This window comes from Brevundimonas sp. 01N35 (assembly GCF_056399785.1).
In genome coordinates this window covers 1-54,949 of the sequence record NZ_JBFTRZ010000015.1, presented here as the reverse complement: position 1 = coordinate 54,949, position 54,949 = coordinate 1, and the positions used below count along the sequence as shown (strand labels likewise).

General features: G+C 67.0%; 48 protein-coding genes, 2 tRNA genes and 2 pseudogenes. 24 read left to right on the top strand and 28 right to left on the bottom strand.

The features are described from left to right. Positions 1-975 (top strand): DUF6880 family protein (locus AC1DJ5_RS13875; protein ID WP_477020976.1); only part of this gene is annotated, 975 nt, incomplete at its 5' end. A gap of 10 nt (positions 976-985) precedes the next feature. On the opposite strand, the gene AC1DJ5_RS13870 is transcribed toward AC1DJ5_RS13875, so the two are convergent. From AC1DJ5_RS13870 to AC1DJ5_RS13855, 4 genes are all read right to left on the bottom strand, one after another. Next, a complete protein-coding gene (locus AC1DJ5_RS13870; protein WP_477020977.1) occupies positions 986-1,168 on the bottom strand; it encodes a hypothetical protein in 183 nt (60 codons plus the stop codon). 46 nt (positions 1,169-1,214) lie between these two features. Further along, positions 1,215-2,711: an MFS transporter gene (locus tag AC1DJ5_RS13865; protein ID WP_477020975.1), complete on the bottom strand. Its 1,497-nt coding sequence runs from the start codon at positions 2,709-2,711 to the stop codon at positions 1,215-1,217. A gap of 147 nt (positions 2,712-2,858) precedes the next feature. Beyond that, positions 2,859-3,395, bottom strand: coding sequence for an alpha/beta fold hydrolase (locus AC1DJ5_RS13860; protein ID WP_477020974.1), 537 nt, complete (start codon positions 3,393-3,395; stop codon positions 2,859-2,861). A 101-nt stretch (positions 3,396-3,496) separates the two neighbouring features. Next, a complete protein-coding gene (locus AC1DJ5_RS13855; RefSeq protein ID WP_441453691.1) occupies positions 3,497-3,745 on the bottom strand; it encodes a helix-turn-helix domain-containing protein in 249 nt (82 codons plus the stop codon). A gap of 328 nt (positions 3,746-4,073) precedes the next feature. Here AC1DJ5_RS13855 and AC1DJ5_RS13850 point away from each other — a divergent pair, with 328 nt between their 5' ends. The 3 genes from AC1DJ5_RS13850 (at position 4,074) to AC1DJ5_RS13840 (ending at position 10,509) form a co-directional block, all read left to right on the top strand. Next, the gene (locus AC1DJ5_RS13850) at positions 4,074-6,947 is read left to right on the top strand and encodes a hypothetical protein (protein ID WP_477020973.1); all 2,874 of its coding nucleotides are present in this window, start codon (positions 4,074-4,076) and stop codon (positions 6,945-6,947) included. Positions 6,948-7,178: 231 nt separating this feature from the next. Then, entirely contained in the window at positions 7,179-9,134 is a 1,956-nt protein-coding gene (locus AC1DJ5_RS13845; RefSeq protein WP_477020972.1) for a hypothetical protein, read from the top strand. A gap of 391 nt (positions 9,135-9,525) precedes the next feature. Continuing rightward, complete coding sequence (locus AC1DJ5_RS13840) at positions 9,526-10,509, top strand: alpha/beta hydrolase family protein (RefSeq protein WP_477020971.1); 984 nt, start codon at positions 9,526-9,528, stop codon at positions 10,507-10,509. A 211-nt stretch (positions 10,510-10,720) separates the two neighbouring features. Here AC1DJ5_RS13840 and AC1DJ5_RS13835 read toward each other — a convergent pair. From AC1DJ5_RS13835 to clpX, 8 genes and pseudogenes are all read right to left on the bottom strand, one after another. After that, positions 10,721-11,236: pseudogene (locus AC1DJ5_RS13835) on the bottom strand (DUF3885 domain-containing protein). 229 nt (positions 11,237-11,465) lie between these two features. After that, positions 11,466-13,061 carry a sensor histidine kinase gene (locus AC1DJ5_RS13830; protein ID WP_477020970.1) on the bottom strand — a complete coding sequence of 532 codons (1,596 nt, stop codon included), beginning with the start codon at positions 13,059-13,061 and terminating at the stop codon, positions 11,466-11,468. Beyond that, a complete protein-coding gene (locus tag AC1DJ5_RS13825; RefSeq protein WP_441453705.1) occupies positions 13,058-13,768 on the bottom strand; it encodes a response regulator in 711 nt (236 codons plus the stop codon). The genes AC1DJ5_RS13830 and AC1DJ5_RS13825 overlap by 4 nt, the downstream gene beginning before the upstream one ends. A gap of 2 nt (positions 13,769-13,770) precedes the next feature. Further along, the gene (locus tag AC1DJ5_RS13820) at positions 13,771-15,348 is read right to left on the bottom strand and encodes a DUF4153 domain-containing protein (RefSeq protein WP_477020969.1); all 1,578 of its coding nucleotides are present in this window, start codon (positions 15,346-15,348) and stop codon (positions 13,771-13,773) included. Positions 15,349-16,490: 1,142 nt separating this feature from the next. Next, positions 16,491-16,567 (bottom strand) — tRNA-Val (locus AC1DJ5_RS13815). 40 nt (positions 16,568-16,607) lie between these two features. Next, entirely contained in the window at positions 16,608-16,883 is a 276-nt protein-coding gene (locus AC1DJ5_RS13810) for an HU family DNA-binding protein (RefSeq protein ID WP_441453709.1), read from the bottom strand. Between the two features lie 118 nt (positions 16,884-17,001). Beyond that, positions 17,002-19,401 (bottom strand): endopeptidase La, encoded by a 2,400-nt coding sequence (gene lon, locus AC1DJ5_RS13805; protein WP_477020968.1) that lies wholly within the window; start codon positions 19,399-19,401, stop codon positions 17,002-17,004. A gap of 363 nt (positions 19,402-19,764) precedes the next feature. Further along, positions 19,765-21,033 (bottom strand): ATP-dependent Clp protease ATP-binding subunit ClpX, encoded by a 1,269-nt coding sequence (gene clpX, locus AC1DJ5_RS13800; RefSeq protein WP_441453712.1) that lies wholly within the window; start codon positions 21,031-21,033, stop codon positions 19,765-19,767. A 193-nt stretch (positions 21,034-21,226) separates the two neighbouring features. Here clpX and AC1DJ5_RS13795 point away from each other — a divergent pair, with 193 nt between their 5' ends. Next, the gene (locus AC1DJ5_RS13795; protein ID WP_477020967.1) at positions 21,227-21,874 is read left to right on the top strand and encodes an HAD-IB family hydrolase; all 648 of its coding nucleotides are present in this window, start codon (positions 21,227-21,229) and stop codon (positions 21,872-21,874) included. Positions 21,875-21,890: 16 nt separating this feature from the next. On the opposite strand, the gene AC1DJ5_RS13790 is transcribed toward AC1DJ5_RS13795, so the two are convergent. The 4 genes from AC1DJ5_RS13790 to tig all read right to left on the bottom strand — a co-directional run bounded on the left by AC1DJ5_RS13790 (position 21,891) and on the right by tig (position 25,540). Next, complete coding sequence (locus tag AC1DJ5_RS13790) at positions 21,891-22,211, bottom strand: hypothetical protein (RefSeq protein WP_477020966.1); 321 nt, start codon at positions 22,209-22,211, stop codon at positions 21,891-21,893. A gap of 137 nt (positions 22,212-22,348) precedes the next feature. Then, positions 22,349-22,990 carry an ATP-dependent Clp protease proteolytic subunit gene (locus AC1DJ5_RS13785; protein WP_114816234.1) on the bottom strand — a complete coding sequence of 214 codons (642 nt, stop codon included), beginning with the start codon at positions 22,988-22,990 and terminating at the stop codon, positions 22,349-22,351. Positions 22,991-23,105: 115 nt separating this feature from the next. Beyond that, complete coding sequence (locus AC1DJ5_RS13780; protein ID WP_477020965.1) at positions 23,106-24,032, bottom strand: hypothetical protein; 927 nt, start codon at positions 24,030-24,032, stop codon at positions 23,106-23,108. A 164-nt stretch (positions 24,033-24,196) separates the two neighbouring features. Further along, a complete protein-coding gene (gene tig, locus AC1DJ5_RS13775; protein WP_441453721.1) occupies positions 24,197-25,540 on the bottom strand; it encodes a trigger factor in 1,344 nt (447 codons plus the stop codon). 170 nt (positions 25,541-25,710) lie between these two features. Here tig and AC1DJ5_RS13770 point away from each other — a divergent pair, with 170 nt between their 5' ends. Further along, on the top strand, positions 25,711-26,412 hold the full coding sequence (locus AC1DJ5_RS13770) for an MBL fold metallo-hydrolase (protein ID WP_477020964.1): 702 nt from the start codon (positions 25,711-25,713) through the stop codon (positions 26,410-26,412). A gap of 1 nt (position 26,413) precedes the next feature. Here the strand turns inward: AC1DJ5_RS13770 and AC1DJ5_RS13765 are convergent, their stop codons facing one another. Further along, positions 26,414-26,692, bottom strand: a complete 279-nt coding sequence (locus tag AC1DJ5_RS13765; RefSeq protein ID WP_441453724.1) for a hypothetical protein — start codon at positions 26,690-26,692, stop codon at positions 26,414-26,416. A gap of 184 nt (positions 26,693-26,876) precedes the next feature. On the opposite strand from AC1DJ5_RS13765, the gene AC1DJ5_RS13760 reads away from it, so the two are divergent. Then, complete coding sequence (locus AC1DJ5_RS13760) at positions 26,877-27,110, top strand: con-10 family general stress protein (RefSeq protein WP_441453726.1); 234 nt, start codon at positions 26,877-26,879, stop codon at positions 27,108-27,110. A gap of 63 nt (positions 27,111-27,173) precedes the next feature. Here the strand turns inward: AC1DJ5_RS13760 and egtB are convergent, their stop codons facing one another. Continuing rightward, positions 27,174-29,330, bottom strand: a complete 2,157-nt coding sequence (egtB, locus tag AC1DJ5_RS13755) for an ergothioneine biosynthesis protein EgtB (protein WP_477020963.1) — start codon at positions 29,328-29,330, stop codon at positions 27,174-27,176. Positions 29,331-29,517: 187 nt separating this feature from the next. Here egtB and AC1DJ5_RS13750 point away from each other — a divergent pair, with 187 nt between their 5' ends. Both AC1DJ5_RS13750 and AC1DJ5_RS13745 read left to right on the top strand, forming a co-directional pair. Further along, positions 29,518-30,105, top strand: a complete 588-nt coding sequence (locus AC1DJ5_RS13750; RefSeq protein WP_477020962.1) for a sigma-70 family RNA polymerase sigma factor — start codon at positions 29,518-29,520, stop codon at positions 30,103-30,105. 112 nt (positions 30,106-30,217) lie between these two features. Continuing rightward, positions 30,218-30,400 (top strand): hypothetical protein, encoded by a 183-nt coding sequence (locus AC1DJ5_RS13745; protein WP_441453731.1) that lies wholly within the window; start codon positions 30,218-30,220, stop codon positions 30,398-30,400. Between the two features lie 68 nt (positions 30,401-30,468). On the opposite strand, the gene AC1DJ5_RS13740 is transcribed toward AC1DJ5_RS13745, so the two are convergent. Both AC1DJ5_RS13740 and AC1DJ5_RS13735 read right to left on the bottom strand, forming a co-directional pair. Then, the gene (locus AC1DJ5_RS13740; RefSeq protein ID WP_477020961.1) at positions 30,469-31,674 is read right to left on the bottom strand and encodes an acyl-CoA dehydrogenase family protein; all 1,206 of its coding nucleotides are present in this window, start codon (positions 31,672-31,674) and stop codon (positions 30,469-30,471) included. Positions 31,675-31,751: 77 nt separating this feature from the next. After that, positions 31,752-32,057 carry an SCP2 sterol-binding domain-containing protein gene (locus AC1DJ5_RS13735; RefSeq protein ID WP_441453735.1) on the bottom strand — a complete coding sequence of 102 codons (306 nt, stop codon included), beginning with the start codon at positions 32,055-32,057 and terminating at the stop codon, positions 31,752-31,754. 323 nt (positions 32,058-32,380) lie between these two features. Here AC1DJ5_RS13735 and AC1DJ5_RS13730 point away from each other — a divergent pair, with 323 nt between their 5' ends. The 3 genes from AC1DJ5_RS13730 to mgtA all read left to right on the top strand — a co-directional run bounded on the left by AC1DJ5_RS13730 (position 32,381) and on the right by mgtA (position 36,725). Continuing rightward, on the top strand, positions 32,381-33,055 hold the full coding sequence (locus AC1DJ5_RS13730; protein ID WP_441453737.1) for a 2OG-Fe(II) oxygenase family protein: 675 nt from the start codon (positions 32,381-32,383) through the stop codon (positions 33,053-33,055). A 146-nt stretch (positions 33,056-33,201) separates the two neighbouring features. Next, a complete protein-coding gene (locus AC1DJ5_RS13725; RefSeq protein WP_441453739.1) occupies positions 33,202-34,161 on the top strand; it encodes a putative bifunctional lysylphosphatidylglycerol flippase/synthetase in 960 nt (319 codons plus the stop codon). Then, positions 34,158-36,725, top strand: coding sequence for a magnesium-translocating P-type ATPase (mgtA, locus tag AC1DJ5_RS13720; RefSeq protein WP_441453741.1), 2,568 nt, complete (start codon positions 34,158-34,160; stop codon positions 36,723-36,725). The genes AC1DJ5_RS13725 and mgtA overlap by 4 nt, the downstream gene beginning before the upstream one ends. 42 nt (positions 36,726-36,767) lie before the next feature. On the opposite strand, the gene AC1DJ5_RS13715 is transcribed toward mgtA, so the two are convergent. After that, positions 36,768-36,859 (bottom strand) — tRNA-Ser (locus AC1DJ5_RS13715). Between the two features lie 137 nt (positions 36,860-36,996). Between AC1DJ5_RS13715 and AC1DJ5_RS13710 the strand changes: the two genes are divergently transcribed. From AC1DJ5_RS13710 to AC1DJ5_RS13690, 5 genes are read left to right on the top strand one after another with little or no spacing between them, the layout of a single operon-like run. Then, a complete protein-coding gene (locus tag AC1DJ5_RS13710) occupies positions 36,997-38,553 on the top strand; it encodes an exopolysaccharide biosynthesis polyprenyl glycosylphosphotransferase (RefSeq protein WP_477020960.1) in 1,557 nt (518 codons plus the stop codon). Beyond that, positions 38,553-40,004, top strand: a complete 1,452-nt coding sequence (locus AC1DJ5_RS13705; RefSeq protein ID WP_441453744.1) for a lipopolysaccharide biosynthesis protein — start codon at positions 38,553-38,555, stop codon at positions 40,002-40,004. Before AC1DJ5_RS13710 ends, AC1DJ5_RS13705 begins: the two co-directional genes overlap by 1 nt. Beyond that, positions 40,001-40,939, top strand: coding sequence for a glycosyltransferase family 2 protein (locus AC1DJ5_RS13700; protein ID WP_477020959.1), 939 nt, complete (start codon positions 40,001-40,003; stop codon positions 40,937-40,939). Before AC1DJ5_RS13705 ends, AC1DJ5_RS13700 begins: the two co-directional genes overlap by 4 nt. Beyond that, on the top strand, positions 40,936-41,679 hold the full coding sequence (locus AC1DJ5_RS13695) for a polysaccharide deacetylase family protein (protein ID WP_441453748.1): 744 nt from the start codon (positions 40,936-40,938) through the stop codon (positions 41,677-41,679). Before AC1DJ5_RS13700 ends, AC1DJ5_RS13695 begins: the two co-directional genes overlap by 4 nt. Next, a complete protein-coding gene (locus AC1DJ5_RS13690; protein ID WP_477020958.1) occupies positions 41,676-42,641 on the top strand; it encodes a glycosyltransferase family 2 protein in 966 nt (321 codons plus the stop codon). The genes AC1DJ5_RS13695 and AC1DJ5_RS13690 overlap by 4 nt, the downstream gene beginning before the upstream one ends. On the opposite strand, the gene AC1DJ5_RS13685 is transcribed toward AC1DJ5_RS13690, so the two are convergent. Further along, positions 42,638-43,339: a P-loop NTPase family protein gene (locus tag AC1DJ5_RS13685; protein ID WP_477020957.1), complete on the bottom strand. Its 702-nt coding sequence runs from the start codon at positions 43,337-43,339 to the stop codon at positions 42,638-42,640. The two genes, AC1DJ5_RS13690 and AC1DJ5_RS13685, sit on opposite strands and share 4 nt — an antisense overlap. 36 nt (positions 43,340-43,375) lie before the next feature. Beyond that, positions 43,376-44,845, bottom strand: a complete 1,470-nt coding sequence (locus AC1DJ5_RS13680; RefSeq protein ID WP_477020956.1) for a GumC family protein — start codon at positions 44,843-44,845, stop codon at positions 43,376-43,378. Positions 44,846-44,964: 119 nt separating this feature from the next. Here AC1DJ5_RS13680 and AC1DJ5_RS13675 point away from each other — a divergent pair, with 119 nt between their 5' ends. Continuing rightward, positions 44,965-45,684, top strand: a complete 720-nt coding sequence (locus AC1DJ5_RS13675) for a polysaccharide biosynthesis/export family protein (protein WP_441453755.1) — start codon at positions 44,965-44,967, stop codon at positions 45,682-45,684. Between the two features lie 135 nt (positions 45,685-45,819). After that, a complete protein-coding gene (locus AC1DJ5_RS13670; RefSeq protein WP_441453756.1) occupies positions 45,820-46,218 on the top strand; it encodes a cupin domain-containing protein in 399 nt (132 codons plus the stop codon). Positions 46,219-46,236: 18 nt separating this feature from the next. On the opposite strand, the gene AC1DJ5_RS13665 is transcribed toward AC1DJ5_RS13670, so the two are convergent. Beyond that, a complete protein-coding gene (locus tag AC1DJ5_RS13665; protein WP_477020955.1) occupies positions 46,237-47,274 on the bottom strand; it encodes a zinc-dependent alcohol dehydrogenase family protein in 1,038 nt (345 codons plus the stop codon). Positions 47,275-47,491: 217 nt separating this feature from the next. Between AC1DJ5_RS13665 and AC1DJ5_RS13660 the strand changes: the two genes are divergently transcribed. Continuing rightward, entirely contained in the window at positions 47,492-48,094 is a 603-nt protein-coding gene (locus AC1DJ5_RS13660) for a CC0125/CC1285 family lipoprotein (RefSeq protein ID WP_477020954.1), read from the top strand. Positions 48,095-48,217: 123 nt separating this feature from the next. Here AC1DJ5_RS13660 and AC1DJ5_RS13655 read toward each other — a convergent pair whose 3' ends face one another. Continuing rightward, positions 48,218-48,703 carry an Hsp20/alpha crystallin family protein gene (locus AC1DJ5_RS13655; protein WP_441453762.1) on the bottom strand — a complete coding sequence of 162 codons (486 nt, stop codon included), beginning with the start codon at positions 48,701-48,703 and terminating at the stop codon, positions 48,218-48,220. 250 nt (positions 48,704-48,953) lie between these two features. On the opposite strand from AC1DJ5_RS13655, the gene AC1DJ5_RS13650 reads away from it, so the two are divergent. Beyond that, positions 48,954-49,631: a phosphoribosyltransferase gene (locus AC1DJ5_RS13650; RefSeq protein ID WP_477020953.1), complete on the top strand. Its 678-nt coding sequence runs from the start codon at positions 48,954-48,956 to the stop codon at positions 49,629-49,631. A gap of 6 nt (positions 49,632-49,637) precedes the next feature. On the opposite strand, the gene AC1DJ5_RS13645 is transcribed toward AC1DJ5_RS13650, so the two are convergent. Further along, complete coding sequence (locus tag AC1DJ5_RS13645; protein ID WP_477020952.1) at positions 49,638-50,282, bottom strand: dienelactone hydrolase family protein; 645 nt, start codon at positions 50,280-50,282, stop codon at positions 49,638-49,640. Between the two features lie 162 nt (positions 50,283-50,444). Between AC1DJ5_RS13645 and AC1DJ5_RS13640 the strand changes: the two genes are divergently transcribed. Further along, positions 50,445-51,710, top strand: a complete 1,266-nt coding sequence (locus tag AC1DJ5_RS13640; protein WP_477020951.1) for an erythromycin esterase family protein — start codon at positions 50,445-50,447, stop codon at positions 51,708-51,710. 98 nt (positions 51,711-51,808) lie between these two features. Then, positions 51,809-52,531 (top strand): glutathione S-transferase, encoded by a 723-nt coding sequence (locus tag AC1DJ5_RS13635; protein WP_477020950.1) that lies wholly within the window; start codon positions 51,809-51,811, stop codon positions 52,529-52,531. Here the strand turns inward: AC1DJ5_RS13635 and AC1DJ5_RS13630 are convergent. After that, positions 52,528-53,238, bottom strand: a complete 711-nt coding sequence (locus AC1DJ5_RS13630; RefSeq protein ID WP_477020949.1) for a LytTR family DNA-binding domain-containing protein — start codon at positions 53,236-53,238, stop codon at positions 52,528-52,530. The genes AC1DJ5_RS13635 and AC1DJ5_RS13630 overlap by 4 nt on opposite strands. 165 nt (positions 53,239-53,403) lie before the next feature. Between AC1DJ5_RS13630 and AC1DJ5_RS13625 the strand changes: the two genes are divergently transcribed. After that, positions 53,404-54,081, top strand: a complete 678-nt coding sequence (locus tag AC1DJ5_RS13625) for a DUF2306 domain-containing protein (RefSeq protein ID WP_477020948.1) — start codon at positions 53,404-53,406, stop codon at positions 54,079-54,081. Positions 54,082-54,811: 730 nt separating this feature from the next. On the opposite strand, the pseudogene AC1DJ5_RS13620 reads toward AC1DJ5_RS13625, so the two are convergent. Beyond that, positions 54,812-54,949, bottom strand: a pseudogene (locus AC1DJ5_RS13620) (IS30 family transposase); the annotation flags it as partial.

Sequence of the window (54,949 nt, the reverse complement as noted above, 5' to 3'; positions counted from 1 at the left end):
TGGCGCAAGCGGGGCGAGTTGATCGAGGACCTCGAAGCCCACCGGAAAATGATCGTCGAGCGCCTGGCGCCGGCAGCCCCGGCCGAGGCGCTCGCCATCCTCGTCCGCTGGTTCGACCTCTATCCGGGCCTCGCCGCGCGCGTGAAGGACACCAAGGGCGAACTGGTCGTCGTCTTCGAGACGGCCGCACCCGCCCTCTTCCACCTCGCCGAAGCGGAGGACGGGACCGCCTCCGGCGAACTGGGGGACGCCCTTCGCCGTCGCCCGCTCGACTACGGCCGGTGGATCGTCGCCGCCGGCGACACGGTCGGCCCCGATCTGGCGCGACGCCTGCTCGACGGTCTCGACGCCTCGACCAGGATGACGCCGGCCGGGCGCAATCTCGTCCGCCGTCTTGCGGACCGGGCCCAGGACCTCGATCTCTGGCTGTCTCTCATCACGCCCGAACAGGCCGGGTCGCCCGACGTCGCGGCCGATATCTCGCGTCGGCTCCTCGCCGCCGGCCGTCTTGGCGAGGCGCGCGCCGCCCTCGAAGGCGCGCTGGCGCCCTCTCCCGCGAACCGGCGCTGGACTTTTGGGCGTAACCCATCAGACGGTGCCCCCAGGCTGACGCCGGCCTGGGAGGCCGCCTCCATCGACGTGCTGGACGCCGAGGGCCGCCGCCAGGAGGCCCAGGACCTGCGTTGGAACCTGTTCGAACGCGACCTGTCGGCGCAGATCCTGCGGGACTATCTCGCCCGTCTTCCCGACTTCGACGACGTCGAGGCGCTGGACCGGGCCTTCGCCTGCGCCGCCGCCCATCCCGATTTCGAGGCGGCCATGTGTCTTCTCATGGACTGGCCCGCGCACCGCGAGGCGGCGAGCCTGGTTCAGGCGCGACCGCGCGAGGCGCGCAAAGTCGGGCCTATCGCCAAGGACTGGGCGTCCCGATTGGCCCAGCGCTTTCCGGAGGCCGCTGACCTCCTGGCGGACTAGACCGCGTGCGCTACGCCAGGGTCCTGAAGGAGATCGAATACCGCAGCGCCGTCATTGGCGTGATTGAATGCTCCCAGCGGCTCCGCGCCTCGCCCGAGAGCCGGTACAGGGAACCGGGTGGGAGCGGCGACGCCAACCGGCGCCACTCCGCCCCTTCCTTCAGACGCAGGACGCAGGGCGCCAGAAGAGAGATGCCGAGGATGTCCCCGTAGACCGGCCGGTCGCGATGCCAGCCGTGACTAGCGCCGCTTTGGCCCGGTCAGGCCTCCGACAATTCCGGCCGCTACCGCGCAAGCCGCACAGGTTAACATCACGACGCGGAAGGACGCGTGGAAGGCTTCGACGGCGCCTGAATGTGACGTTCCGCCCGCCATCACCTCTCCGAGCAATACCCGGGCGTCGGGGCCGCCCACGCGATCGACGAACACCGATGAGATAAGCGCGCCCAACAAGGCGACGGCCAGCAGGCCCGCTATGCGCGCCACGGCGTTGTTCACGCCGGAGGCCACCCCGGCGTGCGCCGGCTCGACCGCGCCCATGACCGCCGCAGTGAGCGGCCCGACCGCGAGTGTCATGCCGATCGCCAGCACGGTCATTCCCGCTAGAGGTCCATCAACATAACCCGCACCTGGCCCGGGCACGGCGAGCAAGCTCAGACCGATCCCAGCGAGGGCAGGCCCGAAAGCCAGCGACAGCCGCGCCCCGAACCGGTCGGCGAGGCGTCCTGCCAGTCCCGAGAAGAGCCCCATGATCGCCGCAAACGGCAACATGGCCGCCCCCGCCATTGTGGCGCTAAAGCCTTGGACCCGGATTAGGTCGAAGGGCAGGAAGAACATCGCCCCGCCCAGCGCGAAATAGAGCAGCAGGGTTAGCAGGTTCATGCCGCTGAAGACCGGCGACCGGAACAGGGCGAGCGGCGTCATGGGATACCGTTCGCGGGCCTCGGCCAGCGGGAACGCGGCCAAGGCCCCGCCTCCGGAGACAAGTCCGATGATGATGGCTGGATCGTCCCAGCCCCGATCCGGCGCAGAGATCAGGCTCCACGTCAGGGCGGCGAGGCCGGTCATGGCCAGAAGGGCCCCGAGCCAGTCGAGCCCGCGAGCGTCGGTATCCCGACTCTCGGGTAAGGCGCGCAAGGCGACGGCCATCGTAAGGGCCGCCAGCGGAACGTTGATCCAGAAGATAAAGCGCCAGTCTGCGTGGTCTGACAGCCAGCCGCCGACAAGCGGCCCGACCATCCCGAAAAGAGCTCCAGCGCCCGCCCAGGTACCGAAAGCTTTGCCGCGTTCCTCCGGCGGGAAGGCCGAACCGATGAGGGCCAGCGCTCCAGGAGTCAGCAGCGCCGCTCCAATGCCCTGCAAGGCTCGGCCGCCGATCAGCACCTCGACGGTCGGCGCCAAACCGCAGGCCATGGAGGCGAGGGTGAAGATGCTCACACCGATCAGAAAAACCCGGCGGCGTCCAAACCGGTCGCCCGCCGCGCCGCCGATGAGCACCAGTGCGCCGAGCATCAGCAGATAAGCGTTGGAGATCCACTGGACAGCGGCCGGACCGGCTCCGAGATCGCGCTGGATGGCCGGCAGGGCCACGCCCAGCGCTGAGCCGTCGATGAAGGTCAGGCTGGAACCCAGAACCGTGGCGATCAAAACCCAACGCTTGCGTGCGGCGGTGAGAGATTGAACCGGCGCAAGGGCGCCCTGCACCTGACCGGCGTCGCAGGGACCGCGAATGGACATGACAGCGCTCCGCTAGAAGCCTGACGCTAGGCCAAGTCCCCCCACAGCATCAATGCCTCTCAAGGGGCTTCACGAAAGCGGTCGGCAACCCGACGCTTGCGATTCTCATCGCCTATGCGCTGGCTATTAAGCTCAAGGATTTGTTTCCTAGTGCCGGCTGTGCGCCAGATGTTGGCGGACGAAGGTTTGCAGGACGTCGACGAAGGCGTCCGGTCGCTCTAGGTAGATGAAGTGCCCGCCGTCAGACATGACGATCCGCCGCGCGCCGGGGATGAGTGCTTCCAGCGCGCCCGCGTGAGCATGAACATCCGGCATGTCTACCTCGCCTGTCACGATCAGGGTCGACGCAGAGATTTCCCCCAAGCGGCTCATCACCGCCGCCCCGTTCCGCATCATTCGTCCTGCGCCGAAGTTACCGGGATGGGCGCGCAAGTCGGCGACGATGAAGGCGCGGGCTTCTTCTGCAGAAGGCGTGAGAATGCACGGATCGCGAACCGCTTCTTCCAGTCGTGCCTGCGACAACAGTCCGACCAAGGCCGCCGTACGCCGCCCGAAATGATCGGTCGGTTGAAAGCCGTTCACAGCCGCCCCGACCAGGACTAGGCCGTCCACTGATGCCGGATGAGCCAGGGCGTACTCTACAGCGACTCCCCCGCCGGCCGAAGACCCGACAAGGGTCGCCATTGCCACAGGCTGCGGCGGAACTGACCAGCAGGCAGCCGGCCGCGATCGCCCAGACGGGCGCTGAAAGCAGTTTCATGAAGATCTCCAGGGTGAAGCGCCGATCAGCCGGCGCGTTTGAACTCGATCGGCGGGTGTTCGGTCGTTTCGTCGGGGAGGTATTCGAGAATGTCCCCGGGCTGGCAGTCCAGATAGATGCAGATGGCTTCGAGGGTGTCGAACTTCATGCCCTTGACCTTGCCGGACTTGAGCAGCGACAGATTGGCTTCGGTAATGCCGATGGCGCGCGCCAGAACATTGGATCGGACCTTGTGTCGGGCCATGACGACATCGAGACGGAGGATGATCGGCATCAGACGAACGCCCTTCGGTCTTCCTCGATCTCGCGACCGACCCGCATGACCTGACCGATCACGAACACAAGCAAGCCCAAGATCAAAGCTTGCGGGCATTCGGGCACCTTGCCCGCGCCGGTCTCTTCAGCCGCCTAACGACCCGATCGCGGCCTTGCCGAGGACATCGAAAAGCTTTGGCCAGGACATGGCCCAGGCCTCGGCCGACAGGGCCTCCCACATCGGGCAATCACATGGGGGTGAAGCGAGGCAGGCGGCGCCGTTACTGCGTGTGCGGCATCGAATTATGTGCCTAAGGTTGTAGTCAAACCTGACGGGAGCGCTCGCCATGGAGTCGCTGTTCAACTTCCTTCATGCCCGCCCGTTAGAAGCCAAGACCCCGGGCGAGGACGCGATCCTCGCCAAGGTGTCTGGGCCGATGGCAGGCGACATCGTCTGGGCCTGGGGCCAGAGCAACGTGCCCAAGGCGCTGCGCACGGCCGCGACGCGGGTCGTCGAGCGCCGACCGCCCGGAGGCCCCAGCTCCCGGCAGTTGGAATACTCGGCCGCCGCCGCCACCTTCGCCCAGGCGGTCCGCAAGGGGACCATCGACAGCGTCGCCGAGGCCAAGACCGCACTGGAGACCGCGTTCGGCGGGACCCTCGCTGACGTCGCCGCCGATCCGGAATTCGACGCGCTGGCGCTGCAAAGCGCGGACGAACTGGCCGGGATCAAGTACGGGGGGCGCCTCGACCTGCGTGCCCCGCGGTTGATCGAGGTGGTCCGCACCTGCGCCTACGTGGAGCGGCTATTCGCGGCGGGGGCGGAGGCCGCGCCCGAGCCAGCCGACTGGATGAGCCGGGTGGTCGTGCTGCAGACGCCGGATCGGCCGCCGCGCGAAATCGAAGCCCGTCCACCTTCTGATCGGCCGCTCGAGCGCGCCGCGGCCGAGGCGGAGCTGAAGGCGCTGCGCGACCAGCGTCGCGAGATAGATGCCGCCCTGGCCGAGCTCGTCGCCCTGCCCAGCGAACGGCTGTTCGGTCTCCCCGAACCGCAGGAGATACGCGAAGGCGATCCGCGCGAGCGGCGGGAGCGCAGCCTAGTCGAGCCCGGTCGCGTGCCCCCGGCCCTGACCCGCGCGCCGTTGGCGGCGACGGCGCTGGAGGACCTCTCCGCCGGCGCCCGCCGGGTCGTCGAGGGCCTCAGCCGACCCCGTGGCGGGCTGCTCGAGACCCTTCAGAAGGGCGAGCAGCGTTTGCGAGAGTTGGGGGTGGGCGAGATGCGGCTGGAGGAAGCGCTGGCGCCCAACATCCGGACGGTGGTGATCGGCGGCGGGGTCTACACCGCCGACTTCAAGACGCTCGCCGATACGGGCGACAACGGCGAGGGCGCGCCTGGCGTCCCGCTCACCCACGGCAAGATCGGCTCGGTGGGAATCGGCGACCTGCTGGTGGTGAGGCAGGCGCTGAAGGGCTACGAGGCCCGCGAACTTTCGCATGTCGACAACGTCCTGAAGGGGGAGCACCGCTCGCCCACCACCAAGCGCATCCGCACCACCGAGGAAACCATCGTCGACGAGCGCGAAACGACGCTCGAGGAGGAGCGCGACCAGCAGTCCACCGAACGCTTCGAGATGCAGAAGGAGGCCGCAAAGGTCCAGAAGGAGGACGCCAGCCTGAAGATCGGGACGTCGCTCTCCGGCTCCTACGGTCCGGTCGTGGAGTTCAAGGTGACGACCGACTTGGGCATGTCCTCGTCGAAGGAAGAATCGGCCAAGTCAGCCGAGAGCTACGGCAAGGAGGTCACCACCCGCGCCTCGTCCAAGGTCACCGAGCGAGTGCTGCGCCGCACCACGATGCGAACCCTCGAGTCCTTCGAGGAGGAGAACATCCACGAGTGGAACAACGTGCCCGGCGAGGGCGGCCACGTGGTAGGCCAGTACCAGTGGCTGGAGAAGCTCTACGAGGCGCAGGTCTTCAACTACGGCAGCCGGGTGCTGTTCGACTTGGTGGTGCCCGAGCCCGCGGCCTTCATCCACTACACCCTGCAGACCGTCCCGGCCCCCGGGGAGGAGATCAAAAAGCCGCCGCCCTTCACCCTCAACGCCAGCCAGATCACTGCAGGCAACTACGCCCAGCACGCGCACCGCTACGATGCCGAGGGGATCGAGGCGCCGCCAGAGCCGGTCATCACCCTCTCGAAGGTTTTCGAAGGCGTGAACGGCGACGCCGACTCTGGCGAGATCCAGAAGACCGCCGAAGTGCCGATCTCGGACGGTTACGAGGCGGTGTTCGCCAGCGCCGTAGTCGCGGCCACCTACTGGGGTGGCTGGCACCACGTGGTGGTCACGATCGGCACCGCCCACTGGGTGCACTCGGGCGCCAGCGTGGGGGCCAGCAGCACGCCGTTGAACAAGCAGCAGAAGTCGATCAGTTGCACCTTGCTGACCATCAATGTCGCCTCGGTCACCGCGGCGATCGAGATCACTTGCAACCGCACCGCCGGAGCGCTGGAGAAGTGGCGCAACAAGACCCACCAGGCGATCAAGCAGGGCTACCTGAAGCAGATGAAGGCCTATGAGGACGCCGTCGAGCGGGCCAAGGCGCAGGCCGTCGCCCAGACCCGCGGCCGCAGCCCGCTGGCGTACAGCCTGCTGCAGCGTGAGGAGTTGAAGAAGGCGGTGATCTCGGTGTTCACCGCCCAGCACTTCGACGCCTTCGGGGCGATCCAAACGGGTGGTCTTGGTCTGCCGCAGGTCGATCTGGCCGAAGCCGAGCTGGAGGGCCCGTACATCCGCTTCTTCGAACAGGCCTTCGAGTGGGAACAGATGATGTTCCTCTACTATCCCTACTACTGGGGCCGGAAGAGCCGCTGGGTCGAGGCCTCGTTCATCGAAGACGCCGACTTCGAGTTCGCTGCCTTCATGAAGGCCGGCGCGGCGCGGGTGGTGGTCTCCGTGCGGCCGGGCTTCGAACTGGCCGTGGCCCACTTCCTGGAGACGGGCCAGATCTGGGAAGGGGGCGATCCGCCGCTTGTCACCAGCCCGGCCTACCTCAACATCGTCGACGAGATCAAAGACCGGCAGCAAGCCGGCGACGACGAGCTCCCGGTCGGCGATCCATGGGAAGTGCGGCTGCCGACCACGCTGATCCTGCTGCGCAAGAAGGACTCCCTCCCGCGGTGGGAGAAGAACGCCTCTGGCGCCTGGGTCGACGCGACCTGATCGGCCCGCCCGGTGCCCCCCCGCCGACCGCGACGGCCGCGTCCGCCGCCCCAACCCGCGCAACCGGCTCAACCTGCGGCTGCTCGGCAGCCCGCCCAACCCGCGCAAACTGGACCCGCGCCGGCGCTGCCCGCGGCGCCCGCCGGCCGACCCGCCCCGCGTCTGCCCGCCTGGGTGGGCCTGGACAAGAGCGAGCTGCCGCGCACCCCGGCTGGAGACGATCCGGGCTGGATGGGCACGCTCATCGCCAACTCCAATCTGCGCTTCACCGGCGCCTACGTGACCGGGCCGCCGCTCGCCGGGGAACCGGCCGGCAACTTCACACCGACCACGCGGGCCGTCGAACGGGCCTGGATGCGCAACCTCAACGCCCTGCTGGCGCAAGGCTGGGGCTTCGCCTTCTACGTCGGCCACAGCGTTTCGGGCGGTGAGCAGGCCCGCACGGCGGCGCAGAAGACCCGGGCCCGCGGCGAGTTGCACGGACGCCACCTTCGCACCGTCATGCACGCCAGCGGGCCCCGGCTGGGCGGCTCGGTGGTGATCATCGACAATGAAGACGGTGAGACCGACGACCCCGAGGCCTGGGAGACCGACTACTACCTGGGCCTGTTCGAAGCGATGTCGCGTCCGGATCCGGACCTGCGGGCTTTCCGGCCCGGCTTGTATGGCCGCGGCAAGACCATGGACGCAATGCTGGCGGTCTGGCCGGATCTGTTCATGTGGGACGTGCAGGTCGACGACACTCCGATCGCGCCGTACGACCTGCAGGTTCATCCGATCCACGTGGACGTGGCGGCGATCCAGGACGGGCCGCCGCCTCGGCCAAACGCGCCGCCGCGCCAGCACGGGGTTCCGATCCGCATCTATCCGTCGACCCACGCACGCGCGCGGGACCCGACCTTCGCCTGGCCGCTGGGACGCCAGTTCCGGTTCCACAAGGGTGCAAGGGCGGAGTTGCCCATGCGGGGGTCGGCCACCGCGACGGCGCTGCCGCGCTGGCGGCGGATCGAGACCTGGGACTACGACTGCTGCTTCGTGCGCGACCCCGCCCGAGCGATCGCCGAGCCGCGCCTGGCGGGCCTCGGGGAGGGCCTTTCCACGCGGATCTTGCGCGGCCGTTTCGCCTTGGCCCCTCAAGTCCCGCCCCAGCAGCGGCTGGATCAGGTCGAGCCGCTGCTGCCGATTGTCCGCGTCGACCCGTTCGTGGTCACCGAGCCGGACGCGCCGCTGCTGCTTGCGCAGGTGGGCGGCCGACCCGCCCTCTACACGGTGCTGGTCAATGGCGAGATCGCCGAGGCGCGGGTCGATCCACAAGGGCAATGGGGACCGGGCGGATCGCTGGGCCCCCCGCCCACCCCTGCGGCGGCGCTGCGGGGCTTGCGCGCCCTGGGCGTCGCAAGCCACCGCGCCGACGACTCCCACCTGGTCTACGTCGCCGAGAACAACCTGCTGCATGCGCGCCGCAGGGCGGCGACCGGCGCCTGGGGTGCGGCCGTGCAGGCGCTGGCCCAGCCGCGGGTGCATCCGTTCTCCGACCTGGCGGTCTGCGCGCGCGGGGCGGCGGAGGTCGTCACCCTGTTCGTCGACGAGCAGCGGAGGCTCACTGCGACGAGTTGGCTGGGGACCTCACGCAATTGGCCTGCGTTCCAGGCGCGTGCTCTGGAGCAGGCGCCCAGCCTGCTGCGCGGCACGGCGCTGGCGGCCGTGTCACCGACGGCGGCCGACCTTCTGGTGTTCGCGATCGGCCAGGACCGGCGGTTGCGCTTCGCGGCTCTCAACGAGCGCGGCGTCTGGTCCGCGATCACTCCGGCAGGGGATGTTGCGCACCGGCTCGGCGCCCACGGCCGGCTGGGCGCGTTCGCGGCTGGGGATGCGAGCGTCATCGTCTGCGCGCTGACCGACGCCGGACGCCTTGCGGTCTATCGTTTCTCCCGCGGCGCGACGGGCTGGACTCCTGCGCCGCGGGAGGTCTTCGAACCGCCGGCCGCTGCGGCGGCGCTGCCCATTCTGGCCGCGGCGGGCTGGCAGGACGGCGCGGGCTGCACGCTCAATCCATTCGGCGACATCGTGGTTGGTCGACAGAGCGCCACTGCCACCTTCGCCTACTGCGCAGGTCTGCGCGGCGGCGCCCCCGTGCTGCTGCGCCGGGATCTGTCGGCCACCGGACGTTGGGAGGTGCTCCCCTAGGGCGGCCACAGCGTGGGCAAAGCTTAAGGGTTTCAGAGGCGGCCTGCGGGCTTCCCCACGCGGGCCACCGCTTTGCTGCGCGCGTGCTCCTCACGGCGGCGTTTGCGGAGCCGCCCCCGGTCTCTCCAGACTCTCGACGGAGGGCAGTCGCACGAACAAGGGCTCGAAATCGGTTGGCTTCGACAGTAGCAGGCGTGAACCCCGTCGCCGCCGGACGCCATCGCCTGTCCTTCACCCGAGTCGATTCCATGGCTCCACCCTAGCAAGGTTGCGGGCGATTGCAGCCGTTCGCCCGGCCACGGACCCGTTCGCCCGTTCGCCCATCTTCGCTGGCGCGATGACTGGCAGCGACGGCACACGGCCTCATCGCCTGCTGCCGAAAGCCCTTTCAATGTCCACCGCCTCCCTGATCGCCGCCGCTTCAATCCTGCTGGCCTCCTGCGCCACAGCCACAGCCGCCACGCCAGGCCTGCCTCAAGCCGCCCCGCAGTCGGCCGCGCAAGCGGGTCCGTCGATCCGGGACGGCGTGGCCTATTCCCGCCTCACCGTGACCGATGGCGATCAGCCTGCCATTGAGGCGGGCGTCTGGTATCCGGCCGAGACGGCCACGACGCCGCGCCCGCTGATCGTCATCTCACATGGCAACGGCGGCGATTTTCGCAGTCACCGCGACACGGTCCAAGCCCTGGCCAAGGCCGGATTCGTTGTCGCGACGCTGACCCACACCGGCGACAACTGGCGCGACCAGAGCCGCGCCACCGATGTCGTCGGCCGCACTCGCCAGCTATCGGTGCTGATCGACCACATGCTGGGCCAATGGGAAGGCAAGGCCCGGATCGACGCGGAGCGGATCGGGGCGTTCGGCTTCTCAGCCGGCGGCTTCACCGTGCTGGCGGCGGCGGGCGGCAACCCCGACATGACGCGACTGGTCGATCACTGCCGAGCCAACCCGGCCTTCTATGATTGCCGCCTCGCGGGCCAGCATTCAGAGACAATGAACGATGGCCAGGGCGCGCCGCGCCTGCCGCACGACGCCCGCCTCAAGGCCCTGGTCGTCGCCGCCCCAGCCCTGGGCTTCACCTTCACGCGCGAAGGCCTGGCCGACGTGACCCAGCCGGTCCAGCTATGGCAGGCAGGGGCCGACCAGATCCTGCCCTCGCCCTTCTACGCCGAGCCGGTGCGCGATGCCCTGCCTCGCCCGCCGGAGTACAAACGCATCGACGGCGCCAGCCATTTCGACTTCATGCCGGCCTGCTCGCCCGAACTGGCCGCCAACGCCCCGATGATCTGCGCCCCGACCCCCGGCTTCGACCGCGCCGTATTTCACGAGGCGCTGAACCGCGAGATGATCCGCTTCTTCAAGACCCATCTCTGATCGGCGCACGGCGGCGGGGTGGAGACGGTAGTGTCAACCTCCGCAGAGGGCAGCGGGCAGCTGGAAAAACCATCGATTTCAGCGTGGACCAGGCGGGGACCCATGTCGTGCTGACGCGCTGAGGCTGACATCTGTTGCCCACCCCTCCCTGACTTTGCCAGCGTCCGCTTTCGGCGCTGAAGTCGAGTACCGCATCCAACCCATCGCCCTTCTATAGGCCTAGAGAATGCTGCGAGAGCCAATCCTTGTGTCGTTCTGCCATTCGCTGGACTTGTGCAATGTCGGGCAGAAAGAGATCTGCGCCGCCGTCATAAGGAGCGAAGATCGCACCATTCGCGGCCATCCATAGTGTCGGCCCGGCCTTCTCATCCGCCACCGAAAGGAGCAGATCGTCGAACCGACCAGGCGACCAATTGGTTTGGACGGCATACACCCGCCACGGGCGATCTTCTTCACCGTCGTCCACGAGAAACGTCGAGACGAAACCCAATCCCAACTCGCGGGTGGCCCGGAAAGAATCGTATTGATCTGCTGCGTCGCTTTCACCGGCGGACGTCGCCCAATGGGTCTAAACAAGCCAGCACGGGCTAGCGCCAAGCACTTCCTCGGCTAGCGTGTTGTGACGAGCCAGCAGAATTGAACGCTCTTCATCGGTGTCAGCATAGCGTTTCGAGGCGGGCAGCGAATGAAAGCGCAACCAGTATTTCGCCCCGTCTTCTCGCAGCATCCAGCCGACTGGTCGTTCACCAGAATGATACTTAGCCCAAGCATTTTCGAATGACATCTTGTGAGCGTAGCAGGCGAGCGCCTGTGTGTCCGCTCCCCCCCAAACTGAAGTTCGCCGCGTCCGCTTATCGACAATGAGGCCATTTAGCCCCCCGCACGACGAGTAAGCGCGCGAAATGATGTCATCCAACTCGTCCAGACGATGGCCCCCTGCGGCCTCGAATTCGCGCCTAGCCAGCGGATCGGGGCAGCAGCAGCTCAAACGTGGCGCCGGCTCGTGCTCCAACCAATGCCAGGCTGGCCCGGTTCGCGCGCAGAAGCGCTTGGGCGATCGACAGACCGAGGCCTGCGCCTCCTTCACTGCGGCGCGTCGTGAAGAAGGGCTCGAAGATGCGTTTGACGTCGCCTTCAGCCACGCCAGGACCGTTGTCGGACACGGTCAGACGAACTTGATCGTCATCGACCTGGGCGGCGATCTCCACGGCCGTCGCGCCCAATTGTCGACTGTTCTCCAACAGGATCGTCAGGGCCATCTCCAGACTGGCCTCCGGGACGGCGACCAACGGCAGGCCGTCCGGCAGATCGACTTTAATCGTCAGGCCCGCTCTCAGGGCGTCCGCGATGCGGGCCACGACAGGTCGCAGATCGACCGCTGCTCCGGCTTCCGGCCGCGCCATGTCGGCCCGCGCCAGGTCCAGCAGCCGCGTCACCAGATCGGACAGTCGTCGCGCGTCGGCGTCGATGTTGTCGAGGAAGCGGCGACGCTGATCCGGCTCCATGTCGTCGCCATGGTCCTGAAGCAGTTCGACGGCCCCCTGAATACCAGCCAGAGGCGTCTTGAACTCATGGCTGACGGCGGCGGCGAAGTCGCGCAGGTAGCGCGAGCGGCGATCCACCGCCTCGGCCATCTGGCCAAAGTCTTCGTATAAATCACGTATCTCGACCGCCGCCGTCGGGGGCGGCGGCGGCACGACCCCTCCGCCATGCGTCACGTCGCGGGCGGCGCGTCGCAGGACCTCGATCGGACGGGCAATGCCGCGCGAGATCACCACCGCCAGCACGCTGAGCAGACCCAGAACCGCGACAATCCCGAACAGAATCTTGCCCCGGTCCTGATAAATCCCCTTGAAAAGGGCGCGCGGCGAACGCGATGTCAGGACGACGCCCTCAACCCGGCCGTTCACCACCACCGGCTGCGCATGATGGATACGCAGGCCGGAGGCTCGGCTGAGCCACTCCATCGAATAGCGCGGCTGATAGGCGGCGTTTCGGCGCAGCACGGTTGCGGGCGAGCCCGCCAACGCGCTCTTGACCTCAGCCAGATCACGCCAGCTTCCGCCCTGACCCAGGCCGCGCACAACCACGCCGTTGCGGTCGAGCAGGACGATGGAGGCCAGGGTGATGCGGCTGGTCTCCTCCATCACCGGCTCAAGACGTTCGGCCACGACGACGGCCGCTGGATCGGCTGGCGCCGTTGATGTGCGCGCCGGCGGGCGCGGCGGCAGAATTGTATCGGAGCGCAGATCGATGCGCGCCGGTTCGGGGTGATAATAGCCCGGCGCTCGGCGCTGGGCTTCGGTCGGGAGGACGATGCGCGCGCCGGGCCAGATCGCCTCGGCGGTTGCTGACAGGGCCGCCGTCTGGGCGATCAGCTCCGCCTCGGTCTGACGGACCAGGGTGTTCTCATAGACCCGCAGGAAGATGGCGCTTACGCCGGGCAGAATGGCGGCAAAAAACAGCACCGACAGCAGGATGGTGCGCAACCGCAGAGCAGGCCAGTGCGCCCGCACGAAGCCTCTCAGTCGCTGGACAGCGCCTCCGATCACGCCTCGCCGCCGCGACAGGGACCCATCTGGTAGCCGACGCCCGCTCGGGTCTCGATCACGTCGGCCCCGCCTATAGACGCGAACTTGGCGCGCAGATTGCGCACATGGCTGTCGATGGTCCGGTCGGTCAGGGCGAAGCCCGGCCCATGGATGCGGTCGATGATGGCGTCGCGGGTAAAGACCTTTTGCGGGGCGGAGGCCAGGGCGCGAACAATGCCGAACTCGGTGATGGTCAGCGGTACATCGGCGTCGTTCCAGCGCGCCCGCCAGCCGTCCGTATCCAGCGACAGCCTGCCGACGCGCACCGCGCCCGGCGGTGGGGGTGGCGGGGACATATTCACACGCCGCAAAATGGCGGCGACACGGGCCACCACCTCGCGCGGGCTGAATGGCTTGACCACATAGTCGTCGGCGCCCAGTTCGATGCCCAGAATCCGGTCAATCTCGTCGTCACGGGACGACAGAAACAGGACCGGGAGATCGCCCTGAGCACGGATGCGGCGGCAGGCCTCGATCCCGTCCATGCGCGGCATGTTGATGTCCAGAATGACCAGGTCGGGCCGCTGTTCGGCGATGGCGGCCAGGGCCGCCTCGCCGTCGCCGGCCTCGCGTGTCGCCAGCCCTGCCTTTTCCAGGGCGAAGGTCAGGAGGTCGCGGATATGCGGGTCGTCATCGACGACCAGGACGGTGCGCTGCATGATCGCCATGTTCAGGTTCCAGCTTCAGAGGTCAACGGGGGAGCAATGGGACTGGGCGTCGACGGCGGCGCCGAAAGGCGCACGGACGGGGTGATCAGACGCCCGTCGCAATCGCGCTGACCGGGAGGCATCGCCGTCAGGGGACGGGCGGCGGTCAGTTGCTCAACCCGGTCAAGCCGCCGGGCGTCGCGCCAGCGCCAACCCCGCCATTTCGATTGATGCTCCTGCATCGCCGCCATTTGCCGGTCGCGCAACGCCGCGACGCGGTCCTTCAGCGCCGAGTCCGCCGTTTGCTGCTCCAACTCGACGAGCGAGACCAGGGCCGCGCCGTTCAGGCTGTCGAGATAGCAGAGGTCCAGCCGTGAACCCTGGCCGTCGACCTCGCGCGCATGCCGCACGTTCCAGTGCGCTGCGATCGCCCCCAGATCGACCACGCTGACCACCCCCAGCACCGTCAGGGCCACGCCGACATTGGCGTTGATCAACCAGCTAGCGCTCTTGTTCCTCAGCACGCGCCAGCAGATCAGCCCTAGGCCGAGACCGACCAGCACCATCCAGATCATGGCGGCGATGCGGAACCGGGTCAGGGAATAGGCCTCTATATAGTCCGCCGTCCGCAACAGACTGGAAGCGACCAGAAACAGGTTCTGCCCGACCCACAGCACGACCAGCCGTCGAACCAGAGGTCGCGTCGCCGTCTCTGACCCCGGCCGCAGGAAGATCAGGACGAACAGGCCCGCCAGAAGGGCCGTGACGATCAAGGGATAGGCGCCGCGATGCGCGTACTCGGCCAGGGTCACGCCCTCCGGCAGCCGAGCGCCGCTCCACAGGAAGGCCAGGTCCAGGCCGTTTTGCATCGCGAACATCAGGTTGAACACGATCAGCGACAGGGTGACCGAAGTCGCCGTAACGCCAGGTACCGATCGCCCCTCCAGCGATGGCAGAGCGACCAATCCAGCCCGCCAGCGCGGACGCAGAATTCCACCGACCTCGATCAGAACGACGCCCCAGAAGATTGCCCTCGCCCCTGTATTCTCCGACAGAGGCGGTAACCGCAGCCGCGCCGCCAGATCGCCGATCACCGGATTGGCGCTGGCGAACAGGGACAGGAACACTGCGCCGCCCAGCACGGGCAGGAGCAGCAGACGCACCGCGCCCGGCAGATTGATCGCCTGCCGTCGCCGGTTGGTCCGGTTCAGGCGGATCAGGTCGATCCACGGCCCAGCCACCGCCACTACTACCTGAACGATCAACCGCTGCGCCCAGCGCCAGACGTCCTCGCCGCCGCGCACCCGCGCCGACTGCATGGCGATCATCAGGGCGAGACCGAAAAGGACCCAGGCCAAAAGGCTCGGCCGGTCGATCATGACCCCCGCCAGCCCCGCCGCGCCTGCGGCCGCCGCCAAACCTCGCCGGTCGCGGACCCAAGCCTTTCGGAACAAGGCCGCCGCCGCCAGCCACAGCAGGGCGAACAGGCCAAGGGTCGCGCCGGGCCGCTGCATGAAGAACATCGCGTCAGCCGCGCCGCCCAGCAACAGCCCGATCCCGACCTTCAGCCAGTAGGATGATCGAATGGATGAATTGAACACGGCTGGACGGCGCCTTCTTTATGAGGCGGTCGTTGTCGCTTATGCGTGTCGAGCGTTGATGGCCTCATGTTCGAGATATGAACCAGGCGGCGTGCAGAAACCGTGCAGATAAAGGTTCACGGCCAGGTTTCGGACGTTTCGGTCTGCTCAACGTCGAGAAAAGTGATCGTGGATGACCCATTTCGCGATCAGAGGGATCGTATTTGCGACGCCGCCAGCGAGAGACCATCCTGCGAAAAACGCCAGAAAAATTGGCCCAGCCCCTACGCCATCGTCCGCTGCGAGGACGGCGCCAAACCCCCAAACGGCTAGCGGGACGAAGGTCGTGCAGGCAACCACTACGACACCCTGCCGGAAGGCGATCCGAAAGCTTGTTGGGCATTGAACCAGCTTTCGCATGCGATCCTGATTTCGGTTGGTGGCCAACGCTACCTTGTCAAGTTGAAGTTCCCCTCTCCACCCATAGCTGACGTTTGAGGCGTCCGCCTTCTAGGCGTTCAGCCCAATGTCGGCATTAGGACGCTAAGCCGGCGTCCGCACGCGGCCCTTAGCGGACCCTAAGCCGATGCGCTTTCAGCGTCGAAGCCGAGGACCGCACTCGACCCACTGCGGACCTATTGGCCGCGCCTTTTTAGTGCGGCTGATCCATACCGTCCCAGAAGCTCGAAGACGATCAAACCTGCGCCGCTGGCGCACATGTGAAGAGCTAGGAAGCAAGGCGGCGCGCATCGCACGAGCGACCGAGGACTCGCTGGCCACCCAGACACAGGCATGGTCGGGTCGATCCGTCCCGCTGCCGCAACTGCCGCCGTCGTCAGGGCCTCGGCCCGGCCACGCGGACCGCCGTCGCGGTGAACCCAGACGATCTCGACGTCGGCGGCGCTGGGCAGGGCGTCATTGGGTGTCACGAGCAGCCGATATCGAGGGGCCTCAACAACGTCATCCCCGGTCCGTCATGAGAGGATTGATCAAGGGCGGGTGATCGCTTCGGGTCAGAACACGCCTTAGGGGCCCAAACCGTTTCAGGACATTTCAGCGAAATCCGCAGAAACTGCCCCCCCCCTACTGCCCCCTTGACCCAAACTGCCGGAACAACCGGCACCAGCAAAATCTGTACAACCCACTGATTTGCTAGGAAAATTTGGTAGGCGGCGACGGGTTCGAACCGCCGACCCTCTCGGTGTAAACGAGATGCTCTGACCAGCTGAGCTAGCCGCCCGTGACGTCGCGCGTCAGGGACGCTTCATGCCCCTGTCTCCTCAGCCGTTCAAGGCGCTTTTCAATCCTTCCCCAACCCTGAAGCGCGCGGTGCGCGAGGCAGGGCGGGCGATGGCCTCGCCGGTTTGCGGATTGCGGGCGGTTCCGGCCTTGCGATCCACGGCCACGAAACAGCCGAAGCCGACGAGACGCACGTCGCGCCCGCGCGTCAGCGAGGCGGTTACGTTGTCGGTGAAGGCTTCCAGCGCCAGCTTGGCCTGGTCGCGGCTGATGCCCGCCGCCTCGGCCATGACGCCAATCAGCTCAGTCTTGTTCATTGGTCTTGCTCCCCAGCATTTCCCCGGGGCGCACTTAACGGCTTCTTGACGCCGACGTCAAAAGCAACGCGGCCCGAGTTTCCCCGGGCCGCGCGCTTGGTCGCTTCTTTTGTCGCCGTTAGTGGCTGACGGCTTTTCCGTCGTGGGGCGGAGAGGACGGCTGGACGGGCAGCAGGGGCTCGGCCGCCTCGTCCCACTCCACCGGCGTCAGCGTGCCCGTCAGGGCCCATTTCAGCGCCTCGTCCGCGGTCGAGATCGGGATGATCTCGAGCGCCGACTTCACGTTCTCCGGCACGTCTTCCAGATCCTTCTCGTTCTCCTGAGGGATCAGCACCGTCGCCACGCCGGAGCGCAGGGCCGCCAGCAGCTTTTCCTTCAGGCCGCCGATGGCGGTGACGCGACCGCGCAGGGTGATCTCGCCGGTCATGGCGATGTCCTTGCGGATCGGCACGCCGGTCAGGACCGAGACCATCGCGACCGTCATGGCCACGCCGGCCGAGGGGCCGTCCTTGGGCGTCGCGCCGTCCGGCACGTGAACGTGGATGTCCGTCTTCTCGAACAGCGGCGGCTTGACCCCGAAGCTGAGGGCGCGGCTGCGGACATAGGAGGCGGCGGCGGAGATCGACTCCTTCATCACCTCCTTCAGGTTGCCGGTCACAGTCATGCGGCCGCGGCCGGGCATCTTGATCGCCTCGATGGTCAGGATGTCGCCGCCGAACTCGGTCCAGGCCAGGCCGGTGACGATGCCGACCTGATCCTCGGTGTCCGTCTCGCCATAGCGATACTTCTTCACGCCCGCGTACTGAGCCAGCTTGGCCGCATCGACGGTGATGGAGACGGCCTTGGTCTTGGCCATCTCGCGCACCGCCTTGCGGGCCAGACCGCCGAGCGCCCGTTCCAGCGAACGCACGCCGGCTTCCCGGGTGTAGTAGCGGATCAGGTCACGCAGGGTCTCTTCCGGGACGATCAGTTCGCCCTCCTTCAGCCCGTGATCCTTGAGCTGTTTCGGCAAGACGTGACGCTTGGCGATCTCGACCTTCTCGTCCTCGGTGTAGCCGCTGACCCGGATGATCTCCATCCGGTCCATCAGGGGCTGGGGCATGTTCAAGCTGTTAGCCGTCGTCACGAACATGACCTGAGACAGGTCGTAGTCGACCTCCAGATAATGGTCGCCGAAGGTCGAGTTCTGGGCGGGGTCCAGCACTTCCAGCAGGGCCGACGACGGGTCGCCGCGCCAGTCGGCGCCCAGCTTGTCGATCTCGTCCAACAGGACGAAGGCGTTGGTGGTCTTCGCCTTCTTCATCGACTGGATGATCTTGCCGGGCATGGAGCCGATATAGGTCCGGCGGTGGCCGCGAATCTCGGCCTCGTCGCGCACGCCGCCCAGCGACATGCGGACGTATTCACGCCCCGTCGCCTTGGCGATGGACTGGGCCAGCGAGGTCTTGCCGACGCCGGGAGGGCCGACCAGGCACAGGATCGGGCCCTTCAGCGTGCCGGTGCGCGCCTGGACGGCCAGATACTCGATGATGCGTTCCTTGACCTTCTCCAGGCCGTAGTGATCCTCTTCGAGGATGTCCTCGGCCTTTTGCAGGTCGATGGGCTTGGTCTTGGCCTTGCCCCACGGGATCGACAGCAGCCAGTCGAGGTAGTTGCGCACCACGGTCGATTCCGCCGACATCGGCGACATGTTGCGCAGCTTCTTCAACTCCGCATCGGCCTTGGCGCGGGCTTCCTTGGACAGGCGCGTCTTGCGGATGCGCTTTTCCAGATCCAGCAGTTCGTCACGCGAGTCGTCGGTCTCGCCCAGCTCGCGCTGGATCGCCTTCATCTGCTCGTTCAGATAGTACTCGCGCTGGGTCTTCTCCATTTGGCGTTTCACGCGCGAGCGGATCTTCTTCTCGACCTGAAGGACGCTGATCTCGCCCTCCATCAGGCCATAGACCTTCTCCAGGCGCGCCGGCACGGCGATGGTTTCCAGCAGGCCCTGCTTGTCGGCGATCTTCACCGACAGGTGCGCGGCGACGCTGTCGGCCAGCTTGGACGGATCGCTGATCTGGGGAATGGAGCTGAGGGCCTCGGGCGGGACCTTCTTGTTCAGCTTCACATAGTTTTCGAACTGCTCGATCACCGCGCGCAGCAGGGCTTCGCTCTGCGAGGCGTCGCCTTCCTCGTCGGCGATCTCGACGGCCTCGGCCTCGTAGTAGTCCTCGCGGTCGGTGAAGCGCGTCAGGTGGGCGCGGCCCTTTCCCTCAACCAGCACCTTCACGGTGCCGTCGGGCAGCTTCAGCAGTTGCAGGACGGTGGCCAGGACGCCGGTCTGATAGATGGCGTCAGGCGCCGGATCATCGTCGACTGAGTTCTTCTGGGTGGCGAGCAGGATCTGCTTGTCGCCCTTCATGATCTCATCGAGAGCCCGCACGGACTTCTCGCGGCCGACGAACAGCGGCACGACCATGTGCGGAAAGACGACAATGTCTCTCAGCGGCAGGACGGGGAGGATTTTGCTCTCGGTCATGATGCGTACTTTCCAGGGCTTTCGTGGATCTCCAGCCCGCCGCCCCGAAACGCCTCGGCGCGAATGCCTAGGCTCCTCTGGACGACCCGCCGATTCCGGCGGCTTTCGTGTGAGTATGTGGTTCGCGAGACGCCGGGTTCAAGCGTAGCGGTCGGATGGCCCACAGAAGCGTGGTTCAGGGCCCATCGTGGACGACCTGCCCGGCTAGGTCCATGCCCAAGGCCGAAACGTGCGCATCCGGGCGGTTGCGACAGGTTTCTGTCCCTGCCGGACTGTGGCGCCGACGCCGCAGATCGAGGCCTCGGGACGGAAAAAGGGGCGGGCCGTCGCCGGCGCCGCCCCTTCCAACATTGCTACGCTCGATTAGGCGGCGCCGTCGGCCTTCTTTTTGGTGCTTTCCGAATAGATCAGCAGCGGCTGGGCGCGGCCTTCGATCACCTCGGCATTGACCACGACTTCCTCGACGCCTTCGAAGGTCGGCAGTTCGAACATGGTCTCCAGCAGGATGCCTTCCAGAATGGAACGCAGGCCGCGGGCGCCGGTCTTGCGGGTGATCGCCTTCTTGGCCACCGCCGACAGAGCGTCGTCGGTGAAGGTCAGCGCCACATTCTCCATCTCGAACAGGCGCTTGTACTGTTTGACCAGGGCGTTCTTCGGCTCGGTCAGGATGGTGACCAGCGCCGGTTCGTCCAGGTCTTCCAGCGTCGCCAGAACGGGCAGACGGCCAATGAACTCGGGAATCAGGCCGAAACGCATCAGATCGTCCGGTTCGACGCCCTTGAGGATGTCGCCCGTACGGCGTTCGTCGATTTCCTTGACCTTGGCGCCGAAGCCGATCGAGGCCCCTGCCCCACGGGCCGAGATCACCTTTTCAAGGCCGGCGAACGCGCCGCCGACGATGAACAGGATGTTGGCGGTGTCGACCTGCAGGAACTCCTGCTGCGGATGCTTGCGACCGCCTTGCGGAGGCACGGAAGCCACTGTGCCTTCCATGATCTTCAGCAGGGCCTGCTGCACGCCTTCGCCCGACACGTCGCGGGTGATCGACGGGTTGTCCGACTTGCGGCTGATCTTGTCGATTTCATCGATGTAGACGATGCCGCGCTGAGCCCGCTCGACGTTGTAGTCCGACGCCTGAAGCAGCTTCAGGATGATGTTTTCGACATCCTCGCCCACGTAACCGGCTTCGGTCAGGGTCGTGGCGTCGGCCATCGTGAACGGCACATCAATGATGCGCGCCAGCGTCTGGGCCAGCAGCGTCTTGCCCGAGCCGGTGGGCCCGATCAGCATGATGTTCGACTTGGCCAGTTCGACGTCGTTGTTCTTCGTCGCGTGGTTCAGGCGCTTGTAGTGGTTGTGGACGGCGACGCTCAGCACCTTCTTGGCGTGGCTCTGGCCGATCACATAGTCGTCCAGGACGTCGCGAATCTCCTTGGGAGTCGGCACGCCGTCCTTGGTCGTCTTGAAGGCGATCTTATGCTCTTCGCGGATGATATCCATGCACAGCTCGACGCATTCATCACAGATGAACACCGTCGGTCCGGCGATGAGCTTGCGCACCTCGTGCTGGCTCTTTCCGCAGAATGAGCAGTAGAGCGTGCTTTTGGCGTCTGTGCCGGCGGCTTTGGTCATAGACCCTTCTCACTCCCGCGATCCGGCCCGACATGGGACGAAAGGCGCTTACCTCGTGGTCGATCCGTGAATCTATGCACGAAGGTCTTCAAAAAAAGACAATCACCCATCACACGTTCCGCCACAACCCTGTTGCGACACGACAAAGCGCTAACAGGGACGGACAGCACAGTTTCTATGGGGATCACGGCTAATGTCTGACATGGGCGCCGCACAATCGTTTCGCCAGTCCCCCGCCGGGGACCGTCCGATCGTCGCTTTCGACTTCGACGGCACCCTGACGATTCGCGACAGCTTCACCGCCTTCCTGCGCTGGCGGGCCGGCGCGGGCGGCTGGGCCCTGGGCCTGGCCAGGATGGCGCCCGCGCTGGCGGCCTATGTCGGGGATCGCGACCGGGGCCGGATCAAGGCCGCCTCGGTGCGCGAATTCCTGCTGGGCCTGGACCGCGCCACGCTGGAGGCCGAGGCCGAACGCTACGCGAATCAGAACTGGGATCAGTTCATGCGTCCTGACGCCCTCGCCTGCTGGAACGCCTGGGGCGAAAAGGGCGCGCACCGCGTCATCGTCACCGCCTCGCCGGAAACGACCGTCGCCCCCTTCGCCCGCCGTCTGGGGGCTGAGGGCCTGCTGGGCACCCAGTTGGTGTTCGACGCCCAGGACCGCGTCACCGGCGCCTTTGCGGGCGAGAACTGCCGGGGCGAGGAAAAAGTGCGCCGCCTGCGCGCCGCCTATGGACCGGACATGAAACTGGCCGCCGCCTACGGCGACACCTCCGGCGACACTGAAATGATCGCCATCGCCGAGGAAAAGGGCTTCCGGGTCTTCACCGGCCGCCCCTGAGGGTCCGTTCGGAGAATCAGCGGCCGTCGGCGTCCACGTCGAAGACTACGGCCTTGCCGCGCGAGGTCGGGTTCCAGCCCGCCTCCATCGCCGACGTTACGGCGTTGCGCACGGCGTCGACGTTGACGCGCTGCTTCTCCAGATCGGGCCGGCCGTTGGCGCGCATGGGCATGGGGAACTGGATGACCGCCTCGCGCTTGAAGTCCTTCAGGTGCAGGCTGATGGCCATGCCGTCCCACTGGCCGCCGGCCTTGGGCTGGGGCTGACGGCGGATCTCCCACCCATAGATGTCGCCGTCGACTTCGACGGTCCCGCTGGCATCGCGTGTGTACTGCATGGCGGCCTGATAGCACAAACCGCGGGCGGGCCCAGACCCCTGCTCCACCCCTCATTAGCGGGGCGATACGATTCGAGGCGGGACCCGTTTCCGGGCCCCGCCTCGCAAATCGTCGCAGCTAGATGCCTAAAGTCGGATCAGACCGTCTTCACGCCGTCGTCGTCGGCTTGGGTGCGCTTGTCATAGACATGGTCGACGATGCCCCATGCCTTGGCTTCCTCGGCCGTCATGAAGTGGTCGCGGTCCAGGGTGCGCTCGACTTCCTCATAGGTCCGGCCGGTGTGGTGGACGTAGATTTCGTTCAGGCGGCGCTTGGTGGCGATGATGTCCTCGGCGTGGCGTTCGATGTCCGAGGCCGTGCCGCGGAAACCGCCCGAGGGCTGGTGAACCATGACGCGTGCGTTCGGCAGAGCGATGCGCTGGCCCGCTTCACCAGCCGTCAGGATCAGCGAACCGGCCGAGGCGGCCATGCCCATGACCACGGTCGAGACCGGCGACTTGATGTATTGCATGGTGTCGTAGATCGCGAGCGCCGAGGTCACCTGACCGCCGGGGCTGTTGATGTACATGCTGATTTCCTTCTTCGGGTTTTCCGATTCCAGGAACAGCAGCTGGGCGCAGATCAGCGACGCCATACCGTCCTCGAACGGACCAGTCAGGAAGATGATCCGCTCGCGCAGCAGACGCGAAAAGATGTCGAACGACCGTTCGCCGCGGCTGGATTGCTCCACCACCATCGGCACCAGGTTGTTGGAGATGTAGTCGATCGGATCGCGCATGAAGGCCTTTTTCGAATTCTGTCGGCGCGACTCGCTGCCGCGACCTTAGTCGCCAAGATATCACCACCCGACCCGCGCCGCGCAAGGCCGCACGCTCGCCTTAGCCTACCAAGGATCAGTGCGGATCGTCCGTCAGGCCCTGTTCGCGCTTCTGATCCCGCGCCATCAACCCCTGAATCTCACCCGCCTGATGCGTCGCCGACGACTGATTTAGTTCGGCCGAGTAGAGCGCCTTGAGATAGGCCATATCCCAACTGGTCAGGCTCGGCGTCATCGCGGGCTGACGAAACAGATTCAGAATCGAGTCGTAGGCCCCCGTATCCGCATCCGGGTCGACCTGGGAGAACGCGACCATCGCCGCATAGTCGGCGATCTGGCGCAGATCCAAACCTTCAGCTTTCGCCAGGTCGACAATGATGACGACGCGACCCAGGTCATTGCGAATCGTGGTGCGAAGCCGTCCGGATGTGGTCTTGAAGATTTGGGGGGGCTCTTCCCCTGGCAATCGAACCGCAAGTTGCCCCGTCTGGGAATCAACCGGAAGACTGATGTGCCACCAACGCACGGGGTGATCATTCGCTTGGAACGCCTCCAACGCCGCCCGGCTCCGGTTCATGCCCGAACCGCCAGGCCAGAACACGTTCTTTCGGGCCGCGACGAGCCCGCGCGCCAGCGCCGCGCCGTCGTCCGTACCAATGATCAGGATATTCGGCCGACAACCAGGCTCCCCCGGCTCCAGACCGATGTCGAGCGCCACCTGGGACACACGGTCCGCGAGGTACTGCGCCGCCTCGCCGCGCAGATTGGCGACCCCGACGCAGATATTGTCGCGCCAGCGCGCGGGTCCCCGACCGGTAGGCGCGGCGGCGATCTCATCGATGAAACCTCGAACCTGATCATCGATCCGGCGCCCCTGCACGACGATGTCGGCGAGCTCAGTGGTCGCTTGGGCATCGGCGGGCGCAGATGCTGACCGATCCTGATCGACAGGCGCCGACAGCAAGGCCAGCCCCATAAATCCCATTGCAAGCGACGCGCCCATTCAGGCCCCTCCAGATTTCATCGTTCTATAAAACGACAAACTAAATGGGCCGCAATGAGGCCGGGTCGTCGATCCAAGATTAAATCTTCATCAGACCCATGAAAAAGCCCCCGCACCGGAGTGCGAGGGCCAGATCATTATCCGCTGGTCAGTAGAGAAGGGGCTTAGCCCTCGTCTTCTTCCTTCAGCAGTTCTTCCTTCGAGATCGGCGTGTCGGTGACGGCGGCGACGCCGACGATCAGGTCGACGACCTTCTCTTCATAGATGGGCGCGCGCAGCTGGGCGGCGGCGTTCGGGTTCTGGCGGTAGAAGTCCAGAACCATCTTTTCCTGGCCGGGATAGTTGCGGGCTTCGGCCATGATGGCGTTCGACAGTTCCTGATCCGTCACGCCGACGTTGTTGGCGCGGCCGATTTCGGCCAGCACCAGACCCAGGCGCACGCGGCGCTCGGCGATCTTGCGGTACTCGGCCTTCAGTTCGTCTTCCGACTTCTTGGCGTCCTCTTCCGGCAGACGGCCGGCGTCCTTGTCAGCCGACACCTGAGCCCAGATGCCTTCAAACTCGGCTTCCACCATCTTCGGCGGCAGGGCGAAATCGTGGGCTTCGTCCAGTTGGTCCAGCAGGGCGCGCTTCAGCTTGAAGCGGGCGGCGCCGGCGTACTGCTGGTCCAGGTTGGCCTTCAGCAGCTCTTTCAGCTTGTCCAGCGACTCCAGGCCGATGCGGGTGGCGAACTCTTCGTCGACCTTGGCTTCGGTCTCGGCCTTGATGGCCTTGACCTTGACGTCGAAGGTCGCGGCCTTACCGGCCAGGTTCTTGGCTTGGTAGTCCTCGGGGAAGGTGACCTCGATGGTCTTCTCTTCGCCGATCTTGGCGCCCTTGAGCTGCTCTTCGAAGCCCGGGATGAAGCGGTTGGAACCGATCACCAGGTCGGCGTCTTCGGCCGAGCCGCCTTCGAACACTTCACCGTCCAGCTTGCCGACGAAGTCGATGGTCAGTTGGTCGCCGTCGGCGGCCTTGACCGACTTGCCGGTCTTGTCCTCGTAGGACTTGGCCTGCGAGGCCAGTTCCTTGAGGGCTTCGTCCAGGTCCTCGTCCGAGGCCGTGTAGGTCGGGCGATCCAGCTTCAGGGTCTTGGGGTCGACGGGGGTGAAGTCGGGCATGACTTCCAGGGCCATTTCATAGGCCAGGTCTTCCTGACCGGCGATGACCTTGTCCATGTCCGAGATCAGCTTCATCTCGGCCGGAGCGGCCGGACGCAGCTTGGCGTCGTCCAGGGCCTTCTGGCTGGTTTCGTTCAGCGAGGCGTTGATGATTTCGCCCATGAAGTCACGACCGAAGGTCTTCTTGACGTGCGCGGCCGGCACCTTGCCCGGACGGAAGCCCTTGAGCTTCATCTGCGGCGCGACTTCCTTGATGCGCGCTTCGAGCTTTTCGTTCAGCTCGGCTACCGGGATGGTCACCGCGATCACGCGGCTGAGGCCTTCGTTCGACTTTTCGACGACTTGCATGGTCGGGATTCTGACGCTCTGTGGCGACGCCGTGCGGCGCGCGGTGGATAAAGCAATAGGGCCGCCCCCTTCAGGAGCGGCGCCTCGAAGCCCGCCCTTATGTCGAGAAGGGGCCGAAAGGTCAACGCGCCCGGTTCCTTAGTCACCCCCCTGACGCTATCTGAGAGGGCATGAGCCAGCCCGCCTCCCCCATCGGCGTCTTCGTCACGCCCGTCACGCCGCTGCAGCAGAATTGCACCACCGTCTGGTGCACCCGCACCAGGAAGGCCGCTGTCATCGACCCGGGCGGCTCGACTGATGCGATTCTCGGCGAGATCGTCCGGCGCGGGCTGACCCTGGACGCCATCTGGATCACCCACGGCCATCTCGACCACGCCGGCGGCGCCGCCGAGATGCAGGAAAAGACCGGCGTCGACATCATCGGCCCCCACGCCGAGGACCAGTTCTGGATCGACCTGATTCCCACCCAGGGTCAGAAGTACGGCCTGCCCGACGCCCGCACCTTCACCCCGACGCGCTTCTTGGCCGACGGCGAGGTTCTGACGCTGGGCGAAACAACCTGGGAAGTCGTCCATTGCCCCGGCCACACCCCCGGCCATGTCATCTTCTTCAACCGCGAGGCCCGCTTCGCCCAGGTCGGGGACGTCCTGTTCCAGGGCTCGATCGGCCGCACCGACTTTCCGCGCAGCGACCACGCCGCCCTATTGAACGCCATCACGACCAAGCTCTGGCCGCTGGGCGACGACGTGACCTTCGTGCCGGGACACGGCCCGCACTCGACCTTCGGGGCCGAGCGGCGGACCAATCCCTATGTGTCGGACCAAGCCATGTCGCGCGCGCCGATCGCCCGGCCTGCGTCTGGCCCCGCCTGATCTAGCGCGCGGCCAGAAGACCGATCAGCACCCCCAGCCCCAGGGCGTAGAGACTCGCGCGGATCGGCTCGCCGCGAATGGCGTCGCGCGCGCGTTTGACGCGATGGTCGGCCCAGGCGCGGGCCTCCGCCGCGTCTTCGCGCACGGCCTGGCGAAGCGGACGCGGGGAAATGTTGCGGGCGATGATGGCGTCCGCCTCCTGCTCCAGACGCAGGCTTTCAGTCGCCGTTCCATTGACAATATCTTCCGGCGAGACGTCGGAGGCATAGGGCTCGGCCATGGGTCGATCTCCTGTGGTTCGAGGGGTCGTTGCTGAACCCGCCCCGCGGCAGCCGGTTCCTGGCCGCCCCTTCGCCCCCGCGACGGATCGTCCACAGAACAAGGAAATGGTGCTTGTTCGGAACCTCACCCGCGACGCCGGGTTCTTTCGGGCAAGCGCCACCGTCTTTGAAAGGAACAGCCGAATGGCCGAAGGTCAGCCCACCCGCGGCTCCGGTGTTTCCAAGCGAGGCTTCGCCTCGATGGACCCGGAACGCCAGCGCGAGATCGCCCGCAAGGGCGGCGCCAGCGTCCCCAGTGAGAAACGCAGCTTCTCGCAGGATCGCAGCCTTGCGGCGCAGGCCGGCCGCAAGGGCGGAGAAGCCTCCCACGGCGCGCGCAACAAGGCCGAGACCCACGAAAATCCTCCCAAGCGCTAGGGTCGGCGACAGCCCCCGCACTGGCGGCGCGACCTGGAGGCAGCGCCGCCATTTCCATGTCCGCTAGTCGGCCAGCAACGCCAGCGCCACCGCCGGGTCGTCGCTGACTTCGAACACCTCCAGCCTCCAGCCCGACGCTTCGGCCAGCTCGCGTACGGAGGCCTCGTCGAACTTGCGCGAGCTCTCGGTGTGGATGGTCTCGCCCTCGACGAACCGGAACGCCAGCTTGCCCAGACGGACGGTCATGGGGCGCGGGGCCTGCAGGTGCATCTCCATCTGCGATCGCGCCTCGTTCCAGAGGGCGCGATGGGCGAAGGCGGCGACGTCGAAATCCGTCCCCAGTTCCCGATTGGCGCGCACCAGGACATTGCGGTTGAAGGCGGCGGTGACACCCTGGGCGTCATCATAGGCCGCGACCAGCGTCGCCGGCGATTTCACCAGATCGACGCCCAGGATGAAAAAAGCCCCCTGCCCTAGAATCTCGCGCGCCGATCGCAACAGCCGCGTCGCGGTTTCGGGCGTCAGATTGCCGACGGTGGACCCCGGGAAAAAGCCGACCCGCCGCCCCGGCCCAGCCTGGGACTGCGGCGGCGACAGATGCTCGAAATCGCCGACGATCGGCAGAACCTTCAGGTCTGGATAGTCGGCGCGGATGCGATCGGCCGCCTCGTTCAACGCGGCAGGACTAATGTCGATCGGCACATAGGCCGCCAGGTCCGGCGCCGCGTCCAGAACGATGCGCGTCTTCTCGCTGGCCCCAGAGCCCAGTTCGACCAGGACCGCGCCGGGGCCGAACCTCGCCGCCCATTCGGGCGCGACACGCCGCAGCAGCGCCGCCTCCTGACGCGTCGGATAATATTCCGGCAGGCGCGTGATGTCCTCGAACAGTCGCGACCCTTCGGCGTCATAGAACCACTTCGGCGGAAGCGTCTTCTGTCGTTCGGACAGACCGGCGATCAGGTCTTGGCGAAAGGCGTCGGTCGCGTCGTCGTCCATGGATATCCCTTCCGGCGTGCTGTCCCAGGCCAACCGCACCCCCGAAAACGCCCAGCGCTGGTGCGGGTAAAAGAAGTTTCGGTAGCTGATCCGGCGATGCTCCGGCGGCGTGGCGAACGATCCGCCGCGCAAGACCATCTGATTGGCCATGAACTTGCCGTTGTACTCGGCGGCCGTTCCCTCGGTCGGACGGAAGCCCGGATAGGGCGCGTAGGCGCTGGCGGTCCACTGCCACGCCTCGCCGTCCAGGTTCGAAAAGGCCGCCGGCTCGGTCCGCGCGGCATGCTCCCATTCCGCCTCGGTCGGCAGGCGCCGCCCCGACCACCGCGCATAGGCGTCGGCTTCGTAGAAACTGACATGGCGAACGGGAGCCGCCGGATCGACCGGCCGCCGCCCGGCCAGCGTCATGAGGGTCCAGCCAGACGGATCATTTCGCCAGTACAGGGGGGCCGACCATCCTTGTGCCCTGACCGCCGCCCATCCGTCGCTCAGCCACAGTTCCGGCCGGCGATAGCCGCCGTCCTCGATAAACCGAATCCAGTCGCCGTTGGTCGCCAGATCCTCCGCCAGGACGTACGGCTCCAGCCAGACCCGATGCGGGGGCCGCTCGTTGTCAAAGGCAAAGCCGCCAGCGTCCGCTCCGATCTGCGTGAGCCCGCCCTCGAACGACACCCAGCCGCCTCGAGCTTGCTCGCATTTCTGGCTGCGCGGCTCCGCGTCATAGGCCGCAGGGTCGAGCGGCGAGCAGGCCATCAGGTGCAACAGGTCCATCAGGAACAACTCCTGATGCTGCTGGTCATGGTTCAGGCCCAATGCGAACAGGTAGCGCTCAAGCCCGTCATTCAACCCGCCGGCCAGCAACGCCTCCATGCGATCGTCGATTTCTGCGCGATAGGCCATCACCTCCGCCAGAGAAGGCCGGGTCAGCAGCCCCCGCATCGGTCGTTCGACCCGCTCGCCCAGCGCTTCGTAGTAGGAGTTGAACAGGGGGTGAAAGCGCGGATCGACCGGCTGGTAGCCAGGTCGGAGGCCCAGCAGCATGACCTCGAAAAACCAGCTGACGTGACCCAGGTGCCATTTCCCCGGGCTCGCGTCGGGCATCGACTGAACCGCCAGATCCTCGGCCGACAGGCCCTGGGCCAAATTCGGCAGAGCCGCACGCACCCGACGGTACCGCTCAAGATCGCTTTCAACGCTCACCGCCACCCCGATGGGCTTTGTCATTCGCACGCAGAGCCTTCCCGCCTCTCGTTCGGCGATCCAGCGCCGACGATATTCAATGCCGGTTGATCGACCCCGGTTCCGCGCGACGTGATGCGCGAGGGGCGGGAACAGTCGTCGGGACGCGACGTTCCTCTGGCGCCCTCGACCCGACGCCGGGTCGTCTGCCAGAGTTCAGGACCTCCGTTGCATGCCCAATGTTCGCGTGCCTGAAGGGCCGCCGACAGCGAGCCCTCGCCATCCAGCCGGCATCATCGACCCGGTCGATTGGCGCGAGACGATCATGGGGTTCATTCCGTCCCTGCGCGCCTTCGCCTTTTCCCTGTCGCGCAACGGAGCGGATGCGGACGATCTGGTTCAGGAGACCCTGACCAAGGCCTGGGCGCACCGGGCCCGGTTCGAACCGGGCAGCAATCTGCGGGCCTGGCTTTTCACCATCGCGCGCAACAGTTGGTACACCAACGCCGCCAAACGCCGACGCGAAGTTCCCGACGAGGAAGGGCGCTACGCCGCCGGTCTGACCGCCGAGGCCAGCCAGGAATGGACGGCCGAACTTACATCCTTGCAGGCGGCGCTGAACGCCCTGCCGCCCGAGCACCGCGAAGCCATCGTCATGGTGGGGGCGGCGGGACTGTCCTATCAGGAAGCCGCCGACATAGCGGGCTGCGCGGTCGGCACGATCAAGAGTCGCGTCAATCGCGCGCGCCATCGACTGGCCTTGCTGCTCGACGAACCCCCGGTCGAAGCTGTCCAAAATGTAATTGAGGGTGACAGCTAGGCAGGGGGAACGCAGGCCTTCCTACCCTGTTTTAGGGACAGACCCGGGAGAGTCGATCATGATGAACCCACTTCATACCCATCCCCGCAACCCGTCCGATCAGGATAGCTCCATGAACACCTCCGAAGAGAGGAGGCCAACCAAGGAACCCGGTTTGAAAGGATGGTTTCATCGCCATTTCGGCGGCGAACCTCCGCACAAACACAGCCCCAACTTCTTCATCAGCGACGTGACGGAGGGCGGCATCGGTTCGCACCATCACCATCAGGTCTATCGACCGGACAAGCGGCACTAACAGTCGAATAGATTCATAGCGGCGTGAGCGGAGGGGCCATGGCGAACTGCCACGGCCCCGTTTTTTTGTCAGCGGCGACCGCCGTGCTTGGCGTACTCCAACCGCGCGATGGTGCGGTTGTGCACCTCGTCCGGGCCGTCGGCGATCCTGAGCGTCCGTACCGTGGCGTAGAGTTCGGCCAGCGGCGTGTCGCCCGAAACCCCGGCCCCGCCGAAGGCCTGGATCGCATCGTCGATGATCTTCAGCGCCATGCGCGGCGCAGCGACCTTGATCTGGGCGATCTCGGACTTGGCCCCCTTGGCGCCGACCTCGTCCATCATCCAGGCGGCCTTGAGCACCAGCAGACGGCACATCTCGATATTGGTGCGGGCCTCGCCGATCCGCTGCTCCCAGACTGAATGTTCGGCCAAGGTCTTGCGGAAGGCGGTACGGGTCAACAGCCGCTCGCACATCAGCTCCAGCGCCTTCTCGGCCGCGCCGATAACACGCATGCAGTGGTGGATGCGGCCCGGGCCAAGCCGCCCCTGGGCGATCTCGAACCCCCGGCCCTCGCCCGCGATCAAGTTCGCGACCGGGACGCGGACGTTGTCCAGCACCACCTCGGCGTGGCCGATCGGCGCCTCGTCATAGCCGAACACCGACAGCATCCGCTCGACGCGGAAGCCGGGCGTGTTCACGGGAACGATGATCTGGCTCTGCTGCTGGTGGGTGGCGGCGTCGGGGTCGGTCTTGCCCATGAGGATGGTCATGGCGACGTTGGGGTGCGCCATATTGGTCGACCACCACTTGCGCCCGTTGACGACATAGTGGTCGCCGTCGCGGACAATGCTGGTCTGGATATTGGTGGCGTCCGACGAAGCCACATCCGGCTCGGTCATCAGGAAGGCCGAGCGGATTTCACCCGCCATCAGGGGCGCCAGCCATCGCTCCTGCTGGGCGGCGTCGCCGTACATGTGCAGGACTTCCATATTGCCGGTGTCAGGGGCGTTGCAGTTGAACACCTCGGCCGACCACAGGGCGCGCCCCATCAGTTCGGCGATGGGGGCGTATTCCAGATTGCTCAGACCCGCGCCGTGATCGCCGGGCAGGAACATATTCCACAGCCCCTCGGCCTTCGCCCTGGCCTTCAGCTCTTCCATGATCGGCGACTGTTGCTTGGGATCAGCGTGGACCTGGGCGCGGTACTCCGCCTCGCGCGGCAGCACCTGCTCGTCCATGAAACGGCGCACCCGCTCCCGCCAATGCTGGCCCCGTTCGCTGGGCTGGAAATTCATGGCTCGTCCCTCCGACAGCAAAACGGCGCGACCCCGAGGGAGCCGCGCCGCCATTATTCTGGTTGCTCAGAAACGCATCAGCGCTTCAGCAGCGGCGCCAGCTTCTGGGCGATCATCATATCGCCGGCGATCTTCAGCTTGCCCTGCATAAAGGCCATCATCGGGTCCAGCTTGCCTTCCGACAGGGCGATGAAATCGTCCCACTTCATCGAGACCGTGGCATCGGCGGGCTTGTCGTCGTTACTCACCGAGTTCGGCGCCGAGGCGCCGTCGATGAAGATCTGGCCAACATCGCCCAGGTCCAGCTTGACGGTTTTGCCCAGGCCGGAGTTGTCGCCGACGGCGCCGCGAATGTGTTCGGTGACGGAAGCCAGATCGGCCATGTGCGTCTCTCCCAAGAGAATGTTGAGGCGCAGGCGTAGCCCGCCCCGACGACGGCGCCAAGATCACGCAAGGGAAACGTCTAGAAGGAGAAAAGCCCCCCAGCCGACTGCTGACGCGCGAGGCGCTCGCGCCCCCCAAGCGCTAGCATCATGGAGAAACACGTCGTTCTTGGACGTATCTCCCCTCGCCTGCCCCCTTGCCGAGAATTACGACCGAGGCCGCCCGCCTCCGACCTCATTGACAAAAGTCAGGCTTCAGCGCCCGCTGCCCAACCAGGTTCGATGAATCGCTCAGCCATTGTCCCAATCGGGAGGATCGTTACTTGCCCGCTCACGCTCCAGCCGCTCAACCAAATCCGGATACGCTTCTCGATCTCAAGGCGCTGGACGAGTCCCTAGCCTCCACCGAGCCGTATCCTCACCTTCTGGTCCCCAACCTGCTGGCTCCAGGGGCCTTCGAGCGCCTGGCGGCCGACTACCCGCCGATCAAGGTGTCGGGTTTCGTGACGCTGGACGAAGAGACCTCGACCCCGACCTTCGCCGCCCTGGAGCAGGAGTTGAAAGGGCCGGACCTGACCGAGCGCCTTTCGAGGAAATTCGGGCGCGACATGCATCCCTTCCCCCGCCTGGTGACGGTGCGCCGCTGGTCACAGGCCAAGGAGGGCCACATCCACACCGACTCCGAGCGGAAGGTGATGACGATGCTGATCTACCTCAACTCGGACTGGCACGACTCGTCCGGCGGTCGCCTGCGCGTCCTCTACGACGGCAAGAACTACGATCCTTATGCGCTCGAGGTGCCGCCGCTGAACGGCTCGGCTTTCGCCTTCCCGCGATCCGACCGATCCTGGCATGGACACCTGCCCTTCACCGGCGAGCGTCGCGTGGTGCAGGTCACCTGGCTGCGAGACGCCGAGGCCATGAACCGCAAGGTGGCCAACAATCACCTGCATCAGAAGCTGAAGCGCTGGTTTGGCCGCCTGAAGCCGAGCGCCTGACCGGCGGGTCGGAAATTCGCGTTTTGACCATCGTCAAACTCGCTCCGGTTCGAGCGTGCTGATTGAGAGGTTTGCCGAGAACCGACCTTGACCCCAGCCTTCATCGTTCGGACGCCGCCCGACCATCGCCAGATGGAGGAGGCCGCATGAGCGTCATTCGCAGCGCCCGACGTCCGATCACAGGCCTGCTCAAGATCGGCTTCTCATTCGCCGCCTTCGCCTTGGCGGTCTGGGTGATCTGGCGCGAGATCCGCGACATTTCCCTCTCTCTGGTCGTTTCGGCTCTGACCCAGATCCCTATGTGGGCCGTGGGCGCGGCGCTGATGCTGACGGCGATCAGCTACGGCTGTCTGGCGATGACCGAGGTCATCGTCACCAGGATCATGGGCTTCAAGGCAAACCCTCGGCGGATCGCCCTGACCGCGATCTCGGCCTTCGCCGTCTCCAACACCCTCGGCCTCAGCCTCGCCTCTGGCGGCGCCGTGCGTCTGCGCGGCTATGAGCCGGCCGGCCTGACGCGGTTTCAGATCGCGCGCCTGACGCTGGTCGTCAGTTCGGCGGTGTCTCTCAGCGGGATCGTCACGGCCGGCTTGACGATCGCCATGGCCCCGTCGGTGTTCGCGCACGCACTCCATCGTTCGAACGTCCTGATCGGCGTCGCGGCGCTCGTGCTGGTCGCGCCGGCCGCGATCTGGTTCGCGGCGTTTCGCTCCTCAAGCCCGCGATGGCTCGGAGGCGGCGGCCCGTCCGTACTGACCTGGCGAGACCGCCTTGCCGCCCTGGCGGCGGGCCTGGGCGACTGGGCGGCGTCTGGCGCGGCCTTGTTCATCCTCTTGCCGCAGCCCACGATCGCCGCCTTCGCGGTCTTTCTGGTGGTGTTCATTCTCGGTTCCCTGGTCAGCGCCGCGTCCGGCGTGCCCGGCGGGCTCGGCGTGTTCGAGGCCGTGGTGATCGGACTGACGCCGCTCGTGGCCCAGACGCATGAGACCGCGGCGGCCCTGCTGGTCTATCGCCTGATCTACAGCCTGGGCCCCGCGACGATCGTCGCGACCACTGTCGTGACGCTCAAGGCCGGCGCTCGGCTGCGCCGCTCGATCGTGCCATGACTCCGTGCGCCACAATCGCCGAGCAGCAGGATGCAGGCGGCCTGTCGAGCGTCGAAGCCGCCGCGCGCCTGCGCCGGGACGGTCCCAACGCCATCCAGTCCAAGCGCGGCCATTCCGCCGCGGCCCTCCTGATTCAGCAGTTCCGTAGCCCCCTCGTCCTCATCCTGGTCATCGCCGCCGTGGTGTCCGGCGTCGTGCAGCAATGGCTCGAGGGCGGCATCATCCTGGCCATTGTGCTGGGCAGCACCCTGCTCGGCTTTGTCCAGGAATACCGCGCTTCCGCCGCCGTCGAAGCCCTGCAACGGCGCTTGGCGCTGAACGCCCGTGTGCGCCGGGACGGCCAGATCCGGACGATTCCGTTCGAACAGATCGTCGCCGGGGATCGCGTGCTGCTGTCCGCGGGGGCCGTCGTGCCGGCCGATGCCCTCGTGCTCGAGGCTGTGGACTTGCTGGTCAGCGAGGCGGCGCTGACGGGGGAATCCTTTCCTGTAGAGAAACGGCCCAACCCGGCGACCGCGCAAGCGCCGACCGCCGATCAGATGGTCTTTCTCGGCACCTCCGTCCGCAGCGGCACAGCCGAGACTCTGGTTCTGCGCACCGGCCTGGCGACACGTTACGGGGCCATTGCGGCGCGGTTGAAGGCTAAGCCCCTCGAAACCGATTTCGCCCGGGGCATACGCCGCTTCGGCGAGATGCTGATCCGAGTCATGCTGGTGGTGGTCATCCTGGTGCTGATCGCCAACCAACTGCTCGGCCGCCCATTCCTGGACTCCCTGTTGTTTTCGGTCGCCCTGGGCGTCGGCCTGTCGCCTGAGTTGCTGCCTGCGGTCGTCAGCGTGACCCTCGCGGCCGGGGCGCGGGATCTGGCCCGCAACGGCGTCATCGTGCGCCGGCTCGAAGCGATGGAAAACCTGGGCGGCATGACCGTCTTCTGCACCGACAAGACCGGCACGCTGACCGAGGGCGACATCATGCTCAAGGGCGCCCTGGACCCCGCCGGCCAGGACTCCGCCGCGGTTCGGCGGCTGGCCTTCATCAACGCCGCCTTCGAGACGGGCATCGAAAACCCCCTGGATCAGGCCGTGGTGGCGGCAGGTCAAGCCGGAGGACTGACGACGGCAGGGTTCACCAAAATTGACGAAATTCCCTATGACTTCATCCGGCGGCGACTGAGCATCGTCGTTCAATCGAACGCGTCGGGCGGCGATCGCCAGATGATCAGCAAGGGCGCCTTCGAGGCCGTGCTCGCCCAGTGCTCCACAGTCAGCGACGGCCAGACGGACGCGCCGTTGACGCCAGAGCGGCAGGCCGTCCTTGAGGCCTGGTATCGGGCGCGCGGCGAGGAGGGACTGCGCGTGCTCGCCGTGGCCACGCGACGCCTGCCGCCGCAGCCCGACTACGGCATGACCGACGAAGTGGACATGCGGTTCGAAGGCTTTCTGACCTTCATGGACCCGCCCAAGGCCGAGGCCGTTCAGGCGATCACCGATCTCGCGGCGCTGGGCGTGTCGGTGAAGGTGCTGAGCGGCGACAACCGCCACGTCGTGGCCTATGTCGCCCGCGCCCTCGGCCTGGCGAGCGATGCGCTTCTCACCGGCGCGGATATCGCCGCGCTGAAGGACGAAGCCCTGTGGGTGCAGGTCGAGCGCACCGTGCTCTTCGCCGAAGTCGATCCCCAGCAGAAGGAGCGGATCGTTCGCGCGCTTCAAAGGCGCGGCCAGTCGGTCGGCTATCTGGGCGACGGGATCAACGACGCGCCCGCCCTGTCGGCGGCGGACGTCGGCGTGTCGGTGGAACAGGCCGTCGATGTCGCCCGAGAAAGCGCTGACGTGGTCCTGTTGAAGCGTGATCTGGGCGTACTGAAGCGCGGCGTCGAGGGCGGGCGCCGCACCTTCGCCAATACGCTGAAATACCTGTCCATCACCATCAGCGGCAATTTCGGCAATATGGTCAGCATGGCCGTGGCGACGCCGTTCCTGCCCTTCCTGCCCATGCTGGCCAAGCAGATCCTGCTGAACAACTTCCTGTCCGGCCTGCCGTCGATGGCCATATCGTCGGATGCGGTCGACCCGGAGCAGCTTCAGGTCGCCCAGCGCATCGGGACGGCGGACATCCAGCGCTACATGCTGGTGTTCGGCCTGATCAGTTCCCCGTTCGACCTGATCACCTTCGTCCTGCTACTTCAGGTCTTCCACGCGCCCCAGTCGCTGTTCCAGACAGCCTGGTTCGTGATGTCCCTGCTGACCGAACTGGCCGTGGTCATGGTGCTGCGAACCCGAGGGCGAGCGTGGAAAAGCCGGCCTGGGCGCTGGCTCGTCTGGACAAGCCTCGCCGTGGCCGCGGTCGCCCTCGCGTCGCCCTATCTCGGCCCCGTCTCCCGCCTGTTCGGCTTCACGCCCCTGTCGCCGCTGCTGATGGCAGCCATGCTGGGCGTGGTGTGCGCCTATGTGGCCGTGACCGAGACAGCGAAGGCGTGGTTCTTCCGCGACGCTCGACGCCGTGCAGCGAAACGACCAGAGCAGACGCCGGGCCTGATGCGATCAGCGGCCAGCCAGCAGCCCTAGGGCCGCTGAAGCTGACCTGCTTGTGCGAGACTTGAGGAAGTCTGGCGGAGACGGAGGGATTCGAACCCTCGGTACCCCTTACAGGGTACGACGATTTAGCAAACCGTTGCCTTCAGCCACTCGGCCACGTCTCCGGCAGGCGGCGTGGATAGCGAGTCGCGCGCCGCGACGCAACCGGGGACCTGCAAACTGTGGCGTTAACGTCGGATAGACAGGCGCTATGCGACGAATACAGCTGTAATCATTGCTTCGGGATCACGCTGTTCGCCTCATGACGTCCGCCGACACCCTCTTTCCCGCTGCGGACGGCTCCGGCGTGCAGGCGCGGCGCGTCCGCGAATCCGTTTCTGCGACGCGTGATTCGTTCCCAACGTCCGGCAAGGCGCGACGCGGCCCCTTCCGCCCTGACCTCTGGTTGAACACGCGCCAGCGCAACGCCGCCCGGCGGCGCGTCTTCTATTTCCGCGGACTGGATATCGTGGGCGTTGCAGCCGCGACCGTCGTCGCTGTCGCGCGCCTCGCGGACGGAGCCCCTCTGTCGGCGCGGCTGGTTGATGCGGCTCCGCTCGGACTGGGCGCCCTGGCCCTTCTCGTCCTGCTCCGGTCCCTCGGGCTCTATCGGTTCGACAGGGGTCATGGCTTGCGGTCCCATATGGCGTCGATTGCCTGCGTCGTCGCCTTTGGCGCGGTGCTGACCTTCACCCTGGGGTTCGCCCTGCATGGCGCGGCCACGCCGTGGGTCGTCTATGGCCGCTGGAGCGCGGGCGTCATGGCGCTGCTGCTGGCGACCCATGCGGTGTGGAGCCTTCTGGTCGCGCACTGGCGACGCAAGGGCGCCCTGACCCCCAACATCGCGGTGGTCGGCGCCACCCGCCACGCCGAACGCCTGATCCGGGAGGCGCTGCAGCGCCGCGACCTGAACGTGCTGGGAGTGTTCGACGATCGCCTGGCGCGCTCCCCCGACGCGGTTGAAGGCGTGCCGTTCCTAGGCGAAGCGGACGCCCTGCTGAACCACCGGCTGACGCCCTACATCGACCAGATCGTGCTGGCCATCGATCCCAAGGCCGAGACGCGCGTGCGGGACCTCACCGCTCGTCTCGGCGCCCTGCCAATTCGCCTGACCCTGCTGATCGACCCCAAGACAGCCGAGCAGCGCAACGCCGCGCTGGAGAAGCTGGCGCAGGCGCCGATGGCCCCGCTCGAAGGCCCTGTCGACCCCGATCGCCGCGCCTTCCACAAACGTCTGCAGGACGTCGTCCTGGCGTCCACAGCCCTGATCCTGCTCTCGCCGATCCTGCTCGTGATCGGCTTGCTGGTCCGTTTCGACAGCGAGGGTCCGGCCCTGTTCCGCCAGCGCCGGCACGGCTTCAATCAGGAAGAGATCGTGGTGCTGAAGTTCCGCACCATGCGCCACGCCGACGCCGACGCGACCGCCAGCCGCCAGGTCACCGCCGACGACGACCGGATCACGCGCGTGGGCCGGTTCCTGCGCGCCGCCAGCCTGGATGAGTTGCCGCAGTTGCTGAACGTGATCCGGGGCGAGATGTCCCTGGTCGGGCCGCGCCCCCACGCCATCGGCATGAAGACCGGAGCCGTCGAATCCGCCCGTCTGGTCGCCGAATACGCCCATCGCCACCGGATCAAGCCGGGCATGACCGGCTGGGCCGCGATCAAGGGCTCGCGCGGCCCCATGCACACCGCGCCCGAAGTGCGTCGCCGGGTGCAACTCGACATCGACTATATCGAGCGCCAGTCCTTCTGGCTCGACCTGTGGATCATCGCCGTCACCATCCCGGTGCTGCTCGGCGACCGTCTGGCGGTGCGCTGATGTTCTGGCGCGGGGTCCTGGGCTATCTGCCCGCCAACATCATTCAGGGCGTCGTCGGCTTCCTGGCGATCATCATCTACACGCGGCTGCTCAGCGCCGAAGACTTCGGCCGCTACGCCCTGGCCTTTTCGGTCATGACCCTGGCGCATGTGGCGACCTTCAGCTGGCTGGAGGCCGCCATGGCGCGGTTCTGGGCCGCCCAGCGCGACGGCGCCGACATGGCCAGCCATTTCGCCAGCCTGTATCGCACCGCCTTTATCCTGACCGGCCTGTTCCTGCCGCTGGCGGGTCTGGCGATCTGGCTGTGGCCCATGCCGGACGGTTTCCGCCTGCCGATCGCCGTGGCCCTGCTCGGCATCCCCGTGCGCTGCCTGACCAAGCTGGCGCAGGAGCGCTATCGCGCGGCGGGCGAGGTGCGCCAGGCCGCCAGCCTCGACATCTGGAACACCCTGGCCGGCTTCGGCGTCGGCGCGGCCTTCGCCCTGTCGGGCGGCGGGGCCGCCTCGCCGCTGGCGGGCCTTCTCATCGCGCCTCTGTTCGCCCTGCCCTTCATCCTACCCGGCGAGTTGCGCGAGGCGCGCAGCGGCTACGTCGATCGCGAGCGGCTAAGAAACTACGCGGTCTACGGCTATCCCATCGCCGCCTCCCTTGGCCTGGCCCTGGTGCTGGCGTCGACCGACCGCTTCCTGCTGGCCATGTTCATGGACGAGGCCGCCGTCGGCGCCTATCACGCAGGCTACAGCATCGCCAACCGGACGCTGGACGTCCTGTTCATCTGGCTCGGCGCGGCAGGCACGCCTGCCCTGGTCATGGCGCTGGAGCGCGGCGGGCGCGATCAACTGTCCGCCGCCGCGCGGGAGCAGGCCTCAACCCTGATCCTGATCGGTCTGCCCGCCGCGGTCGGCGTGGCCCTGGTGGCGCGCCCGCTGGCCGAGTTCATGATCGGCGAGGATCTCCGCGACGCCGCCGCCCTGGTCACGCCATGGATCGCCCTGTCGGCCCTGCTGTCGGGCGTGACAGTCTATTATTTCCATCAGGCCTTCACCCTGGGCCGCCGCACCGGCTGGCTGCTGGCGGCGATGAGCATTCCGGCGCTGGCCAACGTGATCCTCAACATCGTGCTGATTCCGCGCTTCGGCGTTCTGGGCGCAGCCTGGGCCACGGCCGCAAGCTTCGCCATCGGCCTGATCGCGTCCTGGGCCATGGGGCGTCGCATCCTGCCCCTTCCGGTCCCGTGGAGGTCGCTGCTGACGTGCGGAACAAGTTGCGCGGTGATGGCCGTCGCGGTGTCGCTGCTGCCGCCCATCGGCGGCTTCCCCGAGTTGATGCTCGACGCCTCGGTCGGCGCAGCGGTCTATGGCGCCTGCGCTTTCGCCCTGAATGCTGGGGGGATGCGCGATCTGGCGCGGCGGATCCTCGGTGCGGTCCAGGCGCGGAGGGCGGCCGCATGAGCGTCTCCACCGCCATTCACGACAATGCGGCCTGGGCCAACGCCCGCCCGGCCCTGTCGGTGCTGATCCCGTTTCTTCGCGACGATCCCGAGCCCCTGATCGCCCTGCTCGACCGCGAAGCGCCGCCTCTAAACGGCATGGCCGAGTTGATCCTGCTGGACGACGGCACGAGCGACGACGCCCTGACCGCCCGGCTAACCGCCCGGATCGCCGTCTGCGCCCTGCCGATCCGCCTGATCTCCCTTTCCACCAATGAAGGCCGCTCCGTCGGACGCAACCGACTGGCGACCGCTGCGCGCGGGTCCAGCCTGCTGTTCCTCGACAGCGACATGCGCCCCGACCACGACCGCTTCCTGCGCACCTGGGCCGCTTTGGCGCGCGACGGACAGACCGCCGCAGCCTTCGGCGGCTTCTCCCTGTTGCAAGCCCCCGACGAGGCGCGCTTCGCCGTCCATCGCAGCATGGCGGCGCGATCCGACTGCATCCCCCATGACCAGCGCGCCCTGCAGCCTGAAAAATACGTCTTCACCTCCAACCTGCTGGTCCGCCGCGACGTGTTCGAGGCCGAGGCCTTCGATCCCGGCTTCACCGGCTGGGGCTGGGAAGACGTCGAATGGGCCATGCGCGTCTCACGCCGCTTCAAAGTCGAACACGTCGACAACCCCGCCACCCACATGGGTCTGGACACGGTCGAGACCCTGGCTGCCAAGTACGAGCAGTCGGCGCCCAACTTCGCCCGCGTGGTCGCCCGCCATCCCGACTTCGTCGCCGTCTATCCCAGCTACCGCGTCGCGCGACGGTTGAAGTCCGTGCCGGGCCTGAAGGCTATCCGCCCCCTGTTCAAGCAGGCGGCGGAGCTGCCGGTGTTGCCCGTCGCCCTCAGGGCGTTCAGCCTGCGGCTCTACCGCGTCGCCCTCTATGCGGAGGCGATATGATCCAGCCCTACACGCCCGACGTCAGCCTGGGCGGCAAGCTGCGCCGCCGCTTCGCGCGACTGACGCACCGTCGCCCCGCACGGCTAGCCCTGGCGCGGCCGACCGTCAGCTTCACCTTCGACGACATCCCCGTCAGCGCCGCCCATTCAGGGGCGGAAATGCTGGAGAAGCATGACGCGCGCGGCACCTTCTACGTCTGCGCTGGCCTGTTCGGGCAAATGGGGCACATGGGCCGCTTCGCCGACGCCGCCGAGATCGGCGCCTTGATCCGTCAGGGGCATGAGGTCGCCGGCCACACCTTCGACCACGTGGACTGCCACCTCACCACGCCCGCCGAACTGAGCACGGATCTGGACGCCAACGACACCGCCCTGCGCGGCCTCGGCGCCGCCGCGCTTCATTTCGCCTATCCCTATGGCGAGGTGTCGCCCCGCGCCAAGAAGCAGCTGGGGGGCCGCTACGCCTCCCTGCGCGGCGTCCACAGGGGGCTGGTCCACGACGGCGACGACCAGAACCAACTGCCGGGCGTGGGCATCGAGGGGCCCGATGGCGAATCCCTCGCCCGCGCCTGGATCGACCGCGCCGTGGCCGAACAGGCCTGGCTGATCCTCTACACCCACGACGTGCGCGAAACGCCGTCGCCCTGGGGCTGCACGCCCGACGCCTTGGAGCGGCTGATCGGTCACGCCCGCTCCGTCGGCTGCGACATCCGCACCGTCGGCGAGGTTCTGGCGGCATGAGCGCCCAGGCCGACGTCGCGATCATCATTCCCACCCTGCGCCGCCCCGCCAGCCTGGAGCGGGCCGTCCTGTCCGCGCTGGCCCAGACCGGCGTCTCGGATCGCCTGAGAGAGATCGTCGTCGTCGACAACGACCCCCAGGCCAGCGCCCGCGACGTCACGGCGCGCCTCGCCGCCGACGCCGGCGTGCCGGTAATCTGGCGCCATGCGCCGCGCCCCGGCGTCGCCACCGCCCGCAACGAAGGCCTCGCCGCCACCACGGCCCCGCTGATCGCCTTCCTCGACGACGACGAGGCCGCCTCGCCCTCCTGGCTGGCCGCGCTGATCTCGGCTCAAATTTTAACGGGCGCCGACGCCGTCTTCGGTCCCATTCGCGGCCGCGTGCCGGACGAAACCGGCTGGACACGCCCCTATCTGGAACGCTTCTTCGGTCGCGAAGGCCCTGACCGCACCCAGTTGATCGACGCCCCCTATGGCTGCGGCAACGCCCTGCTGGTGCGAGCGACCGCCCTGCCCGGCGCAACGCCCTTCAACACCGCCGCCGATCAGTCGGGCGGCGAGGACGACGCCCTGTTCGCGGCGCTGGCGGCGCGTGGCGGCCGCTTCGGCTGGGCAGCTGACGCCTGGGTCGACGAGTTCGCGCCGCCGCATCGCGCCAGGCTGCGCTACGCCCTGACGCGCGCCTTCGCATACGGCCAAGGCCCCGCCCAGACGGCCGCCGCCGCGCGCGACTGGCCGGGCGTCGCGCGCTGGATGGCGATCGGCGCCGCGCAAGCCCTGGTCTGGAGCGTAACCGCTCTGGCGCTGACGCTGGTCCGGAGTCCGACGCGCGCCGAGGCGCTGGACCGCACCGCCCGCGGAATCGGAAAAATATTCTGGATGAAGGGCTTAGAGCCTCGTTTTTACGGCATACACGAACTGGCGCGGCTGGACCGCCAAGGCGCCGCACAGACCGTCAGCTAGCCCGTCAGACGGCTCAGGATCGACGACGGCGTCCAGGTCGAGCGGTTCATCACCACCCCGGCGATATGGCCGCCCACGGCGCCGATCTCGTCGCGCAGGGCTACGGCCTCTCCGGCCGCCGTGGCTTCCGCCGCGACCACAATGATGGTGGCGTCGATGAAGGGCGCAAGCGTGATCGCCATGTCGCTTCGATCCGCCGCCGGCGTATCGATGACGACGGTGTCGGCGTGGGCGCGCAGAGCGCTCCAGTAGCGCGCCTCGCCCAACGGCTCGACCCGCTGACCGGCGCGCGTCAACTCCGTATGGAATCGGGTCACGTACAGACGCCCGCCCAGACAGGCCCGCGCCGTCATCAGCCGCGCCGGGGCCACCGGCCGACCGTCGCGGCCGCGCATGGGCGGCGTCACGGCATAGAAGGCCGAACCGTCGGGCGAGGCCTGGACCGGCGCGGCGAGCCGCCCGAACCGCTCGGGTTCGGCGGCGACGGCGTCTGCCTGCCCCTGTTGCGCCAGATCGCCGTCGATCAGCCAGACCGGCCTGCGTGCGCGGACCGCCGCCAACCGCGCATATTCGCGCGCCACGGTCGAGACGCCCTCGCCCGAGGTCGCCGAGACGAACTGGATCACGCGGCCGCGATGAGCCGGCGCTGGCCCCAGCGCCGCCCACAGTCCCGCCATTTCCGTCGTCAGATCGACCATCGAATCGGTTACGCGCTCGCCCTCAAGGCGTCAGCCTTAGCATGGCCGGACATCGGCGGATCGGGCCCGCTTCATCGGGACCACGGCCAGGACGGGCAGTTGCAGCGTCCGGCTGGCCGTCGATGGCATGGCAAAGCCGCGCCGCAGGAAGACCCGCAGCAGCCCGACGCACAGCGCCGTGAATCCGGCGAACAGAAAGACCCCGATCAGCAGCGGAAGCTTCAGGCTCTTGCCCTTGGACGGCGGCTGGGCGCGTTCGATCACCGTGACGTTGTCGGCCCCGGCCTTGACCAGTTCGTTGTCGGCGCGACTCTGCGTCTCGCGCAGTTGGAACTCGCGGATCGAGGCTGACAGCACCTCACGATTGCCCGACAGGGTGGCGTTGCGCGATTCCAGTTCGGTCAGGCGCGCCTGACGCTGGCGCAGATCCGTCACCTGACGATCCAGAACCGCCAGCCGCGCCGCCAGGGCGTCGCGATCGGCCTGGGCGTTGATGCGCGTCGTCTCCAGCTCGGTCCAGATCGGATTCGGCCCGGTGCGAACCTCCTTGGCGCCGACCGCCGTGCCGGTGCCGACATAGGCTTGCAGTTGGGCGATCTGGCCTTCGAGCTCGCGCACCGGTTGGGCGTCGGGCTGATAGCGCGCCAGCAAGCCCTCGCGCTGCGTGCGCAGTTGCAGGATCTGATCCTGCGCCGAGATGTTGAGATCCTGCTGCAGAGCGATCTCAGCGGGGGTGCGCGCCTGCTGGCCCACCAGGGTCGCCAGCCGCTGTGACGCCTGGTTCAGTTGGGCTTGCAGGCTCATGCGTTCGGCGAAGGTCGACTGATAAGTCCCCGCCAGGGTGGCCTTGGCGGTGGCGAAATCGCCGATGTCGTTGCTGCGCAGGAAGGCCTCATAGGCCCGGTCCGCGTCGGCCAGCTCGCCTTCGAAGGTCTGACGCTGGGTCTGGATCGCTGGAGTCGCGCGGTCCTGAAACACTTCGCGCCGATAGGTCAGATACTGGTCGATCACCGTGTTCAGCACGCGCGCCGACAGGGCCGGATCATCGCTCTTGTAGCTCAGGCCCACGACCGGGCTCAGCGGCGCCGCCGTCACGGCCAGGCTGGCCGCCACGGCGCGGACGGCCGACGCTTCCTGCGCCTCGGGCGTGCCGGTCGCGCGCTTGCCTTCCTGGAAGGTCTCGACGCCCAGGGCGCGGACCACGCGCTGCTTGACCTCAAGGCTGTTCAGGATGGCCGCTTCCGACTGCGCCACCTCGCCCGCGGCAGGCGGCGACGCACGATCCGTGGCGCCCACGCGCGGCTGATAGACATATTCCTGACCGACGCCGACAAACAGACTGGCCCCGGCGGTGTAGGTCTTCTTCAGCGTCAGGATGGCCGCCGCGCCGATGACGAACAGGACGACGAACACCAGAATCATCACCAGCAGTTCGCGGAACAGCAAGGCCACGACGTCCATGACGCCATACCGCGGCCGGGCTGCTGCATAGGCTGTCGAACGCATGAACGGGGCGAATCCACTGAAATCGTCGCCTGCACCTTTGCGGGGCCTGCGTTAACCACGCGTTACCCATAACCGTTCAGCTTCATATCAGCTCGAATTCCAGCCTGGTCCCCGCCTCCATGATTCCTGATCGCCGCCTTGTCCTGATGGGTCTGGCCGCCAGCCTGACCGGCTGCGCGGGCGCGGCGACGGGTGACGCGCGTCGCGTGCAAGGCGTACCCGCAAGCCGGTTCCCCGACGTCCCCTTCGCCGACTGGACCGACGTAGAGCCGGAATACCTGCTCTATCCCGGCGACGAGATCGAGGTGGCGACCCCGACGGCCAGCGAACTGACCCGCCAGTTGAAGGTCGGACCGGACGGCCGCGTCTCCCTGCCCCTGCTCGGCCACGTCATGGCCGCCGACCGCACCCTGTCCCAACTCGAGGCCGACATTTCAGCAGGTTACGCCACTCAGCTTAGACGCCCCGAGGTCGAGGTCACCCTGCGCGCGGCCGGCCCGCTCAAGGTCTGGGTCGACGGCGAGGTGCGCAATCCGGGCGTCTTCGACATGCCCGGCGACATCGACGCCCATCAGGCCGTGATCCTGGCCGGTGGCGCTCTGCCCTCGGCCAGGCTGCAACAGGCCGCGCTGATTCGGCGCGGACCGGGCGGGGTGCGGATGATGCGCGTGGTCGACCTTCGCCCTCGCCGGGGCGAGGTGGTCGCCCTGCGTCGCGGGGACATCATCTATTTGCCGCGCACGACTTTGGGCGAACTGGCCGCCTTCTTCACCCAGGTGAGAGCGGCCCTGCCCATCGGCTTCAACTACGCCCTGAACGGCGGCTACGCCTCGACCTGACGGGTCCTCCATGGGTCGGGACGAGAGGCCGCCGCCCCAAAACCCTTTCAGCGAAGAACGTGCATTGACGCTGGTCAATGGCCGCCCCCTCGTCAGGATGATAGGCTTTCCGAGAACATGGGTCAGGAGAGCGGCATGAAGGGTTTCGTCGATAACATCGACCGACTGACGGTCGACAACAAGGATTTCAGGCGCGTGCTCTACACGGGCAAACACCTGCAACTCGTCCTGATGGCCCTGCGTCCTGGCGAAGAAATCGGCGAGGAAGTCCATGACGACCATGACCAGTTCTTCCGCATCGAAAAGGGCGAAGGCGAGGTCTGGATCGACGGCGCCTGCACCAGGATCAAGGCCGATGACGCCATCATCGTGCCCGCCGGCGCCCGTCACAACGTCGTAAACACGGGCGACAAGAAGCTGAAGCTCTACACCGTCTATGGTCCTCCGGATCACAAGGACGGGATTGTACGCGCCACCAAGTCGGATGCCGAGGCCGGCGAAGAACATTTCGACGGCGTCACGACGGAACCCTAAGGCGGCCGAGGCCGTCCGTCAGGCGTTGATGATCACCTTCAGCGCCTTGGTCTCGGCGGCGCGGCCGAAGGTGTCGTAGGCGTCCAAAATCTGGTCGAGCGTGAAGCGGTGCGTGATCAATCGGGTCGGATCGATCCGGCCGGATCGCACCGTCTTGAGGAGCATCGGCGTCGTCGCCGTATCCACCAGCCGGGTGGTGACGGCGATGTTCCGGGACCACAGGGTTTCGAGGTGCAGGTTCACCGCCTTGCCGTGAACGCCGATGTTGGCGATGACGCCGCCGGGCGCGACCAGTTCCTCGCACAGCTCGAAGGTCGCCGGGACGCCGACGGCCTCAATGGCGGTGTCGACGCCTCGACCGCCGGTCAGGGACGACACCGTCTCCGCCGCCTTGCCGTCGCTGCTGTTGATCACCTGCGTGGCGCCGAAACGACGCGCGATTTCCAGACGGCTGTGGTCCAGATCGATCATGATGATCTCGGCCGGAGAGTAGAGCTGCGCCGTCAACAGGGCGGCCAGTCCGATCGGCCCGGCGCCGACGATGGCCACCGTCGAACCAGGGGCGACCTTGCCATTCAGAACCCCGCACTCGAATCCCGTCGGCAGGATGTCGCTGAGCATCACCATCGCCTCTTCGTCCGCCCCCTGCGCGATCGGATAGAGACTGGTCTCGGCATGGGGAATGCGGACGTATTCCGCCTGGGTCCCGTCGATCGCGTTGCCCAGAATCCAGCCGCCGGTGGTGCAGTGAGAATACATGCCCCGGCGGCAATACTCGCATTTCCCGCAGGAAGAGATGCAGGAGATCAGGACCCGGTCGCCGGGCTTGAACGTCGTGACGGCGGCGCCGATCGCCTCGATGACCCCCACGCCCTCATGGCCCAGAATCCGGCCTGGCGCGCATGTCGGGACATCGCCCTTGAGAATGTGCAGGTCGGTGCCGCAGATCGTGGTCTTGACCACCTTGACGACGGCGTCGCCGGGGGCCTGGATCACGGGCATGGGCCGGTCTTCGAGGGCCTTCTGGCCCGGCCCCTTGTAAACGAGCGCCTTCATGGTGCGGACTCCTCCTCCGGCACGATGCCGGTATGCGCCGCTCGACCGGGCGACGCGACGCCGACCCTCGCGCCTTTCCGCCGGGATCGACTTGATCGACGTCAAGTTCCGTCGCGCGGCGCCAGAGCGGTTCACCCCCGAATTTCGCGAGGCGAATTGACGATGATCAAGGGCGTCGTCGGCAAAGAGGCGCGTTCTTCGGCCTTGGAGAACGCCAATGAGAAGCCCCGCCCCCGTCTTTACCCAGACGTCCGTTGGAAGCCCGTTTTCACACCCGTCCAGACGCAGGGCGCTGATCGCCGCCGCCCTTGGCGCCGCGCTCGCGGCCTGCTCCACGGCGACCCCCTACCAGCCGATGGGCGCGCCCTCGTCCGAGGGGGCGGGCGGCTACAGCGATGTCCAGCTCCAGCCTGACCGCTGGCGGGTCACCTTCGCGGGCAACAGCCTGACCTCTCGCGATACGGTCGAAACCTATCTCCTCTATCGCGCCGCCGAGCTCACGGTTCAGTCCGGCTATGACTGGTTCACCACGGCGCAGCGCAGCACCGACGCCACCACACAGGCATACGCCTATCCCATCGATCGCCCCTGGGGGCCGGCCTGGGGGCCGCGTTGGCGTTACCACGACGGCATCGGCGTCTGGCGGCGCTGGGACCCCTGGGGTTCAGATCCCTTCTTCGATGTCGATCTGGTCACCCAGTACGAAGCCTCGGCCGAGATCATCATGGGACGCGGGGCCAAGCCCGCCGACGATCCCCACGCGTTCGAGGCCCGCAGTCTGATGGACGCCCTGTCCAGCCAGATCGTTCGCCCCCGCTGATCACGACAAATTCCTCCGCGCTGCGGCGACGCAGGCCTCGGAACGGCCTTCGCCTCCAGAAGGCGGGCGCAAGAACGGCGCTCAGCCGCCCGCCTTCATGCCCCCCTTCCATCGAGCCTACGCCTATCCCGGCTTTACCTGGATGCGATGCGCCTTGGATTGGGCGTGCTGGCTCTTGGGGATGTCGATATCGAGCACCCCGTTCTTGATCCGGGCCTCCACCCGGTCGGCGTCGACTTCCTGATCCAGAGGAATCCGGCGTTCAAACCGTCCATAACTGCGCTCGGTATAGCAACGTCCCTCGCTGCTCTCGCTATGGGTGTCGCGCCGCTCGCCCTGAAGCACCAGGACATTATCGTTCAGGTCGATCTGGATGTCCTTCTGCTCGAGGCCCGCGAGGTCGGCGGTGACATGATAATCCTTTTCGGTCTCCCTGATTTCCAGACTGGGCCAGAGCCTGGCGCCGTCGGAACCCTTGGATCGAAGCTCGGGCATGCGCCAGAAATCGCCCATCAGCCGGTCCAGTTCTCGCTGCATCGGCGAAAATGGATCCCGGTCGAAAGCGCCCAGCAGGGACGAGGGTTGAGGGATAAGGCTTTGGGTCGGCATGACGGCGTCTCCATTGAGCCCCCGAGGCCTCAACCGGCTTCGGTGCAGGAAGTTTCCTCGCGGAGCGGAGAACGACCGGGCGGCGGGACCATATCGATCCTGCCCGTCCCGTCCGTGACTTGACGGACGTCAACCCACCCGAGCGCCGATGGGGCAAGATGAACGATCCCCACAGGGAGATCGAAGCCGTGACGGAAGATTCAACAGGCAGCGCCGTCGCGCGCCTGAGCTTGACGGCCGGGTCCTGACCATGGATCGGCGCCCGCCCCTGTTCGAGGACCGCGCCGAGGCGGGACGGCGGCTGGGCGATGTGCTGACCGGATTGAACACCCATGATCCGGTGATCTACGCCCTGCCCCGGGGCGGGGTCCCCGTGGCGTTCGAGATCGCGCGGCGTCTGGACGCGCCATTGGACCTGGCCCTGGTGCGCAAGATCGGCGCGCCCGGCTACCCCGAACTGGCGCTGGCGGCGGTGTTCGACGGCGACCAGCCTCATATGGTGATCAACGAGTCCGTCCGGCGAACCACCGCGGCCAGCGACGCCTATCTGGCCCAGGCGCAGGCTCGCGAACTGGCCGAGATCGAACGCCGCCGCGCCCTCTATTTCGCCGGAAGAACCCGACCCGATCCGCGCGGGCGGACCGCCATCGTGGTCGATGACGGCCTGGCGACGGGGGCGACGGCGCGGGCCGCCGTTCAGGGATTGCGCCAACAGGGCGCCGCGACCGTGATTCTCGCCGTGCCGGTCGCACCGCCCGAGGTGGCCGCCGCGATGCGCGAAGCGGTCGACGTCCTGGTCTGTCTGGAGGAGCCTTCGATCTTCCGCAGCGTCGGCGAGGCCTATGCCGACTTCCATCAGTTGGAGGACGAGGAGGTGCTGGATCTGATGACCCGCGCGGCCGCCTTCGGAGCAGACCGGAACGGCTAGGCGCAGTCAGCGCAGATAGTCCTCGAACCAGCCGACGGCCAGACGGATCGCCGCCTCCAGCGTCCCCGGCTCTTCGAACAAATGGGTCGCGCCCGGCACGACCGCCACCCGGCTCGGCCCTGCGATCTGCTGTTCCGCCTCTCGGTTCAAGGTCAGGACGGGTTCGTCGTCGCCGCCGACGATCAACAGGGTGGGCGCCGTGACGCGCGCCAACGCCTCGCCAGCCAGATCGGGCCGTCCGCCGCGCGACACCACGGCGGCGACCGTCTCAGGCCGATCCGCCGCCGCCCTGAGCGCCGCGGCCGCCCCTGTGCTGGCCCCGAACAGGCCCAGCGGCAGGTCCGCCAGATCGGGCCGGGCCCTGGCCCAGTCGATGGTCTGGACCAGCCGTTCGGCCAGCAGGTCGATGTCGAAGACGTTGGCGCGGTTTCCCGCCTCCTTCTCCGTCAGCAGATCGAACAGCAGGGTGGCCATCCCTTCCCCGACAAGGACCTGGGCGACCTCCCTGTTCCGGGGGCTGAACCGGCTGGAGCCGCTGCCGTGGGCGAAGATCACCAGGCCGCGCGGCCGGGGCGGCTTTCGAAGATCGCCGGCGAGATCCAGCGGCGGGATCAGGACGGCTTCGGCGGAAGGGGCGGCGTCGGCGGGCATGGCGGCCTCCTGAACCCGTCAGAACCGACGACGGGTGAGCGCAAGTCTAGTTCGACGCCTCTCCTCGACATTGACGGGCGTCAAGGCGAGGCGGCGGAAAGCGGCTCAGATGAGCGGATGACCGCCCCCTCTTCACTCCAGATCGAGGAGCTCGCCGCGCTCGTGCGCAGGTCTTCCCTGCCGCTGCCGCCCATCGACGACGAGGATTTCGCCGCCGCCTTCGATCACTTCGGAAATGCACGGGTGGTCCTGCTGGGCGAAGCGACCCACGGCACCCGGGAGTTCTACAAGGCGCGGGCGGCGATCACGCGACGGCTGATCGACCGGCACGGTTTCCGCATCGTGGCCGTCGAAGGCGACTGGCCCGACGTGGCCGAGTTGGACCGTTTCATCCGCAACCGCGGAGTCTGGGGCCAGAAGGACAGTTTTCCCAATTTCCCCCGCTGGATGTGGCGCAACGCCGAATTCGTCGCCTTCGTGCACGCCCTGCGCGCCTGGAACCTGGAGCGGCCCATGGCGGACCGCGCTGAACTGCGCGGCCTGGACGTCTACAGCCTATCGCAGTCGCGCCGCGAGGTTCTGAACTATCTGGACCGGGTCGATCCCCAGGCGGCGGGCGAGGCGCGCCTGCGCTATGGCTGCCTCACCCCCTATCTGGACCAGCCTCAACGCTACGGCGCGGCGGCGCGCTTGGGGACGGTCGACTGCGAGGACGCGGTCGTCGCCCAACTGGTCAGCCTGCTGCGTCATCGGCTCGACTACAGCCGCCAGGACGGCGAGGACTATCTCGATGCGGCTCAGAACGCGCGCGTGGTGCGGGCGGCCGAGGCCTATTACCGCGCCATGTATCGCGGCTCGGTCGAGAGCTGGAACCTGCGCGACACCCATATGTTCGAGACGCTCGGCCATCTGCTGCAGGCGCGCGGTCCGGGGGCCAAGATCATCGTCTGGGCGCATAATTCGCACCTGGGCGACGCCTCCGCCACGGCCATGGGCGAGGCCGGCGAATACAATCTCGGCCAGCTGTGCCGCGAAGCCTTCGATCGGGACTGCGTGTCCATCGGCTTCGGGACCGACCGGGGACAGGTGGCGGCGGCGGACGACTGGGGCGGCCCCCAGGAGTTCAAACAGATTATCCCGGCGCGCCGCGACAGTTGGGAGCATATCTTCCAGCAGGCCGGCATGGGCCGGTCGCTGACCGACTGGCGCGCCGATCCTGGCCTGGCCGAGGCCTTGGGCGGAACCCGGCTCGAACGCGCCATCGGCGTCATCTACCGACCCGACACGGAGCGCAGCAGCCACTATTTCGACGCCCGGCTTTCGGCCCAGTTCGACGCCTATGTCTGGTTCGAAGAGACGGAAGCCGTGACGCCGCTGGCCGGGGCGCCGCCGGAAGGCGCGCCGGACATCTATCCCTTCGGCCTTTGACCGGCGAACCGCCCGGTATTGATCGAGGCGCGCTGAACCGGCGCGAACGGACCGCTCCCTCCCCGCGTTGAGCGAAGCGCGACGCCAGCGAGGTCAGGATGCCCGGCTACACCCTCTATTATTGGTCCGCGCCCTTTCGCGGCCAGTTCGTGCGCGCCGTCCTGGCCTTCGCAGGAAAGCGCTGGTCGGAAGCCGGCGACGACGCGATCAGCGCCCTGATGCAGGGCCCGCCGGAAGACATGCCGGTTCCGTTCATGGGTCCGCCGGTATTGGTCGACGAGACCGCCGGGGTCGCTATCTCCCAGATGCCGGCGATCATCTTCTACCTCGGAGAAACGCTCGCGCTTCTACCAACGGACCCGGCCTTGCGCGCGCTGACGATCAAGGTGGTCAACGACGCGAACGACGTCATCGACGAACTCACCCTGGATGGGGGCCGCCAGATGTGGACCGACAAGCGATGGGCCGCCTTCGTCCCCCGCCTGAGAAAGTGGATGGCGCTGTGGGACGACCTGGGACGGCGACATGGCCTGAACGCCCGTTCCGGCTTCCTGCTCGGCGGCGACGCTCCCGGTATCGCCGATGTGGTCACCGCCACCCTGTGGGCGACGCTGTCCGAGCGGTTTCCGCAGATCGGATCGATCCTTGATGAGGCTGCCCCCATGACGGCGGGCTTGACGCGTCGCGTCTCGACCTTGTCCCCGCTCGCCCAACTGGCCGAACGCGCGGGGCACGAGTACGGCGAGGTCTATTGCGGCGGCCTGATCGAACAATCCCTTCGCAAGGTGTTGGGATCGAGAATCGCCAAGACAGACCTCTAGAACCAACCGGCCTCTTTCAGCACTGGACCATAGGTCCTGCTCACCGGCGCCGTGAGGCCGCCGACGAGGCGCATCTCGCCCGCGCCGCGCCGCCAACGCACGTCCTCCACCGTGTCGGCCGCCACCCACCATGAGCGGTGGACCCGCCAGCCGTGGGCCCGCGCCAGTTCATCCAGGGCGTCGCCGAAACGCAGGGTGATCAGCTCCGCACCTGCGTCGGTATGGACCTTCAGATAGTGGTCGTGCGCCTCGATCGCGATCAGCCGCGCCCCGCGACGTTTCGCCGAAAGCCGTCGCCGGAAAGCCGCTTCGGCCTCGGGGAGCGGCGGGGCGATGACGGTGCGCGTCTCGACTTGCGCGGGCGAGCGCCGCCAGACCAAGGCCCGGACCGCCATCACCGCCAGCAGAATGGGCCACACCTGCCAGAGCAGACGCAGGAACCCCTCCACGTCGAGCCGACCGCCCAGAAGAACATGTTCAGCGGCCAGCACCAGCAGCGACACCGCCGGCGTCATGAGCACTGAGACCACCGCCACCCGCTGCCAGGTCCCGGCGATGCGCGGGATCAGCAGGCCGTCGGCTGCGATCCCGATCAGACCGCCTCCGACCATGCAGACCATCCAGTAGATGTAGCGATCACGGTCGGGGATGCGGTCAGAACCGAACGGTCCAAGAAACCCCATCAGCAGGCCGATCGCGATCAGCATGGCCAGGTCTATGGCCCACCGCCGCGCCATACCCCCCGTCCCTCTCGCCTCACCGTTCATGCCGTCCCGTTCGCGTAACCTTGGCGCCGTTCGCGCAGCGAGGCCTAGCGAGCAGCCGCCCGGTCGGCAATGGCGTTCAGCGAAACCGCCAACGAGGACCTCCGCTTGACCACCACCGTCGCCACGCCCCCGACCCAAACCACGTCCTGGCGCGCCCGCATCGCCTGGATGCTCCTCGCCCTTCTCTGCCTGGGGATCGCCGGTTATTCCGCGCGCTACCTGCTGCATCCGCCACAGACGCCGGCCCAGGCGCTGGGCAACCCGCTCGGGGTTCCGTGGCTCTTCATCCATATCGCCGGCTCAATCACCGCACTGCTGCTGGGCTCGCTGCAGTTCCTGCCCGCCTTGCGCCGGGGCCAGGGTAGAGGCTTTGGCCCGCCGCACCGCTGGACTGGACGGGTCTATGTCGCGGGATGCCTGGTCGGCGGCGCGGCGGGCCTCATCCTGGCGCCGGGCTCCTCCGCCGGCCCGATCGCCTCGGCGGGCTTCGGCAGCCTGGCTGTCATCTGGGTCGCCGTGACCCTCCTGGGATGGCGCGCGGCCGTGCAAGGCCGCTTCGCTGAGCATCGGCGCTGGATGATCCGCTCCTGGGCGCTCACCCTGGCCGCCGTCACCCTGCGGCTCTACCTGCCGCTGGTCATGCTCCTGGATCTGCCGTTCTTGCCTTGGTACCGCGCCATCTCCTTCCTGGCCTGGGTCCCCAACCTGATCGCGGCGGAGCTTTGGCTGCGACGCACGCAGGCGCGCGTCCAAACCCGGCCAGGACGTCTTGGAGAAGCATAGTAGCGCGCGCTACGTCCAAATTCCGCTCTCGACCCATCTGAGACATTCAGGCCGTCTGTTGTGGGCGCGAACTGTTGAGCTTTTCCGGCAGCCCCGTCAGGGTGCATCCATGCGCCTCAGAACCCTGCTCGTCCTAGGCCTCCTGGCTCTCGCCGGATGCGCCCCATTTCCGAAGGGGCCGCCCCTGATCGGTTACGATCCGGCACCTTATGGCGACGCCTTCCGGGCTGCGGCGACGGAAGCAGTCATCCGCAGCAAGCTGGGCGAAGGCTTCTACGAGGTCTTTGGGGATAAGGCCTATACGTTGGGCCAATCCGGGCTATGCGCGGAGGACACGCTCCAGCACTTCTTGTCGCTGCAGCACGGTTGTGCACTGCTCGGTCCTGGCGACAGTCCCGACTGCCGCGAACTCGACCTTTGCATACGGCTCACAGTAGGCAGCAGGCTATTTAAGGACCCAGAGGTCAGGTCGGCTGTCGAAGCCGCTTTGCTGCGGCCCTGCGATGCGCTCACTCCGCCTCAGGACCTTCCGTATGCACGCTGGCCTTCGGCCATTGGCAAGCCAGCGACCGCTAGTTGGGGACTGCTCCGTTGTGGCAGTCGGCGTCAGGTGGTGGGGAGCGATATCGCGTTTCACGAGAACGGCGCCCAGACCGTCATTTCCTTCACCTTTAGCCTCGCTCGAAGGTAAGCAGCGCGCTGGCGATAAGGTCCGCTTCCCACGGTGGGCTCAACTGATCGCTGCAACACACGCAGCGAAGGTCTCCGCTGGCGTCCGATAGAGCAAGGTCTTTCTTGGCCGTTCGTTGAGCTGTCGGGCGATGGCGCTGAGCTGGGCCTGGCTGTGGAGGGACAGGTCGGTTCCGTG

Excerpts from the sequence above, each read along its gene's own strand:
- AC1DJ5_RS13655 (WP_441453762.1), bottom strand. The coding sequence starts at position 48,703 with ATGCCGACCCAAAGCCTTATCCCTCAACCCTCGTCCCTGCTGGGCGCT.
- AC1DJ5_RS13650 (WP_477020953.1), top strand. The coding sequence starts at position 48,954 with ATGGATCGGCGCCCGCCCCTGTTCGAGGACCGCGCCGAGGCGGGACGG.
- AC1DJ5_RS13810 (WP_441453709.1), bottom strand. The coding sequence starts at position 16,883 with ATGAACAAGACTGAGCTGATTGGCGTCATGGCCGAGGCGGCGGGCATC.
- AC1DJ5_RS13705 (WP_441453744.1), top strand. The coding sequence starts at position 38,553 with ATGTTCTGGCGCGGGGTCCTGGGCTATCTGCCCGCCAACATCATTCAG.
- egtB (WP_477020963.1), bottom strand. The coding sequence starts at position 29,330 with ATGACAAAGCCCATCGGGGTGGCGGTGAGCGTTGAAAGCGATCTTGAG.
- AC1DJ5_RS13825 (WP_441453705.1), bottom strand. The coding sequence starts at position 13,768 with ATGGCGATCATGCAGCGCACCGTCCTGGTCGTCGATGACGACCCGCAT.
- AC1DJ5_RS13865 (WP_477020975.1), bottom strand. The coding sequence starts at position 2,711 with ATGTCCATTCGCGGTCCCTGCGACGCCGGTCAGGTGCAGGGCGCCCTT.
- clpX (WP_441453712.1), bottom strand. The coding sequence starts at position 21,033 with ATGACCAAAGCCGCCGGCACAGACGCCAAAAGCACGCTCTACTGCTCA.
- AC1DJ5_RS13735 (WP_441453735.1), bottom strand. The coding sequence starts at position 32,057 with ATGGCCGATCTGGCTTCCGTCACCGAACACATTCGCGGCGCCGTCGGC.
- AC1DJ5_RS13855 (WP_441453691.1), bottom strand. The coding sequence starts at position 3,745 with ATGCCGATCATCCTCCGTCTCGATGTCGTCATGGCCCGACACAAGGTC.
- AC1DJ5_RS13760 (WP_441453726.1), top strand. The coding sequence starts at position 26,877 with ATGGCCGAAGGTCAGCCCACCCGCGGCTCCGGTGTTTCCAAGCGAGGC.
- AC1DJ5_RS13860 (WP_477020974.1), bottom strand. The coding sequence starts at position 3,395 with ATGGCGACCCTTGTCGGGTCTTCGGCCGGCGGGGGAGTCGCTGTAGAG.
- AC1DJ5_RS13675 (WP_441453755.1), top strand. The coding sequence starts at position 44,965 with ATGATTCCTGATCGCCGCCTTGTCCTGATGGGTCTGGCCGCCAGCCTG.
- AC1DJ5_RS13745 (WP_441453731.1), top strand. The coding sequence starts at position 30,218 with ATGAACACCTCCGAAGAGAGGAGGCCAACCAAGGAACCCGGTTTGAAA.
- AC1DJ5_RS13795 (WP_477020967.1), top strand. The coding sequence starts at position 21,227 with ATGTCTGACATGGGCGCCGCACAATCGTTTCGCCAGTCCCCCGCCGGG.
- AC1DJ5_RS13780 (WP_477020965.1), bottom strand. The coding sequence starts at position 24,032 with ATGGGCGCGTCGCTTGCAATGGGATTTATGGGGCTGGCCTTGCTGTCG.
- AC1DJ5_RS13695 (WP_441453748.1), top strand. The coding sequence starts at position 40,936 with ATGATCCAGCCCTACACGCCCGACGTCAGCCTGGGCGGCAAGCTGCGC.
- lon (WP_477020968.1), bottom strand. The coding sequence starts at position 19,401 with ATGACCGAGAGCAAAATCCTCCCCGTCCTGCCGCTGAGAGACATTGTC.
- AC1DJ5_RS13840 (WP_477020971.1), top strand. The coding sequence starts at position 9,526 with ATGTCCACCGCCTCCCTGATCGCCGCCGCTTCAATCCTGCTGGCCTCC.
- AC1DJ5_RS13785 (WP_114816234.1), bottom strand. The coding sequence starts at position 22,990 with ATGCGCGATCCGATCGACTACATCTCCAACAACCTGGTGCCGATGGTG.
- AC1DJ5_RS13850 (WP_477020973.1), top strand. The coding sequence starts at position 4,074 with ATGGAGTCGCTGTTCAACTTCCTTCATGCCCGCCCGTTAGAAGCCAAG.
- AC1DJ5_RS13770 (WP_477020964.1), top strand. The coding sequence starts at position 25,711 with ATGAGCCAGCCCGCCTCCCCCATCGGCGTCTTCGTCACGCCCGTCACG.
- AC1DJ5_RS13690 (WP_477020958.1), top strand. The coding sequence starts at position 41,676 with ATGAGCGCCCAGGCCGACGTCGCGATCATCATTCCCACCCTGCGCCGC.
- tig (WP_441453721.1), bottom strand. The coding sequence starts at position 25,540 with ATGCAAGTCGTCGAAAAGTCGAACGAAGGCCTCAGCCGCGTGATCGCG.
- AC1DJ5_RS13700 (WP_477020959.1), top strand. The coding sequence starts at position 40,001 with ATGAGCGTCTCCACCGCCATTCACGACAATGCGGCCTGGGCCAACGCC.
- AC1DJ5_RS13790 (WP_477020966.1), bottom strand. The coding sequence starts at position 22,211 with ATGCAGTACACACGCGATGCCAGCGGGACCGTCGAAGTCGACGGCGAC.
- AC1DJ5_RS13645 (WP_477020952.1), bottom strand. The coding sequence starts at position 50,282 with ATGCCCGCCGACGCCGCCCCTTCCGCCGAAGCCGTCCTGATCCCGCCG.
- AC1DJ5_RS13670 (WP_441453756.1), top strand. The coding sequence starts at position 45,820 with ATGAAGGGTTTCGTCGATAACATCGACCGACTGACGGTCGACAACAAG.
- AC1DJ5_RS13665 (WP_477020955.1), bottom strand. The coding sequence starts at position 47,274 with ATGAAGGCGCTCGTTTACAAGGGGCCGGGCCAGAAGGCCCTCGAAGAC.
- AC1DJ5_RS13750 (WP_477020962.1), top strand. The coding sequence starts at position 29,518 with ATGCCCAATGTTCGCGTGCCTGAAGGGCCGCCGACAGCGAGCCCTCGC.
- AC1DJ5_RS13660 (WP_477020954.1), top strand. The coding sequence starts at position 47,492 with ATGAGAAGCCCCGCCCCCGTCTTTACCCAGACGTCCGTTGGAAGCCCG.
- AC1DJ5_RS13765 (WP_441453724.1), bottom strand. The coding sequence starts at position 26,692 with ATGGCCGAGCCCTATGCCTCCGACGTCTCGCCGGAAGATATTGTCAAT.
- AC1DJ5_RS13740 (WP_477020961.1), bottom strand. The coding sequence starts at position 31,674 with ATGAATTTCCAGCCCAGCGAACGGGGCCAGCATTGGCGGGAGCGGGTG.
- AC1DJ5_RS13710 (WP_477020960.1), top strand. The coding sequence starts at position 36,997 with ATGACGTCCGCCGACACCCTCTTTCCCGCTGCGGACGGCTCCGGCGTG.
- AC1DJ5_RS13635 (WP_477020950.1), top strand. The coding sequence starts at position 51,809 with ATGCCCGGCTACACCCTCTATTATTGGTCCGCGCCCTTTCGCGGCCAG.
- AC1DJ5_RS13845 (WP_477020972.1), top strand. The coding sequence starts at position 7,179 with ATGGGCACGCTCATCGCCAACTCCAATCTGCGCTTCACCGGCGCCTAC.
- AC1DJ5_RS13680 (WP_477020956.1), bottom strand. The coding sequence starts at position 44,845 with ATGCGTTCGACAGCCTATGCAGCAGCCCGGCCGCGGTATGGCGTCATG.
- AC1DJ5_RS13685 (WP_477020957.1), bottom strand. The coding sequence starts at position 43,339 with ATGGTCGATCTGACGACGGAAATGGCGGGACTGTGGGCGGCGCTGGGG.
- mgtA (WP_441453741.1), top strand. The coding sequence starts at position 34,158 with ATGACTCCGTGCGCCACAATCGCCGAGCAGCAGGATGCAGGCGGCCTG.
- AC1DJ5_RS13725 (WP_441453739.1), top strand. The coding sequence starts at position 33,202 with ATGAGCGTCATTCGCAGCGCCCGACGTCCGATCACAGGCCTGCTCAAG.
- AC1DJ5_RS13630 (WP_477020949.1), bottom strand. The coding sequence starts at position 53,238 with ATGCTGATCGCGATCGGCCTGCTGATGGGGTTTCTTGGACCGTTCGGT.